The sequence below is a fragment of the Streptomyces sp. NPDC088725 genome, assembly GCF_044751305.1.
In the GTDB taxonomy this organism is placed as follows: domain Bacteria; phylum Actinomycetota; class Actinomycetes; order Streptomycetales; family Streptomycetaceae; genus Streptomyces.
In genome coordinates this window covers 1-55791 of sequence record NZ_JBIVLO010000018.1, presented here as the reverse complement: position 1 = coordinate 55791, position 55791 = coordinate 1, and the positions used below count along the sequence as shown (strand labels likewise).

Sequence of the window (55791 nt, the reverse complement as noted above, 5' to 3'; positions counted from 1 at the left end):
TCCCCCCGGCTCTGGGTTTTTTTACCCAGCCTACCCCCCCACCCGGCCCCGCCCCGGGGTTCCGGCCCCGCCGCCCCCCCCCCCCGCACCCCCCCCCCCCCGCCCCGGGCGGGGGTCGCGTCGTCCGCGGACGCGGGCCCGGGTCAGCCGTCGCGTCGTACGCCGTTCGGCCACAGCCGCGGCCGGCGCCGGGCCGCCAGATCCTCCGCCCAGCCCAGCGCCACGACCATCAGGCCGATCAGCGGCCAGACCAGGATCAGCGGCAACACCGGGTAGGCCGTGTCCAGTTGGCTGGAGAACCCCGTCAGGCCCGGCACACCGTAGAGCTGGTCGATGAGCGGGAACGTGGCCATGATCAGCACGTTGTGCCAGAGATAGATCGTCACGGCGCGGTTGTTGGCGAGTGTGACCACCGAGTCGAAGCGCGCCAGCTTCCCCGGGAGGGCCCGCCACGACGGCGCGTACTGGAGCAGGATCGCGACGAACCCCACGGACCAGGCCGCCTGGGCGAGCGGGATCTCGTCCAGGTTCCAGCCCTCGTCGCCGAGATGGCCGGACGCCCACCACAGGCCGCCCGCCATGACGAACGCGGCCAGTGACACCGTGAGATAGCGCGGGATCCGCCGGAACATCCCGTCGTGGTGCCCGAAGCCGAGCACCCAGCAGGCGCCGTATACGGCGAAGTCGCCCAGGGTCAGGCCCGCTTCGCCGGGAAAGTCCACCAATCCCGTGCCGATGACGGCCGTCAGGACGACCGGGAGCGCGAGCGTCACCCACGGCGCTCTCCGGAACGCCCACAGCAGGAACGGCGAGGCGAGGACGAACCACAGGTACGCGCGGATGTACCAGAGCGGGCCCGCGGCCTGGTCGGCCCAGGAGGCGTCCAGCAAACCGCTGATGCCGCCCGCCGGGTCGGGGTACGGCGGTGCGCCGAGCGGCAGGATCCAGTTGGCGAGCCTGATCAGCCCCCGGACCCCTTCGTCCCTGGCCGGCTGCCAGCCCATGACGAACATCAGCGGCACGACGAGCGCGCCGAAGACCCACATCGGCGGCAGCAGCCGCCGCAGCCTGCCCCGGATGACGCTCCAGGAGCCGCGCCCCGAAAGGGACTTGGCCATCAGCGAGCCCGCCAGCGCGAACATCACGCCCATGGAAGGGAAGAGGACGGTCAGCCAGGCCCAGCCGAAGATGTGGAAGACCACGACCCGGACGAGGGCGACCGCGCGCAGCAGATCCAGATACCGGTCGCGGCCCGGCCCGGACGTGACCGCTTTCGCGGGCACGGTCGCGTCCGGCTCCGGCTCCGGCGTCTGCTCCGTACAGGCGGGCCGGTGGACGCGGGAGATGTCTCCGGTCCCGACATCGCGCGTGCTCATGCCACCGGCCTCCGCGCCGCGCTGTGCTGCCGCGGGCCCGGGATCGGGAGCGGCAGCGTGGCCGTCGCGGGCGCCTGGACCGTGCCCGTACGGCGCAGCTTCTGCCAGCGCAGCCGGCCGCCGGTGACCGCGGTGACCCAGGACTGGAGCAGCACCACGTACATGAGCTGCCGGTAGAGGATCTGCTGGAGCGGCAGCGAGATCAGATGCCCCACGCGTTCCCCGTCGAGCCGGAAGGCGTAGGCGGCGCAGACGACTTGGATGAGCAGGACGCCGAGCCAGGCCACGATCGTGTGCGCCGTGGGGCCGAAGACCAGTCCGTACAGCAGGAACACGTCGATCAGCGGGGCCAGCAGCGGGAACACCACCATGAAGAGCGAGACCAGCGGCAGGCCCACGCGGCCGAAGCGGCCTGAGGGACCGCGCTCGACGGCCGCGTGGCGGTGCTTCCAGATCGCCTGCATCGTGCCGTAACTCCAGCGGTAGCGCTGGGACCACAGCTGCTGGACGGATTCCGGGGCCTCGGTCCACGCCCGCGCGCGCTCGGCGTAGACCACGCGCCAGCCGTCGCGGTGCAGGGCCATGGTGATGTCGGTGTCCTCGGCGAGGGTGTCCTCGCTCATACCGCCGACCCGCTCAAGTGCCGTACGCCGGAAGGCTCCGACCGCGCCGGGGATGGTGGGCATGCAGCCCAGTACGTCGTACATACGGCGGTCGAGGTTGAAGCCCATCACATACTCGATGTGCTGCCAGGCCCCGATCAGTGTGTCGCGGTTGCCGACCTTCGCGTTGCCCGCGACGGCACCGACCCGGGGATCGCCGAAGGGGCGTACCAGCTCGCGCACGGTGGGGGGTTCGAAGACGGTGTCGCCGTCCATCATCACGATCAGATCGTGGCCGGCCTCGGCGATACCGCGGTTGAGGGCGGCGGGCTTGCCGCTGTTCTCCTGGCGTACGACCCGCACGTTCGGCAGCCACATCGCCTCGACGATGTCCGCCGTGCCGTCGGTGGAGCCGTCGTCGATGACGATGACCTCGACGGGGTGGTCGCTCTTCATCAGTGAGCGCACCGTGTTGGCTATGCAGGCGCGTTCGTTGTACGCGGGCACCAGCACGGTCACCGGTTCGGTGACCTCGTCGCCCCAACCGAAGCCCTGGCGGCGGACCTTGCGCGCGTGGGCGAAGGACAGCAGCAGCATCAGGCCGAACCGGACGATCACCAGAACGCCGACGGCCGCGAGCCCGCCGATCATGACCGTGGTGATGTTGTCGGAGAGCGCGACCGCCCCGACGAAGGCCTTGCCCTTCCACAACTCCAGCCCGGAGACCGGGGTATGGGCGCTGGGCGCGCCAAGGGCCTCGCTGACCGTGTCGAACGTGTACCCCTTGCTCCGTTCCTTCGGCAGGAAGTGCGCGAGTGCGGCAACGGTCTGCGCGCGGTCGCCGCCGGAGTCGTGCATCAGGACGACCGCGCCCTTGCCGTGCCTCGGGGCGGCGTTCCTGCTGATCGTGGCGATGCCGGGACGCTTCCAGTCCTCGCTGTCGGTGCTGTCGAGAACGGTGATGTAGCCGAGGTTGCCGATGTACTGCGTGACCGGCCAGGACTCGTTGTCCATGGCGTTCGCGAACGAGGAGTACGGCGGCCGGAAGAGCGACGACCTGATGCCCGCCGCGCCGGCCAGGGCCAGTTGGTTCTGGGTGAGTTCCCAGTCGATGCGGGACCTGGAATGGAAGGAGAGGTCGGGGTGGCTGAAGGTGTGCACGCCGACCTCGTGGCCCTCGTCCACCATCCGCTTGACCAGGGCCGGATAGCGGGAGGTCATCGTCCCTGTGACGAAGAACGTGGCGTGCGCGCCGTACTTCTTCAGCACATCGAGGACCTTGGGCGTCCAGACCGGGTCGGGGCCGTCGTCGAAGGTGAGGGCGATCTTGTGGTCCGGGATGGCCAGCGACTTCGCTTCGGTCTTTCTCCGCGCGTCGATCACGGGGCCGCCGTCCAGGATCCGCTGGGGCACCTCGTCGGTCGCGGCCGGCGCGCGTACGCGGTGGTCGGCGAGGATTTCGCTGTGCACGTAGCCGCGCAGCATGAGCATGACGGCGAGCGCGACCAGGAGGAGAGTCGGCAGCGTGTACCGCATGGGCAGCCGTCGCCGCCCGCCGGTGCGACGGGACCGAACGGCGGGACCGGCAGGAGTGGCAGGCTCGGTGTGCTGCGCGGGCTCTGGATGCTGCGCGTGCTCGGTGTGATCAGCGTGCTCGCTGTGATCAGCCGGCAGCGTGTGATCAGCGTGCTCGGCGTGAACGGCAGGTTCCGGGCGCTCGATGCGCTCCGTGCGCTGTATGTGCCCTGTGTGTTCCGCGTGCTCGGCTCGCTCGCCGCTCCGGGATTTTCGCCGGTGCCCCGGTCTGTCGGTGGCGGTCATCTATCGGGTCCCCTCCGCCGCCAGTTGGGTGCCGCGCTGTCCCGGGGGATCCGCGACGGGTCCGTCCGGTGTCGTGGTCGGTCCGCCGGACGGAGTGGAGCCGACCGGCGTACCGCCCGTTCCGGCGCCCCCACCCGCACCGCCCGCACCGCCCGTCGTGTCCCCGGCCGGTGTGCCGGGTCCGGACGACGGACCGCCGGAGACCGGGACGGTTCCGCCCTGTCCTCCGCCTGCACCTCCCGTACCGCTTGCCCCGCCCGTACCAGCGGCCCCACCGGCGCCTCCCGAGGTACCCGATCCGCCCGCCGGGGAATGAGCCGGAGGCGTCGCGCCGCCGGATCCGGCCCCTGAGCCGTTCACCTCATGTGCGGACGTGCTGCCCGAAGGGCCGGGCAGCACACGGCCGTTGGAGCCCATGGGCGCGGGTGACGCCGCCGGATCGCCCGGCGCTGTCCCCGCCGGAGCGCCGCTCACGGGGCCCGGCCGCACGTCGACCCTGTCCGACGTGGGCTGGTCCGCGGGACCCGGCAGTTCTTTGTGGCCGGGCAGCGGCAACCAGGGAGCGCTGGAGCTGCCGCCGACCAGCGCGATCGCCAGTGTGACGGCGTAGCCGGCGCAGGCGAGCGTCACGACCCAGCCGGCCCGGCGTAACTTCTTGCTCCTGCGACCGCTCGCGTCGACGAAGACCGGCCTGTCGGTGACGTCCCGCACTGTCTCCCGCCCAGGACCTGACTCCTGCGCGGGACCGGCTCCGGCGGGCAGCTCCGAGAGCTGGCGGCCCAGACCGTCCCGTTCGACGGTGACGTTACTCGGTTCGTGCGTGCGCCCGTTCTGGGCGTCTTCCAGCCACTTGTCCATTGTTGTGCACACCCCCCACGGATGTTCTTGGGTGCGCACAGAGCCGGCCGAATATGCCGTCGGCCAGGCCCCCACCTGGCCGAGTGCTCTTTATTTCCCCGCACCCGGACCCCGAATGTAGCGCACACCACCAACAGCCGTACTTCCACTTGACTAATCGCCCTGTATCCGTGCCGTGACATCAACAGGCAGCCAACTGCCGGGAATTCCGGCAAGCCAGCTTTCGGCTTCGGCGAGTTCCCCGGCAGCGGCCCGCAATGCCTCGATTCCGGGGTGTGTACGGCCCTTGGCCCACACCAAGGACACAGGTGACAGGGGCACCGGATCGACGAGTGGGCGCCGTACCGTCTCCGGCATGATCGGAAATTCCATCACCGAAAGAACTGGCGTGCGATTCTTTGCCATGATCCGCCGGAATTCCTCTGCCCCCACCGCCATGGGGGCCGGTGGCGCGATATCGATGGAGCGGCCCGCGAAAAGCTGGCGCGCGAGATCGGTCCATTCCCGAGTGCGCGGATTTCCCGCGCCCGCGTACACCCGCTCGCCCGCGAGATCGGCGAGTGCCACCTCCGCGCGGTCGGCGAGCGGGTGGCCGTACGGCAGCAGCACGGCCATCCGCTCGTAGCGGACCAGTTGATGCGCGAGCCCGGCACGCAGCGCGGGGGCGAGACCGCAGAAGCGGCCGAAGGAGGCGTCGAGGCGACCGGCGGCGATGCCGGCCGCCGCGCCGCTGAGACCACTCTCGAAGCGGGCCATCAGCTCACGGTGCGGTGCGAGTTCCCGGGCGCGCGCCAGCACCCGCCCTGACGTCATGCCCTCGGTGTTGAGATCCACCAGCAGTGGGCGTTCCGAATCGGCCGACGCGGCGATCAGCTCGTCCTGGGCCGCCAGCAACCGGCGTGCGTACGGCAGCAGTCGCTCCCCGTCGGCCGTCAACGCGACCTGCCTGGTGCTCCGTACGAACAGCGTCACTCCCAACTCCCGCTCCAGCCTGCGGATGTCGCGGCTGAGCGCCTGCTGCGCGACGTAGAGCGCCGCAGCGGCTCGGGTGAAGTGCAACTCCTCGGCGACGGCTGTGAAAGCGCGGAGCAGCCGGGGTTCGATGTCTCTGGGCACGCCGCATTCAACAACACAGACGCGTCAATGGCCACGGAAACGGTGTTGGACCACGCCGGGTTCCCGGCCCGAGGCTGAGGTCATGCCGTACTCAGCCCCACAGGCCCGGTCGTCCGACACGCCACTGGTCACCGTCACGGGCAGCACCCTCGTGCTCGCCTCGCGCGCCACCGACACCCCGCCCACGCACCACCGGAAGCGCGGGCGCGTCCGCCCGCCCGGCCCGTACGCCCGGCTCTTCGCGGTCCCCGGCGCCCGCGCCTTCACCCTCGGCAATCTCATCGCCCGGCTGCCCATGGGCATGTTCAGCGTGAGCGCCGTGCTGATGATCGCCGGATCACGCGGCTCGTACGCGCTCGCCGGCGCCGTCACCGCCACCGGCCTCGCGGCCACCGCGCTCGCCGCGCCCTGGACCGCCCGCCTCGTCGACCGGTACGGACAGGCCCGTACCGCCGTACCCGCCACGGTGATCGCGGCGGCCGGATCACTCGCGCTGCTGCTGTGCGTACGCTACGGCGCACCCGCGTGGACGCTCTTCGCCGCCTACGCGGCAACCGCCACCACACCCAACACCGGTGGCATGTCCCGCGCCCGCTGGGCGTACCTGCACCGGGAGCCCACTCCGGCGAACGCCGCCGCGCTGCACACCGCCAACTCCTTCGAACAGGCAGCCGACGAACTCTGCTTCATGCTGGGCCCGGTCGTCGCCGCCTTCCTGTGCTCCGCGCTCTTCCCCGAGGCGGGCACGCTGACGGGCGCGGTCCTGCTGCTGTCCGGCGTCCTGATCTTCGCGGCCCAGCGCACCACGGAACCACCGGTGTCCGGGCGTACGGCACGGTCACCGGCCCCGCTCCGCGACCCCGCGACGACCGCACTGCTCGCCGTATTCCTCGCCACCGGCGCGGTCTTCGGCTCGACGGAGGTCGTCACGCTCGCCTACACGGACGCCCGCGGGCACGGCGCCTGGGGCGGCGCGGTGCTCGCGCTGCAGGCCGCGGGGTCGTGCGCGGCCGGTCTGCTGCACGGCTCCCTGATCCGCCCGGCCAGGAACGTCCACCGGCGGCTGGCGCTGTGCACCGCCGGAATGACCCTGATGCTGACACTTCCCCTGCTCGCCGCGCTGTCCGGATCGCTGCCGCTGCTCGCCTGCGGACTGCTGCTCGCAGGCACAGCGACGGCCCCGACGATGGTGACGGGCATGACGCTCATCCAGCACCTCACCCCCCAGGACCGGCTGAACGAGGGGATGACGCTCTCCGTCACCGCCCTGCTCGGCGGAACAGCGGCGGGCTCGGCGGCCGGCGGCTGGACGGTGGACCACGCGCCTCCGTCCCACGGCTACGTCCTGCCACTGTGCGCCGCGGCTCTCGCGTTACTCCTGGCGACGACGGCGACGACGACAGCGACAGCGACAGCGGCGACGACCGGAGGCCGGAGCAAGACATGAGGGCGCCGGCGCATGACAAAGGCCCCGCCGTCACCAGGACAGCGGGGCCTTCGCCTCACATGGGAATTGTGGAGATGGCGGGAATCGAACCCGCGTCCAACGGTGCAGAACCAGGGCTTCTCCGAGCGCAGTCCGCTTCGCTTTTCTCGGCCCCGGAGATCACACGGACAAGTCTCCGACGGGCTCAGTCACTGTTTGATTTCCCTCTAGATCCCGCGACCGGACCTACAGGTTTAGTCCCCTAGCTGATGCCAGGATCCGGGTCGGGAACAGCCCCGGGCTGACACTCCGCGGAGTCTTCGCTAGCTGCTAATTAGGCAGCGAGAGCGAAGGCGGAGGAATCGCGCTTAGAATTGGCGATTATAGTTTGCGACATATGGTTTACGAGATCATTGCCGCTTCCTCGGCTCGCTTCACCTGCTTCAACATCCGCTGTCGAAACCGATCATCCCCATGCTTCACACTATTCAGTTAGGTACAGACCACACACCGTCTGTGGCTGTGTGACCCATCGTACGTGATCAACCGCCGGCGGGGCCACCGTATTCCGTCGCGGTCCAGGTGTGGATCAGGCCCGCTGGCGGCGCTTGGCGGACGCGATGGCCCGGTTCGTCTCGCGCAGATCCTGCTTCTCCCGCAGGGTCTGACGCTTGTCGTACTCCTTCTTGCCCTTGGCCAGCGCGATCTCGATCTTGGCCCGGCCGTCCTTGAAGTAGAGGGCCAGCGGCACGATCGTGTGCCCGGTCTCCTGCGACTTCGCTTCCAGCTTGTCGATCTCCAGCCGGTGCATCAGCAGCTTGCGCTTGCGCCGTGCCGTGTGGTTGGTCCACGTCCCCTGGCTGTACTCCGGCACATGCACGTTGTGCAGCCACGCTTCGTGTCCGTCGATCTGCACAAAGCCGTCCACCAGCGACGCCCGGCCCTGCCGCAGCGACTTCACCTCGGTGCCGGTCAGCACAAGGCCGCACTCGTAGGTGTCGATGATGAGGTAATCGTGCCGCGCCTTCTTGTTCTGCGCGATCAGTTTGCGCCCAGTTTCCTTAGCCATAGTCCTGCCATTTTCGCACTCCGACGCAACTTCTTTACTCGGTGACGCCGAGGCCGCTCAGCACCGTCTCGGCCCGCTGCTGCGCGCGCTCGGTCACCGCGAGGTCCGGCGTGATTCCCCTGCCGTCCACCGCATGCCCCGACGGGGTCCGGTAATGGCCCACGGTCAGCTCGGCCACGGATCCGTCCGGCAGCCGGCTCGGCATCTGGACCGAACCCTTGCCGAACGTGCGCGAACCGACCGTGACCGACCGGCCACGGTCCTGCAGCGCGCCCGTCAGCAGCTCCGCCGCGCTCATCGTCCCGCCGTCGACCAGCACCACCACGGGCCGGTCGCTGTCGCCGCCCGGGTCCGCGTACAGCGCGCGCTGCTCGCCCTTTATGTCGTACGTGGCGACCAGGCCGCCGTCCAGGAAGGCGGAGGCGGCGGTGACGGCCTCGGTGACCAGCCCTCCCCCGTTGCCCCGGAGGTCCAGCAGGACACCCGCACCCTCGGGAGCTTCGAACACCGCGTCCCGCACCCGCTGCCCCGAGCCCTTCGTGAAGGCACCGACCTTGATCCGCCGGGCGCCGCCCGCGACCGTGTCGACCGTGACGGACTCCGTGGCGAGCCTGGCCCTGCGGAGGGTCTTCGTCCAGCGGTGGCCCTCCCGTTCGAGGCCGACGGCCACGGACGTGCCGACCTTGGTACGGGGATCGGCCGGCGGCGCGTCGCTCTCCGCCGGATCACTTCCGTCCGCCGGCCCACCCGTCTCCGCCGCCCTGCCGCCGTCCGCGGTGCTGCCCGCGTCCGTCGGCCGATCGGCCTTCGCCGTCCTGCCGTCACCGCGCAGCAGAGCCATGACTTCCGTGACGGGCCGCTTCCCGACATCCGCGCCGTCGATCTCCGTGACCGTGTCACCGGTCCTGACCCCGGCACGCGCCGCGGGGCCGCCCGGCAGTACGCGCGTCACCTCGACCAGGCCCTTGACCGTCCGCCTCGCCCAGAGCCCCACGCCGGTGTACGAGCCGTCGAGCGCCTGCTCGAACTCCTCGTACTCGCCCTTGTCGTAGACCGCGCCCCAGCGGTCTCCGCTGCGGCTCACGACCTCTTCCGCCGCTTCCGTACCGGACTTGCCGTCGGCGATGGCCGCCGCGGCCGCTCTGGCCACTTCCGCGCTGTCGACCGTGGAGGCCGCGGAGGCGGCGGAAGCCGCGGAACGGGTGGAGGTACGCGCGGGCCGCTGCTCCGTGCCCGGCAGGGAGTTGGCCGCCGCGGCGGCGGTCACGAGGACGCCCGCGAACACCAATGTCAGGGTTGCCCCGCGGCGAATTCCGCGGGGCCTCTCGTGCGACTCGGAGCCTGACATGGCGTCGAGTCTAGGACAACGCAGGGCAAAGGACCGGCGCTTGGCGACTCCACGCCAGGGGCGCTTGTCACACCCTGAGGTACTTGCGCAGCGCGACAAAAGCAGCAACGGCGGGCATCAGCAGACCGATCGCGAGCACCAGCGGGAGCTTCGTCAGGACCGCGTCCCAGCCGATGAACTGCACCAACTCCATCTTGCTCGACAGGTCGAGACCGCTGTCGATGAGGAAGTAGCGGCCCGACAACAGCATCACGCAGGCGACCACGCCGCCGATCAGCCCGGCGAACGCGGCCTCCATGATGAACGGCATCTGGATGTAGAAGCTGGAGGCGCCGACCAGCCGCATGATGCCGGTCTCCCTCCGGCGGCTGAACGCCGACACGCGCACGGTGTTGACGATCAGCATCAGCGCGATGACCAGCATCAGCGCCATCACCCCGAGCGCGGCGACGTTCATGCCGTTCATCAGATCAAAGAGATTCTGCAGAATGCTGCGCTGGTCCTGGACGGACTGCACACCGTCCCGCCCCGCGAAGGCGGTTGCCACCACCTGGTACTTCTCGGGGTCCTTCAGCTTGACGCGGAACGACTCCTGCATCTGGTCCGGGGTGATCGTCGCGGCGATGGGAGTGTCGCCGTACTGCTCCCGGTAGTGCTTGTACGCCTGGTCGGACGACTCCTGTATGACGGTGTCGACGACGTCCATCTTGTTCAGATCCGTCTTGATCTGATTCCGCTGCTCGCTCGTCACCGCACCCTTGGCGCACGCCGGGTCGGTCGAGGCGTCGTTCTTGTTGCAGAGGAAAATGGAGACATTGACCTTGTCGTACCAGTAGTCCTTCATCGTGCTGACCTGCTCGCGCATGAGCAGCGCACCGCCGAAGAGGGCGAGCGAAAGAGCTACGGAGACGATGACCGCGAAAGTCATCGTGAGATTACGGCGGAGGCCGACGCCGATCTCCGACAGGACGAACTGGGCGCGCATGGCGTCCTTTCAGCTTTCGGTACGTTCAGTACTTCGACGCTCTGTGCCGGTGACCGGGCGGCGCGGTGACCGCGAGCGGTGCCGGTGACCGCGCGGCGCCGGTCAACCGCTCAGTGCTGGTAGCCGTAGACGCCGCGTGCCTGGTCGCGTACCAGACGGCCCTTCTCCAGCTCGATCACGCGCTTGCGCATCTGGTCCACGATGTTCTGGTCGTGGGTCGCCATCAGCACCGTGGTGCCTGTGCGGTTGATGCGGTCCAGCAGCTTCATGATGCCCACGGAGGTCTGCGGGTCGAGGTTGCCGGTCGGTTCGTCCGCGATCAGCAGCATGGGCCGGTTGACGAAGGCCCGTGCGATCGCGACGCGTTGCTGCTCACCGCCGGACAGCTCGCCGGGCATCCGGTCTTCCTTGCCGCCGAGTCCGACGAGGTCGAGGACCTGCGGGACGGCCTTGCGGATCTCGCCCCTGGGCTTGCCGATGACCTCCTGTGCGAACGCCACGTTCTCCGCGACGGTCTTGTTCGGGAGCAGCCTGAAGTCCTGGAAGACCGTGCCGAGCTGGCGGCGCATCTGCGGCACCTTCCAGTTGGACAGGCGCGCGAGGTCTTTACCGAGGACGTGCACCATGCCATGGCTGGTGCGCTCCTCTCGGAGAACCAGCCGCAGGAAAGTCGACTTACCGGAACCGGAGGATCCGACCAGGAAGACGAACTCCCCCTTCTCGATTTCGAGGGAGACGTCGCGCAGAGCGGGACGGGTCTGTTTCGGGTAGGTCTTGGAAACATTGTCGAATCGGATCACGGGATGCACCACGGTCGGCAGGGAGTAGGTGAGCGTGACCTTACGCGAAGCGGAGAGGGCCGCGCAGTCCGCGTCCGGGGTTGGGCGATTTATCACGGATGACCGTCGATCGCCGGCCGCGACCGGCCGCCGGAATCCGGTCGCCCGCGCTGAACGGCCCGGAAACTGGCACAGTGGTAAAGGGAACGGTGGCGTATCCCCGAGCGTTGAGCGGAGAGACACTGACCGCGGCTCCGCCGCGCGGTGAGGAGGAAAGCGCATGACCTACGACCGATTGGTGTGCGCCAACTGCGCGGGACCTGTGACCGAGGGCCGCTGCCGCGTGTGCCGGGCCAACAGGGACCGTCTTCAGCAGCAGGGCCCCCTGGGCGGCTTGAGCCCGGCAGCCCTGCTGACGCTGCTGGCCCTGCTGGTGGTGGCCGCGGTGGCGCTGGTGGCCGTACAGCAGACCGCCATGAGCTGATATCCGGCGCGCACAACGTGCACGCACGAGGTACGCACAAGAGGCGCGCGCAGGACGTACGCAAGGGCCCGGACGCTGGATGAGCGTCCGGGCCCTCGTACTTCTTACGTACCGCTCATCGCGTACGTCTTATCCGCTTACCCGCCGTACGTGACGTACGTCTCGTACGGCGTGCTGCCCGAGACCGTGGTCTCAGGCGGCGGTACGGCCGCCGGCGAGGCGCGGCAGCATACGGAAGCCGATGCCGCCCGCGATCATGACCGCGGCGCCGACGAGCAGGAAGGTGGTCTCGGCGGCGCCGGTCTCCGCCAGCTCCTCCTTGGCCTCACCCTGCTGCACCGGCTGGGAGCCGGCGCTGTCGGTGTCGGTGTTGTTGTCGTCGCCGATGATGACGCCGCCACCGTGGGTGTCGTCGCCACCGCCGTTGTCACCACCGGTGCCCGGCTCACTCGGCTGAGTGGAGGGGTCGGTCGGCTGAGTCGGCTCGCCGGAGGGGTCGGTCGGCTCGTCGGACGGCTGAGTCGGCTCGTCCGTGGGCTCGGTCGGCTCGTCCGTGGGAAGGGTCGGCTCGTCCGTCGGCAGGGTCGGCTCGTCCGTGGGGAGGGTCGGCTCGTCCGTCGGCAGAGTGGGCTCGTCGGTCGGCTCGCTGGTCGGCGGGTCGGGGATCTCGGTCGGAGGGTCCGTCGGCTCGTCCGACATCCTGCCCAGCGAGAGGTCCAGGCCGATGCCGAGACCGGCGTCACTGACGCCGGCGGCCGAAGCGGCGCCGGCTGCGGTCAGCGAGGCGCCCGCGGCGATCACTACGCCGGCCGCGATACGTGCAACGCGGATCCGCGTCTTTTTGGTCATCTGGCTGCTACCCCCAGTAGCTCATTCATCAGTGGTGCAGCGCCCGGGGCAGCGGCCGTTGGGGGTTCGTGTGCGGTGCCCCCCGGCCACACGCGCCCCAGAAAAACGCATGCAGCGCTTCACCATTCCCAGTTTTCATATACGCGTCAAGCGGGTACCGCGCGCGATGACCGGAATCGCGTCAGTTGTCCGGCGTGCGGCGATGCAACTGTGACATAAAAGGGAACTGCCGCCCCGGAGGCGGCAGTTCCCTCATGTCATCTCTGCGAAGCGTGAATTCAGCTCTCCGACTGCTTGCGCCAGCGAATTCCGGCCTCCAGGAAACCGTCGATCTCGCCGTCAAGTACCCCCTGCGGGTTACCCACTTCGAAGTCGGTGCGCAGGTCCTTGACCATCTGGTAAGGATGCAGGACATACGAACGCATCTGGTTGCCCCAGGAGTTGCCGCCGTCGCCCTTGAGCGCGTCCATCTCGGCCTGCTCCTCCTGGCGGCGCCGTTCGAGCAGCTTCGCCTGGAGCACGTTCATCGCGCTCGCCTTGTTCTGGATCTGCGAGCGTTCGTTCTGGCAGGAGACCACGATGCCGGTCGGCACGTGCGTGATCCTGACCGCGGAGTCGGTGGTGTTGACGCCCTGACCGCCGGGGCCCGAGGCGCGGTACACGTCCACGCGCAGCTCGGTCTCGTCGATCTCGACATGATCGCTGGACTCGACGACCGGCAGCACCTCGACGCCCGCGAACGAGGTCTGGCGGCGGCCCTGGTTGTCGAAGGGCGAGATACGGACCAGGCGGTGCGTGCCCTGCTCCACGGAGAGCGTGCCGTAGGCGTACGGCACGTTCACCACGAAGGTGGTCGACTTGATGCCGGCCTCTTCCGCGTACGACGTCTCGTACACCTCGGTGGAGTAGTTGTGCCGCTCGGCCCAGCGCAGATACATGCGCTGCAGCTGCTCGGCGAAGTCGGCGGCGTCGACGCCACCCGCCTCCGCGCGGATGTTGACCAGGGCAGCGCGCTCGTCGTAGTGGCCGGAAAGGAGGGTGCGGACCTCCATCTCGTCCAGCGCCTTGCGTACGGATTCCAGCTCCGCCTCGGCCTCGGCGCGCGCGTCGGCGTCGCCCTCCGAGTCGGCCAGCTCGAAAAGGATCTCCAGGTCGTCAATGCGTCCGCGCAGGGTCTCGGTCTTGCGGACCTCGGCCTGCAGATGCGAAAGCTTGCTGGTGATCTTCTGCGCCGCCTCCGGGTCGTCCCACAGGGAAGGGGCCGCGGCCTGATCCTCGAGGACGACGATGTCTGCCCTCAGCTTGTCGAGGTTCAGGACGGCCTCGATCGACCCCATGGTCGAGGAGAGGGACTTCAGCTCTTCGGATACATCGACGACTGCCACGGGACCAGCGTAACGGTTGAGCGGGAAAACCCGTCCCCCCGCTGCCCAGGCCCCCTCGGCCCCGGCAGGACACGGCCTCCTGCCGGGGCCTTCCGCCGGGGCCGGCTGCCTGGGGTTTCCGCCGGGGCCCGCGGCTGGGCCCTACGGCTGGGAAATCGGCGACGCCGTGTGCTTCGCGTCCCGCGGGGACGTGGCCGCGCCGTCACTGCTCGTCGCCAGCCAGCCGCCGACGCCGAGCACCGCGACCACCAGGACGGCGACCGCTCCGAGGACGATCCGGCGCTTGCGCACGGCCCCCGCCTTGTGGCGCGCGGAGCCGGGCCTGCGCCCGCCGGCGGACTTCGGCGCGCGGGCCGTGCCGCGCGCGCCCCCCGCCAGCTCGTCGGGTCCCGGCACGCGCATGCTCGTGTGGGTGTCGCGGTTGGAGTCGGGCACGGCGCCCGGCACGAGCGGTACGGCTCCGCGCCTGCGCGGCTCCTCCGGGGTGTCGCGGCGCGGTTCCTCGTACGGCTGCTCGGTCGGCTCCGCCTCCGGCTCGTCCACGTCCAGCGGCGGGATCCCACCGAGCTGCGGCAACTGCTCGCGCAGCCGGGCCGCCAGCTCCGAGGCGCGCAGCCGGGAGGCCGGGGCCTTGGCCAGGCACTGGAGGAGCAGGCGCCACAGCTCCTCGGGGATGCCGGGCAGCGGGACGACGGTCTCCGTCACATGGCGGCGCAGTACGGCGCCGGGGTGGCCACCGCCGAAGGGCGTGAAGCCGGCGAGCAGCTCGTACAGGACGGTGGCCAGCGCGTAGATGTCGACGGCCGCGCGGGGCGGCAGGCCCTCGACGATCTCGGGCGCGAGGTAGTCGGGGGTGCCGATGATCCGGTTCGCCTTGGTGCGGCGGGGGGTGTCGATCAGCTTGGCGACGCCGAAGTCCGTGATGAGGGCCGGGTGCGAGCCGCCGGGACCGAGCGGGCCCTCCATGTCGAGCAGGATGTTCTCCGGCTTGACGTCGCGGTGGACGACCCCGGCGGCGTGCGCGGCCGCGAGCCCGTCCGCCACGTCGGCGGCGATCGCCACCGCGGCCTCGGGTGGGAGCCTGCGCTCGCGGTCGAGACGGGTACGCAGGTCCGTGCCGCGCACCAGCTCCATCACGAGCGCCAGGTCATTGCCGTCCACGACGAGATCGCGGACGGCGACCACCCGGGGGTGGTCGAGACCGAGCAGCGCGGTGCGTTCCTGGACGAAGCGCCCGACCAACTCCTGGTCGGACGCCAGGTCTTCGCGCAACAGCTTGATGGCGACCGGGCCTTCCGGCCCCTCGCCGAGCCACACCGTGCCGGCGCTGCCCCGTCCCAGAATCTGGTGGGCGGTGTACCGGCTGCCGATATTCCGTGCCAAGACTGCTCCCTCAGCGGCTGGCGAATGCCCATCAAAGTACGCGGGTGTCCGGGTGTTCAGTGCCCCGGTCGGCGACGGTCTTCACCTCTGCGGAGGAATTCGTTCCGCGGAGGTCGACAAAGCGACCGACCCTGCGGAGCCGTCGCCGCACCCGGTGGTGATTGTGCCTGGTTCAGGGACGTGCCGGAGCACCGGAGCCCTTCAGGGAAGCAGGAATTGGCCTGATTCCGGGAGCCGTCCCGGCTCCGGGAAGCGCGCCGATCTCAGTTCCCGGGCTCGGCGGTCTCAGGAACCGAGCAGGCTGTTCCCGGAACTGAGCAGGCTGTTCCCGGAACTGAGCAGGCGGTTCCGGGAACGGGGCAGGCAGTTCCCCGGAACGGGGCAAGCAGGTCTGAGGAACCGAGCCAGGCTGCCCGCCGGAACCGAGCCGGCTGCTTTCAGGAACTGAACTTCGAAATCCAGCCGGAGACCTTGTCGTAGCCGTCACTGATCTCGGTCCAGTAGCTCTTGCCCTCGCCGATCCAGTCCTGAAGCGGCGTCAACTCCCAGACGAGCCAGCCCGCGACGAACAGCAGCACGAGCGTGAACAGGCAGCCCTTGAGGCAGCCGAGACCCGGGATCCGCATCGGGTTCGCGCCGCGCTGCCTCGGCGGGCGCGGCTCGCGGTGGGACGGCTGCTGCGGCGGTGCCTGCTGGGGCGGTGTCTGCGGCGGCGTGTACCGCTGCTGCTGTTGCGGGGGCGGCGGGGCGTAGCGCTGCTGCTGGGGCTGCTGTTGCTGCCTGGGCGGCTGCTGTCGCCGGGGCGCCTCCTGCTGGGGCGGCGGGTACGCCTGCTGCTGGTGGGACGGCTGCTGATGCTGCTGCCCGGGCTGCCGCTGCGGGGCTCCCGGCCGGTGCGGGCGGCGGCGCAGCGGGTCCTGGCTCGGGTCGAGGTACTGGACCTGCGTCTGCTCGTTGCGGTCGCGGGCCGCCTGCAACTGGCTCTGCCAGGGGTGCGGGCCGTCGGGCTCCTGGAGGCCGTCCTGACCGTGGCCGCTCTGCGGTACGGGCGGCATGACGGCGGTCGGGTCCGGGGCGCCCGCTCCCGGCGCACCCGCTCCCGCGGTCGGCAGGAAGCTGGTCGCCGCGTTCGGGTCGTAGGAGCCCGCGCTGCCCGGCAGGACCTGCGTCGGGTCACTGGCTCCGGGCGTCTCGGGCACGGCCGCGGGCGACGGATCGGGCGCGAGCAGCGCGCCGACGCCCATCGCGGCGTCGATCTGGGCGGGCGTGGAGTGCACGCCCACACCGGAGGCGACGGTCCGCAGCGCCCTGGCCAGGCTCACGGCGCTCGGCCGCTGGTCCGGGTCCTTGCGCAGGCAGCGCTCTATCACCGTCCACAGCGGTTCCGGCACGGTGCCGGGGCGGCGCGGCTCCTCGCTGAGATGCCGCTGCAGCACCTCGAGGGCGGTCGCGCCGGCGAACGGCGGGCGTCCTGTGACCAGTTCGTACAGCAGGATGCCCGCGCCGTAGATGTCGACGGCGGAGGTCTGCGGGCGGCCCTCGGCGGACTCCGGCGCCACGTAGGCGGGCGTCCCGACGAATTCGTGCGTACGGGTCAGGCCCGGGGAGTCCGCGAGGCGTGCGATGCCGAAGTCGGTGAGCATCGGGTGCAGCTGCTCGCCGTCGTCCTTGAGCAGGACGTTGGCCGGCTTCAGGTCGCGGTGCACGACGCCGTCGGCGTGGCTGGCGGCGAGCGCGTCCGCGATCTGCGCGGTGAGCAGAGAGGCCGCGACGGGACCGAAGGGACCGTTCTCCCGGAGGTAACGGTGCAGGTCGGGACCCTCGACCAGGTCCATGACGAGGGCGAGCAGGTCACCCTCCACGACCAGGTCGCGGGTGCGCACGATGTTCGGGTGGGTGAGGCGCAGCAGGACGGAGCGCTCACGCAGGAACCGCATCACGATGTCCGCGTCGTTCGCCAGCTCCTCCTTGAGGACCTTGATGGCGACGGTCTCACCGGGCTGGCCCGGCACGGCCGCTTCCGCGCCCGCGGTCTCCCGCTGGCGGGCTCGCCAGACCGTGCCCGTGGCGCCGCGTCCGATGGGCTCTTCGAGCAGGTATTTGCTGCCTACCGGCCGCACGTCATGCGCTCCCTGCTGGTCGTCGTCTCTTGCCCGGCCCCCGGCTCTCCGAGGTGTTCCGGGTCCGGGTTTCCGGTCCACTTTAGGGGGTGAGCAGCCCGGCCGAACGGCTCACCGGCCGGTGATCTCCCCGGCCGCGGTCCCGTCCCGGTCCGCTGCCGGTCCCGCGCGTCCGGGCGTACGTCCCTCTCCTGCTCGTGTTCGAAAGAAAGACGCACGGATCGCACGGATGGTTTCCGAGCAGGGGGGTTACCGCACGTCACAGTGGTCTCCGGCCGCGTCTGAGCAGGACCCAAGCAGGCATTTTTACCCCCACAGCCGACCAATCAAGATCGCTTGAGGCTGACCCCCGGGCGTGTTGTCAGAGGCAGGTGCGAAGATGCCCCCAGCACGCGGGGTGTGGAGTCGGGGGTCGCACCAACCGTGCCGACCTGTACCGGACGACGTGTCCGGTGTGGTGGGGGGAATGTCACAGGGCGGTTCCCCTGCCGCGTACCCCGCGCAGAAGGGACCGCTGACGGCGATGCAGATCCGGCTGACCGTCCTCGCGCCGCGCAGCGGCCATGCCTCGGGGCGCGCGTGCGACGTGCTCGTCACCGCTCCCGCGGGGACGGCTCTCGCGGCCGTCGCCTCCGGCCTCGCCACCGCCGCATCCGGGCCCGACGCCGCCGGCACGGTCGTGCTGTACGCGGGGCGCGAGCGGCTGGACGCCCAGCGCTGCGCGCTCGGCGAGCCGCCGCTGATCGACGGCGCGGTGCTCTCCCTGCACGGTCCGGGCCCGGACGAAGTGCCGGCGGAGGACGCCCCCGCCCAGCTGCGTGTGGTCGCCGGTCCGGACGCGGGCGGTGTCCATCTGCTGCACGGCGGCCAGATCAGGATCGGCCGCTCCGCCGCCGCGGACGTCCCGCTGGACGACCCGGACGTGTCACGTCTGCACTGCGCGGTGACGGTTTCCGAGAATGGCCGGATTTCGGTGGCGGATCTCGGCTCGACCAACGGCACGACACTGGAAGGCGTCGAAGTCGGCACGCTGCCCGTCGCCGTCGCGCCCGGCGCGCTGCTGCGGCTCGGCGAGTCCGCCCTGCGGCTCACCGCGGGCGAGCTGCCGGCCACGCTGCCGACCGCCCCGGACGGTGAGGGGCATCTGCGGATCGTCCGCCCCGGCACGGAGGACGCCGCGCCGCTCGCGTACGCCCCGGGTGCGGACGCCCCGGCGGGCACCGGCCGGACGACCGGCGCGTACGGGACGGGCGGATACCGCACGGACGGCTCCGGGTACGGCTCCGCGGGCACCTCATCGGGGCCGCAGTACGGCGGTGACCCGCGCGAGGCCGCCCCCACGCACGGCGGTTCCGCCGCCACGCGCGGCCTGGGCCCGGGCGGGCCCGAGGTGATCCGTGACCCGCGGGACTCCGGGGAGGGCCGCGTGATCTCGTCGTACGGCCCCCGGCCCGGTTCGGCGCCCGGCTTCGCGCCCGGCTCGGCGCCGGAGACCCATGGCCGCTCCACGCCGTCCGGCGCGTACGGCAGGGACGCGCGGTCCGGGTCCGCGACGTCGCGCGTGCCGGACCCGCGCGCGGCGGCGGACGACGGATACGGCGCCGGTTACGGCGCGCCAGCGTCCGGGAACGGTCCGGCCACCGGCTCCGTGAACAGCCCGGCACACAGCAGAGCGGCCGCACAGGACCCGTCGGACGGCGTACGGGATCCGTCCGACGGCGCCCGGACCCACGACGGCGCGGACGCCGGAGACATCCCCCAGCCGCGCGGTTCGCGCCGGCAGGGGACGCCGATGCGCGGGATGCAGCGCCCCGACACCTCCGCCGCGCGGCGCGGCGGCATAGGAGCCTGGGCCAGGCGCCTCGCCGGAGGACGTGAGGACGACCTCCCGGAGTCCGGCGACGGTGCCGCGCCGTTCGCGGGTGCGGCGGCGCGCGCGGCGGCCGACGAGATCTGGCCGGACCCGGCCGAGGTGCTGCTGACCGCGCTCGGCCCGGGACCCCGGCTGTGGGAGCGCGACAGCGCGCACCCGGAGGCTCTGGTCGTCCGGCTCGGTACGACCGACCAGCAGGACGCCGGCACGGGAGCGGCGCCGCCGGAGCCCGCGACCGTATCGCTGCGCGAGGCCGGTTCCCTGGGGCTCGCGGGCCCCCGCGAGCGGCTGACGGGCCTGGCCAGGGCCGTCGTCGCGCAGCTCGCCGCGCTGCACGCGCCCGCCGATCTGGAGATCGTGCTGATCAGCACGGACCGGACGATCAGCCCCGAGCAGCGCAGACAGGAGTGGCAGTGGCTCGGCTGGCTGCCTCATGTGCGCCCGGCCCACGGCCAGGACTGCCGGCTGCTGCTCGCCTTCGACCGTGAGCAGGCCACCGCGAGGACCGCGGAGCTGAGCCGCCGCCTCGACGACGGACCGCTCGGCCTCGGCTGGGCGTCGGCCGCCGCGGGAACGGTCTCGGAGGCGGCGGCCCGCCATACGGGCCCGCACACGATCGTGATCGTCGACGGTGATCCCGGCAGCGCCGCGCTGCGCGAGATCACGGCGCGGCTGGCCGGCGCGGGGGCCTCGTCGGGCATCCATGTCATCTGTCTCGCGGAGACGCCCGCGGCCTCGCCGCTCTCCCCGGTCGCCGCGACCTACGAGACGGCGTGCGCGGCCTCGCTGCCCTTCCGCGAGTGCGGGGCCGTCGCCCTGCTGAGCGGCGATGTGGCCACCGCCCTGCGGGTGCTGCGTACGCCGGTGGGGCAGCCCGCGGGACACGGCACGGTCGCCGGGGTCGACGCGGTCTCCCTCGCCTGGGCCGAGCGGTTCGCGCGGGCGCTCGCGCCGCTGCGCACCACCGCCGGCGGCGACCGGCGCAGCGCCGCCGTACCGCTGCCCCGAACGGCCAGGCTGCTCGACGAGTTGGGCCTCGCCCGCGCCACCCCCGCTTCCCTGATGGCCCGTTGGGCGTCGGCCGCCGACGTCACCGGCGACTGCACGGCGGTCCTCGGGGCCGGACCGCACGGCCCGGTGAGCGTCGATCTCGTCGAAGAAGGACCGCATTTGCTGATCGAGGGCCCGGCGGGCAGCGGCCGTACGGAGCTGCTCCGTTCGGTGGCGGCCTCGCTGGCCGCGGCGGCCCGTCCCGACCGGCTCGGGCTGCTGCTGGTCGACGGCGCGGGCGGCGAGCGCGGCGAGGGCCTGGCGGCCTGTACCGAACTGCCGCATGTCGCAGAGCACTTGATCGCGTCGGACCCGGTGAGGATGCGGGAGTTCGCGCAGGCGCTCGGCGCCGAGCTGAAGCGGCGCGCCGAACTCCTCGGCCGCCTCGACTTCACGGAGTGGCACAGCCGGCAAGAGGCGGCCGCCCGGATCATCGCCCAGCGCGCCGCCGGCGCCGCCCAGCAGCGGGCGGCCCGCCGGGCCGAGCAGCGCGAGGCCGCTCAGCCGGGCGGCGCGCTCCGCGTCGACGCCTCCGTCCCAGGTTCGGGCGAGCCCGCCCCGCTGCCCCGGCTCGTCGTGCTGGTGGACGACTTCGACGCGCTGGTCGCTCCCGCGCTGGGCAGTCCTGGCCGGCCCGCGGCCGGTTCTGTCGTACGCGCTCTGGAGGCGATCGCCCGGGACGGCGAGCGTCTGGGCGTGCACCTCGTGGCGTCGTCCGCCTGTCCCCACCGTACGAGCGACACCGATCTCGCCCACAGCGCGCGGCTGCGCGTCGTCCTGGACGTGCCGCCCACCGCGCCGTCGCCGCAGGACCCGGCGCCGGGCCGTGGCCGGCTGGGGCATCCGGACGGCGGAGTCACCCCGTTCCAGGGCGGCCGGGTCACCGGCCGTATCCCCCGTACGGCGACCTCGCGGCCGACCGTACTGCCCCTGGAATGGGAGCGGATGGGCGACCCTCCCACCCGTCGTCCGGTCCGCGAGCTGGGCAATGGGCCGACCGATCTGGCCCTGCTCGCCAGCGCTTTGGAGCGGGCCGCCCGGTCCGTCGACGCCGCCCCTGTGGCACCGCTGGCTCCGGCCCACCCTTGAAGATCAACGCGCAGTTCCGTACAAAGGTCCGCACGTCCGTCTCCGCACGTCACGAGCCCATTACGATCATCTCATTGACCCGCAATGGGCTATTGCAGGGCCCGAGTTGCCAGCGTAGGACTGGGGCGCACAGACGAGAGCGGCGCCGCCACGTCAGGGCGGCGACGCCGATCCGTTATGCGTAACTCAGTACGCGCACGGGAGAGACGGGGCACCAGCGATGCGCACAATTCGCAGAACACACAAGGCTTTTGGGTCACGCAAAGCCGCCGTGGCCCTCGCTGCCGTCGGAGCCGTCGCTCTGGCCGGCTGCGGCAGCGGTGATTCCGGCACCGACAAGAAGGCGGACGACGGGGCCACCACGTCCGCCGCCCCGACCGTTCAACTCCCCAAGCTGAACGGGGAGAAGATCGAGGTCGCGGCCGTGTGGACCGGGCCTGAGCAGGAGAACTTCACCAAGGTCCTGACCGAGTTCGAGAAGCGCACCGGCGCGAAGGTCACGTTCGTTCCCGCGCAGGACCCGATCGTCAACTTCCTCGGTTCGAAGATCGCGGGCGGCAGTCCGCCCGATGTGGCGATGCTCCCGCAGGTCGGCGCGATCCAGCAGGCCGTGGCCAAGAAGTGGGCCAAGCCGCTCGGCGCGGAGGCCAAGGCCCAGCTGGCGAAGAACTACAGCAAGGGCTGGCAGGACCTCGGCGCGGTCGACGGCACGCAGTACGGCGTGTACTTCAAGGCCGCCAACAAGTCCCTGGTCTGGTACAACAACGCCGCGTTCGAGAACGCGGGCGTGACGGTGCCCAAGACCTGGAAGGACTTCCTGTCGGCGGCCGACACCATCTCGGCCTCCGGCGTCACTCCGGTCTCGGTCGGCGGCGCTGACGGCTGGACGCTCACCGACTGGTTCGAGAACGTCTACCTCTCCCAGGCCGGTCCCGAGAAGTACGACCAGCTCTCCCAGCACAAGATCAAGTGGACCGACCCGTCCGTGAAGGACGCGCTGACCACGCTGGCCCAGCTGTTCGGCAAGCCGAGCCTGATCGCGGGCGGCGCGGACGGCGCGCTCCAGACCGAGTTCCCCGCCTCCGTCACGCAGACGTTCACCGGCGGCGACGCCCCGAAGGCCGCGATGGTCTTCGAGGGTGACTTCGTCGGCGTCAACATCGCGGAGACCGAGGCGAAGATCGGTACCGACGCCAAGGTCTTCCCGTTCCCGGCCGTCGGCAGCGACTCCCCGGTGGTCACCGGCGGCGACGCGGCCGTGGCGCTGAAGGACTCCAAGGGCGCGCAGGCCCTGCTGACCTTCCTGGCCTCCACCGACGCCGCGAAGATCTGGGCCGAGGAGGGCGGCTTCGTCTCGCCGAACAAGTCCCTGGACGGCGCCGCGTACCCGAACGACGTACAGCGCGGTATCGCGAAGGCGCTGATATCCGCGGGCGACGACTTCCGGTTCGACATGTCGGACCAGATGCCGCAGTCGTTCGGCGGTACGCCCGGCAAGGGCGAATGGAAGGGGCTCCAGGACTTCCTGAAGAACCCGAAGGACATCGCGGGCGCCCAGCGGAAGCTGGAGTCGGACGCGGCCAAGGCGTTCGAGAGCTGACGGGATGACGACTACGGTCACGGAGGGCACCCCGCAGGCGCCCCCCGGCAATGACACGAACAAGAGCGTGACCGGCACACGCAAATGGGTCGCGGTCGGCTTCCTGCTGCCCGCGCTCGTGCTGCTCGGCGCGCTCGTGGTCTACCCGATCGGGTTCTCCGTCTACCGGTCCTTCTTCGACAAGTCCGGTGACTCGTTCGCGGGTCTCGACAACTACATCGAGATCTTCACCGACGACACCATCCTGACCGCGGTCAAGAACAACGTGATCTGGGTGATCGTGGCGCCCGTGGTCGCCACGGCCCTCGGTCTGATCTTCGCCGTACTCACCGAACGGGTGCGCTGGGGAACGGCGTTCAAGCTGGTCGTCTTCATGCCGATGGCGATATCCATGCTCGCCTCCGGCATCATCTTCCGGCTCGTGTACGAGCAGGACCCCGAGCGCGGCATAGCCAACGCCGTCTGGGTCGGAGTGCACGACACCTTCGCGGAGTCGTCGGGCTTCCCCCAGGCGCACCCCCTGCCGGTGCATCCGCTCAAGCCGGGCGGCGGCGGCTCGTTCGTCACCAAGCAGCCGGCCCGGGCGGACACCCCGGTCAGCATTCCGCTGGTGGGCGTCCCGCCGGCGAAGATGCCGTCCGGCGCCGCGCCGGCCAAGGCCGCGCGGCCCGAGGCCGGCAAGGTCACCGGCACGGCCTGGCTGGACTTCACCAAGGGCGGCGGTGGCAAGCCCAACGTCATCGACGCCAAGGAACTGGGCCTCAAGGGCATCAAGGTGGAGGCCGTCAAGAACGGCAAGGTCGTCGCCTCCGCCAAGGCCGCCGCCGACGGTACGTTCAGTCTCCCCGCGTCGGCGGAGGGCGCCGAACTCCGGCTCCCCGCGGACAACTTCAGGGAGCCGTACAACGGCGTCAACTGGCTGGGCCCCTCGCTCGTCACCCCGTCCATCATCGGCAGCTATCTGTGGATGTGGGCCGGCTTCGCGATGGTCCTCATCGCGGCCGGACTGGCGAGCGTGCCCCGTGAACTCCTCGAGGCCGCACGGGTCGACGGCGCCACCGAGTGGCAGGTCTTCCGCAAGGTCACGGTGCCGCTCCTGGCGCCGGTGCTCGGCGTCGTCATGGTCACACTCATGATCAATGTGCTGAAGATCTTCGACCTGGTCTTCATCATCGCGCCGGGCTCCTCCCAGGACGACGCGAACGTGCTGGCGCTCCAGCTCTACCGCTCGTCGTTCGGCACGGACGCGGATCTCGGTGTCGGCAGCGCCATCGCCGTGGTGCTGCTCCTGCTGGTGATCCCGGTCATGCTCGTCAACGTCCGCAGGATGCGAAAGGAGACGCGCCGATGACCATGAACGACGGTGTGGTCAAGGCGAAGCAGTCACTCGGCACCCGGATCGCCGCCCGCACGGGCGGCACGCTCGTACGGGTCGTCCTGATCCTGGTCGGCCTCTTCTGGCTGATGCCGACGCTCGGGCTGCTGGTCTCCTCGCTGCGCGACTCGACGGACATCAACGCGAGCGGCTGGTGGAAGGTCTTCACGGCCCCCAGCCAGCTGACCGTGGAGAACTACTCACGGCTGCTCGACAACGACATCATCACCAACTCCCTGCTCTCCACGATCGCGATCACCGTCCCCGCGACGCTGTTCGTCGTGGTGATCGGCTCGCTGGCCGGATACGCCTTCGCGTGGATGGAATTCCCGGGCCGTGACTGGTGGTTCCTGGTGGTCGTCGGGCTCCTGGTGGTTCCGGTGCAGGTCGCGCTGGTGCCGGTCTCGAAGCTGTTCGGCCAGATCGGCATCTTCGAGACGACCTTCGGTGTGGTGGTCTTCCACGTCGCCTTCGGGCTTCCCTTCGCGATCTTCCTGTTGCGCAACTTCTTCGCGGAGATCCCGAGGGAACTGCTGGAGGCGGCCCGCCTGGACGGAGCGGGCGAGATCAGGCTGTTCACCCGGGTCGTCATGCCGCTCGGCGGTCCCGCGATCGCCTCCCTGGGCATCTTCCAGTTCCTCTGGGTCTGGAACGACATGCTGGTCGCGCTGGTCTTCGCGGACTCCAAGAATCCGCCGATCACCGTGGCGCTCCAGCAGCAGGTACGGCAGTTCGGCAACAACGTCGATGTGCTGGCGCCCGGCGCCTTCGTCTCGATGATCATCCCGCTGGCCGTGTTCTTCGCGTTCCAGCGGCAGTTCGTCTCCGGTGTGATGGCGGGAGCCGTGAAGTAGCTCCCCCGCTCCGACCCATTCCGTGAGGACCGGCCGGCCAGGCCGGTCCTCACGGAGCGCCGGAAGGCCGCCGGCAGGCGCTCGAAGACCTCCGGAAGGACGCCGGAGGGCCGCGACAACGCGGGCGTTCGCTCCCGCCGCGGACCGCGGAAGTCCGCGCGAAAGCCGACGCGCTCCCGCTGTGCGGACCGCGTCCCGCCGTCTCAGCGGCTGAGCGCCGCCACCGCCGACGCGGCCAGGTCGTCCAGGTACCCGGCAGGCAGGTCGTTGCGTACGACCACGAGCCGCCAGTACAGCGGACCCACCGTCAGGTCCAGCGCCCGGTCCGGATCCGTTCCCTCCGGAAGCTCCCCGCGCGCCACCGCCTCCCTTACGATCACCGCCGCGATCCCCTGCTGGCCGTCCAGCAGCGCCGACTTGATCGCGTCCGAGATCTCGGGATTGCGCGCCGCCTCCACCAGCAGATCCGGGATCACCTGCGAGGCGACCGGGTGGCGCAGCGCGTGCGAGGCCACTTCGAGCAGCGCCCGCACATCCCCGTACAGCGACCCGGTCGCGGGCGCGGGCAGCCCCTGCGCCGCGAACACCGAGACCAGGTCGAGCACCAGCGCGAGCTTGGACTTCCAGCGCCGGTAGACGGCCGTCTTGCCGACGCCGGCCCGCCGCGCGATCCCTTCGATGGACATCCGGGCGAAGCCCACCGCGGCCAGTTCCTCGAAGACGGCCGCCCGGATGGCATCGGTCACGTCCTCCCGGAGCACGGCGGCTCCTGCGGGAACGCGGCGTGAGGGGCGGGGGTCCGTGGTCATGGGCACCGAGCATAGCGCCACCGCGCAGGCCAGAGGCCCTGCGCACGTCACGACGATACGGTTGCGTTGCGACGCTTACCGTTCTACTCTCGACGTAGCGACGATACGGGCGCGTCCCATCGCCCGCGCTCCGCCCCCGCTTTTCGTTCCAGCCCTCCGTACCAGCCCTCCGTCGGAAGCGGACTCCTGTGAGCCAGAGCATCGCGACGACCCCGTCCACCCACTCCGCGGCCGCATCCCGGGCCGCGTCCGCGCCCCACGCCGAGACCGACCTGGCCGCGCTCGCCGCCCGCCACGGCCTCACCGTCAGCGGCGCCCGTCCCACACTCCCCGCGTACATACGGCAGCTCTGGTCGCGCAGACACTTCATCACGACCTTCGCGACCGCCCGGCTGACCGCCCAGTACCACCAGGCCAAGCTGGGGCAGATCTGGCAGATCATGACCCCGCTGCTCAATGCGACGGTCTACTACTTCATCTTCGGCCTACTGCTCCGCACCAGTCACGGCGTCCCGGACTTCATCCCGTTCCTGGTGACCGGCGTCTTCATCTGGACGTTCACCTCCGCCTCCGTGACGGCGGGCACCCGGGCGATCTCGGGCAACCTCGGCCTCGTACGGGCCCTGCACTTCCCGCGCGCCGCCCTGCCCGTCTCCCTCGCCCTCCAGCAGCTTCAGCAACTGCTGTTCTCCCTGGGCGCGCTGACGGTGATCCTCGTCTGCTTCGGCCAGTACCCCTCGCTCAGCTGGCTGCTGGCCGTACCGGCCCTGCTCCTCCAGGCGGTCTTCAACACCGGGCTCGCGATGATCGTGGCGCGGCTCGGCGCCAAGACCCCGGACATCGCCCAGCTGACCCCGTTCATCCTGCGCACCTGGATGTACATGTCGGGCGTGATGTGGAGCGTCAGCAAGCTGTCGGCGGGCGCCGGTCTGCCGCGTCCTGTCACCCTGGCCCTGGAGTACAACCCGGCCGCCGTCTTCATCGACCTGATGCGTTTCGCGCTCATCCACAGCTTCAAGGCGACCCAGCTGCCCGCGCACGTCTGGGCCGTGGCCCTCTGCTGGGCGGCACTGACCGGAATCGGCGGCTTCCTCTACTTCTGGAAGGCCGAGGAGGAGTACGGACGTGGCTGACACCGGACAGCACACCCCCGCGGCAACCGTCGTGGCCGACGACGTCCACCTCACCTATCGGGTGCACGGCACCCAAGGTGCCAAGGGCAGCGCGACGTCCGCCCTCAGCCGCATCGTCTCGCGCCGCGCCACTCCCGGTGTACGCGAGGTCCACGCGGTGAAGGGCGTGAGTTTCGCCGCGTACAAGGGCGAGGCGATCGGCCTCATCGGATCGAACGGCTCCGGCAAGTCGACGCTCCTCAAAGCCGTCGCGGGGCTCCTGCGGCCCACGAAGGGCACGGTCTACACCCGGGGCCAGCCCTCCCTGCTCGGCGTCAACGCGGCGCTGATGAGCGAGCTGACCGGCGAGCGCAACGTCGTCCTCGGCGGCCTCGCGATGGGCATGTCGCGCGAGCAGATCCGCGCCCGCTACGCCGGGATCGTGGACTTCTCCGGGATCAACGAGAAGGGCGACTTCATCTCGCTGCCGATGCGGACGTACTCCTCCGGCATGGGCGCCAGGCTCCGCTTCTCGATCGCCGCCGCCAAGAGCCACGAGGTACTGCTGATCGACGAGGCGCTGTCCACCGGCGACGCCGCGTTCCAGCGGCGCAGCAAGGAACGCATCGCCGAGCTGCGCGAGGAGGCCGGCACGGTCTTCCTGGTCAGCCACAGCAACAGGACGATCACCGAAACCTGCGACAGGGCACTGTGGCTGGAGGCCGGGACCCTGCGGATGGACGGCCCCGCGGCGGAAGTAGTCGCGGCGTACGAGGAGTTCACGGCCGCACCGGGCCGTAGCGAGTAATAGTCCCAAACCGGTCCAGGTCACGTCCGGCGGATCTTCGTGGAGCAGCCCGGGGCGTCCGGTGCGGCGCCCCCGCAAGGCGGACGGTCAGCATCGTGGATGGCCCGGGCGTATTCGGACGGCTCCGGCAACGCGCCGAGGTGCCGTGCCGGGCGGACGCCACTTTGAGGACGTGACCCGGCCGCGAAGGATTCCGTACGTGTACGAGGAAGGGGGGCCGTCCGGCGAGATGCGCCGGGCGGCCCCCCTTCCTCTCACTCAGCGGTCAGCTGCGGGTACGCAGCAACGTCCGCATCGTCCGCATCGCGACCGACAGATTCGCCAGGTCGAAGGAGTCCGAACCCTGGATCTCCTCCAGCGTCGACCGCGAACGGCCCAGGATCGCCGCGTTCTTCTGCTCCCACGCCTTGAAGCGCTCCTCGGGCGTCGAGCCGTCGCCGCCGACCGCGAGGACGTCCGCCGTCAGCGCCGCGTGCGCGGAGTACAGATCCTCGCGGATGGACGCGCGGGCCATGGACTGCCAGCGGTCGGCGCGCGGCAGCTCGATGATCCGGTCCATCAGCTGTGTGATCCGCAGCCGCTCGCCGAGGTCGTAGTAGACCTCGGCGACGGACAGCGCGTCCTGGTCCGTGCGTTCCGCGATCGCCACGATGTCGAGCGTCGGGAAGGCGGAGGTGAAACCGGCCACCCGTACGGCCAGTTCCTCGGGAACACCCGCTTCCGTCAGCTGCTTCAGGTTGCTCTGGTACCACTCCAGCTCCGCGCCGAGCAGCATCGTGGGCAGCTGCGCCCAGACCTGCTCCACGCCGGCGCCGAAGAACTCGATGGTGTCCGCGATCTCCAGCGGCTGCGGCCGGTTGCCGAGCAGCCAGCGCGTGCCGCGCTCGACGAGCCTGCGGGAGTGCAGCCTGATCCGGGTCTGGACGTCGGCGGGGACCTCGTTGTCGAGTGCTTCGACGGCGTCCCACACCTCGCTCAGACCGAAGATCGCGCGGGCCGCGGTCTGCGCCCGTACGATCTCCTCGATCGACGCGCCGGTCTCCTCCCGCAGCCGGTGCAGGAAGGTCGAACCGCCCGCGTTCACCGTGTCGTTGACCAGCACCGTCGTGATGATCTCGCGGCGCAGGGCGTGCCCGTCGATCTGCTCGGCGTACTTCTCCCGCAGCGCCGCGGGGAAGTAGGCGTGCAGCAGCCCGCGCAGGTACGGGTCGTCCGGCAGACCCGTCTGGATCAGCTCGTCCGCCACCGTGATCTTGGTGTACGCGAGGAGCACCGCCAGCTCGGGCTGGGACAAACCCTTGCCCGCGCTGAGCAGTTCACGGACCTGGCGGTCGGTGGGCAGGAACTCCAGCGCGCGGTCGAGGTGTCCGTCCCGCACGAGGCGGCGCATGAACCGCTGGTGGGCGTGGAGCAGGGACGGGGCCTGGACGACGGCGGTGGAAAGGGCGGTGTTCTGCGCGTAGTTGTTGCGCAGCACCAGCGTGCCGACTTCGTCGGTCATGGCGGCGAGCAGCTTGTTGCGCTGCTTGACGGTCATGTCGCCTTCGGTGACCAGGCCGTTGAGCAGGATCTTGATGTTCACCTCGTGGTCGGAGGTGTCCACGCCCGCGCTGTTGTCGATGGCGTCGGTGTTGACCCGGCCGCCACCGCCGCCCGCGCCGCGCCTGGCGAACTCGATCCGGCCGAGCTGGGTCAGTCCCAGGTTGCCGCCCTCGCCGACGACCTTGGCGCGTACGTCCTCGCCGTTGACGCGGATCGCGTCGTTGGCCTTGTCGCCGACGTCGGCGTTCGACTCGGTGGACGCCTTGACGTACGTACCGATGCCGCCGTTCCAGAGCAGGTCGACCGGGGCCGCGAGGATCGCCTTCATCAGGTCGGCCGGGGTGAGCTTGCTGACGCCGGGCTCGATGCCGAGGGCTTCCCTGACATGCGCGTTGACCGGGATGGACTTGGCCGTACGGGGGTGGATGCCACCGCCCTGCGACAGCAGCTTCTTGTTGTAGTCGGCCCAGGAGGAGCGCGGCAGGTCGAACAGCCGGCGGCGCTCCGCGAAGGAGGCGGCCGCGTCCGGGTGCGGGTCGATGAAGATGTGGCGGTGGTCGAAGGCGGCGACCAGCCGGATGTGCTCGGAGAGCAGCATCCCGTTGCCGAACACGTCACCGGACATGTCCCCGACGCCGACGACCGTGAAGTCCTCGGTCTGGGTGTCGTGGCCCAGCTCCCGGAAGTGCCGCTTGACGGACTCCCAGGCGCCGCGCGCCGTGATACCCATGCCCTTGTGGTCGTAACCGGCGCTGCCGCCCGAGGCGAAGGCGTCGCCCAGCCAGAAGTTGTACGCGACCGCGACCTCGTTGGCGATGTCGGAGAAGCTCGCGGTGCCCTTGTCGGCGGCGACGACCAGATACGTGTCGTCCTCGTCGTGCCGGACCACGTCCTTGGGCGGTACGACCTCGCCGGCCACCAGGTTGTCCGTGATGTCGAGCAGCGCCGAGATGAAGATCTTGTACGAGGCGATGCCCTCGGCGAGCCAGGCGTCACGGTCCACGGCCGGGTCGGGCAGCTGCTTGGCGACGAAGCCGCCCTTGGCGCCGACCGGCACGATCACGGTGTTCTTGACCATCTGTGCCTTGACCAGACCCAGGATCTCCGTACGGAAGTCCTCACGCCGGTCGGACCAGCGCAGACCACCGCGGGCGACCTTGCCGAAGCGCAGGTGCACGCCTTCGAGGCGCGGGGAGTAGACCCAGATCTCGTACGCCGGACGGGGCGCGGGCAGGTCGGGGATGGCCTGCGGGTCGAACTTCATCGACACGTAGGCGTGGTGCTCGCCGCTGTCGTTCTTCTGGAAGAAGTTCGTCCGCAGCGTGGCCTTGATGAGGGTGAGGAAGGACCTGAGGATGCGGTCCTCGTCCAGGCTCGCGACCTGGTCGAGGGCGCCGTCCAGCTCCTCCAGCAGCCCGTCGATCAGCTCCGTGCCGGCCCGCTGGCGGCCCGGCGACATCCTGGCCTCGAAGAGCGAGACGAGCAGCCGGGTGGTGTGGACGTTGTTGCGGAGGGTGTCCTCCATGTAGTCCTGGCTGAACGTCGAGCCCGACTGGCGCAGGTACTTGGCGTAGGCGCGCAGCACCATCGCCTGGCCCCAGGTCAGGTTGGCGCCCAGGACCAGGGAGTTGAAGCCGTCGTTCTCGGCCGCACCGGTCCAGACGGCGGCGAAGGCGTCCTGGAAGCGGTCCCTGGCGTCGTCGGCGAGGCCGTCGTTCTTGCCCAGGCCCGCCTGCGGCATCCGCAGGCCGAAGTCGTAGATCCAGGCCTGCGAGCGGTCGTCGCAGCGCAGCTCGTACGGGCGCTCGTCGACGACCTCGCAGCCGAGGCGCTGGAGCACCGGGAGCACGGCGGAGAGCGAGACCTGCTCGCCCGCGCGGTAGATCTTGAAGCGGCGCTCGCCGGGACCGGCTCCGACCGGCTCGTACAGGGAGAGGGAGAAGTCCTTGCCCATGGTGTTGAGCGCTTCGAGGTGGGCCAGGTCGGCGACGGCCGAGCGGGCCGTGTGGTCGGCCTTGTAGCCCTCGGGGAAGGCGTTGCCGTAACGGCGCAGCAGTTCGGCCGCGCGCTCCTCGCCGCATTCCGCGTTCAGCGCCTCGCCGAAGCCGTCGGCCCAGGAGCGGGCGGCGGCCACGAGACGGCCCTCGATCCGCTCGGTGTCGGCGTCGGTCAGCTCGGTCAGCTCGGTCCCGGTGGGGACACGGACCACGAAGTGCAGCCTGGAGAGGATCGATTCTGTATTCCAGGCCGTGAAGTCGACGCTGGTGCCACCCAGCTCCTCCTTGAGGATGTCGACAAGACGCAGCCTGACACCGGTGGTGTAGCGGTCACGCGGCAGGTAGACGAGGGCGGAGTAGTAGCGCCCGTACTCGTCCTGGCGCAGGTACAGCCGCAGCCGCCTGCGCTCCTGGAGGTAGAGCACGCTGGTGGCGATCGTACGGAGCTGGTCGGGCGGCGTCTGGAACAGCTCGTCGCGCGGGTACGTCTCCAGGATCTGCATCAGGTCGCGGCCGTCGTGGCTGTTGGGCGTGAAGCCCGCGCCTTCGAGGACTTCGGCGACCTTGCGGCGGACCACGGGCACCCGGCGTACGGACTCGGTGTACGCGGCGGACGAGAAGAGCCCCAGGAAGCGGCGCTCCCCGACGACATTGCCCTTCTTGTCGAACTTCTTCACGCCGATGTAGTCGAGGTAGCCGGGCCTGTGCACGGTGGCGCGGCTGTTGGCCTTGGTGAGGATGAGCAGGTTGTGCTCACGGGCCTTGGCGCGGGCGTCGGCGGGCAGCCGGCTGAAGGACTCACTCGCCGGGTGGTCGTTGTCACCGCTCTGGTCCGGGTCGGAGCGGAGGATGCCGAGGCCGGTGCCGGGCACGGCGGCCAGGGCGTCCGCCTCCGTCAGCTCGTACTCGCGGTAGCCGAGGAACGTGAAGTGGTCGGCCGCGAGCCAGCGCAGCAGCTCACGGGCCTCTTCCAGCTCGTGCTCGCGCAGGTCGTGAGCGGTCGGCTCGGTGGGCAGCTCGTCCGCGATCCGCAGGGCCGAGCCGCGCATCTTCTCCCAGTCCTCGACCGTCTCGCGGACGTCGGACAGGATCCGCAGCAGGTCGGAGGTGATCTGCTTGAGGTCGGCGCGGTCGGACTCACGGTCCATCTCCACGTGGATCCAGGACTCGGTGAGCGTGTCGTGCGGGCGTTCCTCGCCTTCGGCCGCGCCGGCCGGAAGGACCTCGATCAGCTTGCCGGAGACGTCACGGCGCACGAAGACCTGCGGGTGGATCACCGCGTGGATGCCACGGCCCTGGCGCGAAAGCTCATTGGTGACGGAGTCCACCAAAAACGGCATGTCGTCCGTCACCACCTCGACGACGGAGTGGCTGCAGGTCCAGCCGTTCTCCTCCACCGTCGGCGTGTGGACACGTACGTTGGCCGTGCCCTGCGGGCGGTTCTCGGCCAGCCGGTAGTGGGAGAGCGCGGCGCCGAAGACATCGACCGGGTCACGGTCGGCCAGATCCTCCAGCGCCGTGTGCCGGTAATAACGCTGGAGGTAGGCGATGAGCGTGTCTCTGTCGGGGCGCCCTTCGCTCTCCGACCTCTCAGCGGCCCGGGCCGCCTCGGTGAGCAACTCGGCCTTTGCGTCGTCCAGCTTGGTCTGCATGTCCTCTGGCTCCTGTCGCGCGCCGTTGCGTGACGTAGATGAAGGAAGCGCCACAACGCCACGACACGGGTGTTCCGGTCGATGCTGACGTTATGCCGCGATGAGCGGTGTCCGGGACGTTATTGGCTAATTTTGGCAGCCGGTCCGGATCCAGGGAATCGGCGATCGCCCGGGCGCTGTCGCACTCCGGGCTCTGGCCAGGGGCTTCGCTGCCCTCACGGCATATCGCGCTGATCACGGACCCCAGGCTATCCCCCCTCACGGCGGATCCGTCATGAGCCGCCTGTGTACAAAAAAGGGGAGAAAATTTTGACGCCGTGGACGCGGACAACCGACCCCTTGGCATGTATACGTCAGCCTGCCAGGCCCTGCGCGAGATCGACGGCGTCCGCGAGACTGTCCACCACCGGCACGCCCGCCGCTTCCAGACTGGCCCTGCTGTGCGACCCGCCGGTGTACAGCACCGCCCGCGCGCCCACGTGCTTCGCCGCCACCGCGTCGTCCACCGCGTCACCGATGACCACCGTGTGCGCCGGGGATATGGCGCCCGCCCCCGCCAGCGCGGCCAGATGACGCTCCATGTGGAGCGCCTTGCTGCCGCCCGAAGGGCCCGTACGCCCGTCGACCCGGACGAAATGGCTCTCGATCCCGTAGCCGCGGACCACCGGCACCAGCTCTTCGTGACCGAACATGCTCAGCAGCGACTGGCTGCGGCCGGCCAGCTTCCACTGGGAGAGCAGCTGCTCGACGCCTTCGGTCAGCCCGCAGGCGACGCGGCGCTCGGCGTAGTGCCGGTGGAAGGTCTCGTCCATGACGAGCCACTCGGCGGCGGTCGGCTTCCGGCCGATCAGCCGCTCGTAGAACAGCGGGACCGGTACGCAGTACAGCTCGCGGTAGCGGTCCAGGGTGATGGGCTCGACGCCGATCTCCTCAAAGGCCACGTTGGTCGCCTCGACGACCGCCAGGATGTCGTCGAGCAGTGTGCCGTTCCAGTCCCAGACCAGATGTGTCGTGTGCTTCCCCATGCCGAAAACGGTACCGGCAGAGTGTGACAACGAGGCGGCCGGGCCGATTCCCGGCCGTCGACTCCCGTCCGTTTCCGGACATGACCGCCGCTGCCGGACGTCAATCGAGGGCCCGTCGGACACGGAACGCGGAACGCGGGACAACGGGCGCGGGACGCTGGACGCCGGACAACCGGCGCGGTTTGCCGGGCTGTCGGACGCGCCGCCTCAGCCGATGAGGTGCGGGATCTCCTGGATGCCGTACCAGAGCAGTTCGTGGTCCTCCGCGCCGTCCACCGTGAACTGCGCGTCGTCGTCACCGTGATCCGCCGCTCCCAGCGCGGCGGCCGCCGCGGTCACGTCGGCCTCCGCGTCATCGGCGTCGACATGCACGGCCGCCGCCTTCGACAGCGGCACGGCGGAGGCGAGCCGCACCTCGCCGAGCCCCGCGGAGTCGAGCCCGCGGTCCGGGTCCGAGACCGCTTCCCGGTCCGGTACGTCGGCGGCGACGACCACCCGGCGGCGCGCGGCGCCCGGCACGGCGGCGAGCAGTCGCAGCGAGGCGGCGGCGGCCCGGTTGAGCGCGGCGTACTCCAGCTCCTCGATGTCGTCGGAGACGTACCACTCACGCAGTCCCGGAGTCACCGCGTAGCCGGTCACCGGCCCTGGCCCCAGCTCGCCCGTCTTGTACGCCTCTGCGAGACCGGGAAGAGTCAGGGGGACGTAGACGCGCATGAGTGGCCGCTTTCGTAGTCGTGAGCACCCAAGGATACGGGTGACGGTCCCTCTTGGGGATGACGCCTCCTACGCCTCCCGACGTCCACCGCGAACCGCCGTCGCCCCGGCGCTCCCGCTCCTCCCGGGCGGATCACCACCCGGATAGGTGATCCGTACGGACGTTTCCGGCACCGCGCGCGGACCTTGCGGGGGCGCCCTCACTCCCCGTAGAAGATGCTCACCAAAAGTTACCGCCCGGTATCCGAGCCGGGCGGCAGAACGGGGGCGAGCGGCGTGCGCACGACAAGAACCACCACCTCCACCTCCCCTTCGGGGACCCGGCCGACCGGCCGCCGCGACCAGAGCGGTCCTGGCACCGTCCGGCCCCCGCGGCTGCCCCGCGTCCCGCCGCACGTCCCTCCGCACATCCCGCCGCACGAACTCTTCGCGGAGCGCCTGCTCGCCGTCCTGAGCGGCCGCAGGCCCGTGCACTGGATGCTCGGCCAGACCATCGGTGACGCGTACGAACAGCTCGTCAGGCTCGCGCCCAGGACACCGCTCAGGGCACGCGGCACCAACCCCGTCGTCCGTGGCTGCCGCGGCTTCCATCCGCGGCCCGGCGTGGTCGAGGCGTCGGCCAGCATCGCCGCGGGCGAGCAGGTCCGCGCCATGGCCTTCCGCCTGGAGCAGGGCGCCGATCTGCGCTGGCGGTGCGCGGCCGTGGAGATCGGCGGCGAACGGGCCGGGGCAGGCGCCCGCAGGACCTGAGGCGGCAGGACAGGCGGCAGGGTCACAGGAACGCAGACCGCAGGGCGCCCGCGAGGTCCGGGACACGGCGACGTCATGGCGCCTCCGGGGCCCGGACACGACGGGCCGGGTCGCACGCCCATGAGCGCGCGACCCGGCCCGTAAACCCGATTCCGCCGCAGATCCCCCGGCCCGTGACCGGAGGATCCGCGGCTGATCGCTACTTCTTGCGGCGGCGGCCGCCGCTGCCGCCCTTCTGTGACTTGCGGCGCTCGGCGCGCGTCAGACCGTCCGAGGTGGAGCGGGTCGGTCCGTCGCTCTGGTAGTCGCCCTCGAACTCACCCTCGACGACACCGCCCTCGCCGTCCACCGTGGGAGCGGAGAAGTGCAGCCGGTCGGGGCGCTGCGGGGCGTCGAGGCCCTTGGCGTGGATCTCGGGGCGGGACCCGCCGGCGGGCGCGCCCGCGGTCACGTCCTGCTTGGCGAGCGAGGGACGCTCGGCCGCGTCCTCCACCGGGACCTCCTCGACCTGCTGCTCGACCTGGACCTCCAGGTTGAACAGGTAGCCGACGGACTCCTCCTTGATGCCGTCCATCATCGCGTTGAACATGTCGAAGCCCTCGCGCTGGTACTCGACCAGCGGGTCCTTCTGGGCCATCGCGCGCAGGCCGATGCCCTCCTGGAGATAGTCCATCTCGTAGAGGTGCTCGCGCCACTTGCGGTCCAGGACGGACAGCACCACGCGCCGCTCCAGCTCACGCATGATGTCCGAGCCGAGCGATTCCTCGCGGTCCGCGTACTGCGCGTAGATGTCGTCCTTGATGGACTCACCGATGAACTCCGCGGTGATCCCCGCGCGGTCGCCCGCCGCGTCCTCCAGCTCCTCGACGGTGACCTTCACCGGGTAGAGCTGCTTGAAGGCGCCCCACAGCCGGTCGAGGTCCCACTCCTCCGCGAAGCCCTCGACGGTCTCCGCCTGGATGTAGGCGTCGATCGTGTCGTCCATGAAGTGACGCACCTGCTCCTGGAGGTCCTCGCCCTCCAGGACGCGGCGGCGCTCGCCGTAGATGACCTCACGCTGGCGGTTCAGGACCTCGTCGTACTTGAGGACGTTCTTACGCGTCTCGAAGTTCTGCTGCTCCACCTGCGACTGCGCAGAGGCGATGGCGCGCGTCACCATCTTGTTCTCGATCGGCACCTCGTCGGGGACGTTGGCCATCGACATGACGCGCTCGACCATCTGTGCCTTGAACAGCCGCATCAGGTCGTCACCGAGCGACAGGTAGAAGCGGGACTCGCCCGGGTCGCCCTGACGTCCGGAACGGCCGCGCAGCTGGTTGTCGATACGGCGCGACTCGTGGCGCTCCGTACCCAGGACGTAGAGCCCGCCGAGGTCCTTGACCTCCTCGAACTCCGCCTTCACCGCCTGCTCGGCCTTCTCCAGGGCCGCGGGCAGTGCCGCCGCCCACTCCTCGACGTGGTCCACGGGGTCCAGGCCGCGCTGCCGCAGCTCCGCCTCCGCGAGGTCGTCGGGGTTGCCGCCGAGCTTGATGTCCGTACCGCGTCCTGCCATGTTCGTGGCGACGGTGACGGCGCCCTTGCGGCCGGCCTGCGCGATGATCGGCGCCTCACGGTCGTGCTGCTTGGCGTTGAGCACCTCGTGCTGGACGCCGCGCTTGCTGAGCTGCTGCGAGAGGTACTCGGACTTCTCGACCGAGGTGGTGCCGACCAGGATCGGCTGCCCCTTCTCGTGCTTCTCCGCGATGTCGTCCACGACCGCCGCGAACTTCGCGACCTCGGTGCGGTAGATCAGGTCGGACTGGTCCACGCGGACCATCGCCCGGTTCGTCGGGATCGGCACGACTCCCAGCTTGTAGATCTGGTGGAACTCGGCGGCCTCGGTCATGGCCGTACCGGTCATGCCGGAGAGCTTGCCGTAGAGGCGGAAGAAGTTCTGGAGGGTGATCGTGGCAAGGGTCTGGTTCTCGTCCTTGATGTCCACCCCTTCCTTCGCCTCGATCGCCTGGTGCATGCCCTCGTTGTAGCGGCGGCCGGCGAGGATTCGGCCGGTGTGCTCGTCGACGATCATGACTTCGCCGTCGATGACGACGTAGTCCTTGTCGTTCTTGAAGAGTTCCTTGGCCTTGATGGCGTTGTTCAGATAACCGACGAGCGGGGTGTTCACCGACTCGTACAGGTTGTCGATACCGAGCCAGTCCTCGACCTTCGCGACACCGGGCTCATGGATGGCGACCGTGCGCTTCTTCTCGTCGACCTCGTAGTCGCCGGTCTCCTCGATGCCCTTGAGCTGATTGCCCGCCTCACCCTTGGTGAGCCGGGTGACCAGCTTGGCGAAGTCGCCGTACCACTTCGTGGCCTGGTCGGCCGGGCCGGAGATGATCAGCGGCGTACGGGCCTCGTCCACGAGGATCGAGTCGACCTCGTCCACCACGGCGTAGTTGTGGCCGCGCTGGACAAGCTCGTCCCGGGACCACGCCATGTTGTCGCGGAGGTAGTCGAACCCGAACTCGTTGTTCGTGCCGTACGTGATGTCGCAGTTGTACTGCTCGCGGCGCTGCGCGGGCGACATGTTCGCCAGGATGCAGCCCACCGAGAGGCCCAGGAACTTGTGGACGCGCCCCATCAGCTCCGAGTCACGCTCGGCCAGGTAGTCGTTCACCGTGATCAGGTGAACGCCCTTGCCGGACAGCGCGTTCAGGTAGGCCGGGAGCGTGCCGACGAGAGTCTTGCCCTCACCGGTCTTCATCTCGGCGACATAGCCCAGGTGAAGCGCGGCGCCGCCCATCAGCTGGACATCGTAGGGACGCTGGCCGAGGACGCGCTTGGCCGCTTCGCGGACGGTGGCGAAGGCCTCGGGAAGCAGGTCGTCCAGGCTCTCGCCCTCGGCGTACCGCTCCTTGTACTCGGCGGTAAGCGCCTTCAACTCGGCGTCGGAGAGGCTGACGAAGTCCTCTTCGATGGAGTTGACCTGGTCCGCGATGCGGTGCAGTTTGCGCAGGATCTTGCCTTCGCCTGCACGCATGAGCTTGTTGAAGACGGACACTGAGGGTGGTCTCCTTGCCGGTCGGGCCGGGCACTGGGTCGTATTACGGACACGGGCGCGGGCACGGCAGGCGGGCCCCACCGCAACGGCCATCGTAAGCGAGGACGCGCCCGCGCCGGGAGGGCCGCTGTCACGCGGACCCGCTGTCACCCACAAGGAGAACGCTCGGAACGCACGGAAGGTGCCGGTGAGGAAAGAAGCGGGGGGCGAAAAATGCTCGCGCTCCACACCGGCGCGAATCAGAATCCGGTCATGGAACCCGTCACCCTGACCACAGAACGCCTGCTGCTGCGCCCTTTCACCGCGGCGGACACGGCCGCGGTACACCAGGCGTGCCAGGACCCGGACATCCAGCGCTGGACGACGGTCCCCTCGCCGTACACACGACAGCATGCCGAACAGTTCATCGGACGGCTGGCCCCGGACGGCTGGCGGGACGACACGGAATACACCTTCGCCGTCGAACCGCGCGACGGCCCGGGCCGGCCGGTCGCCGCGATCAGCCTGCATCACCCCCGCTCCGGCACGTGGGAGGCCGGCTACTGGACCGCGAAGGAGCACCGGGGCCTCGGCTACATGACGGAGGCCGTGAGGACACTGGCCCGGTGGGCCTTCACGGACCTGGCCGCGATACGGGTCGAGTGGCGTGCCGAGGTCGGCAACGAGGGCTCGCGTGCCGTCGCGGAGAAGGCGGGCGCGGTGGTCGAGGGCGTACTGCGCGCGGGTCTGCTCAACAAAGGCGTGCTGCGCGACTGCTGGATAGGAGCCCTGCTCCCCACCGATCTGGGCCTGCCGGGCACCCACCCGTATCTGCCGGGCCGGACGCGGGAGCGTCCGACCCGATGAACCCCTTGTCGCCCTCGGGCGTGAGCCTGCACGAGCAGGAGCAGAGCCCGTCGATCCGGCTCGGATCCGGCTCGGGTCCCGGCCCCGGCCGCGGCCCGGGACGGGCTGTCAGTGCCGGCGTCTATCGTGCCGAACATGACGACTGCGCCGCCTCCAGCCATCGAGCTGTCCGCCGACGAAGCGCGCCGAATCGCGCTGCGCGCCCAGGGATTCATCGGCGCCCCCGACCGTCGCGCTGGGGTCCGGGGTGTCCTGCGTCATCTCGGCGCCGTTCAGCTGGACACGATCTCGGTGCTGGCGCGTTCACATGAGCTGGTCCCGTACGCCAGGCTCGGGGCGGTCGGCCGCAAGGCCGTCGAGGACGCGTACTGGACACACGCGCCCACGGACCCCACGCCGGCTCCGGCGGCCGGGGCGGCGGCGCACCGGCCGCATGCCTTCGAGTACTGGTCCCACGCGGCGTGTGTCCTGCCCGTCGAGGAATGGCCGCACTTCGCCTTCAGGCGCCGCTCCTACCGCGCGAGCCCGCACTGGTACCACGACCTGCCGGACGGCGTGTACGAGACAGTGATCAAGCAGTTGCGGACGGAGGGGCCTCTCACGGCGACGGAGCTGGGCGGCGCCAAGAACGGCGGTCCGTGGTGGGACTGGTCGGCGGCGAAGGTCGCCGTGGAGCGCGCGCTGATGTTCGGCGAGGTCGTCTGCACGGGACGGCGGAGCTGGAAGCGGGTCTATGACCTGGCGGAGCGCGCCATCCCCGGCGATCTCCTGCACGACTCCCTCGATGACGCGGAGTGCCAACGCCGGCTGGTGCGGCTCGCGGGCCGGTCGCTCGGGGTCGGCACCCGCGCGGACCTCGCGGACTACCACCGCCTCAAGGGCGAGCACTTCGACGCCGTGGTCGCGGACTCGGGGCTGGTGCCCGTGAAGGTCGAGGGATGGGCCAAGCCCGCCTGGGCCGATCCGCAGGCGCTGGAGAGCGTTCCGCGCGGACATCACCGTACGACGCTGCTCTCGCCGTTCGACTCCCTGATCTGGGAGCGGGCGAGGACGGAGCGGATCTTCGGCTTCACCCACCGCCTTGAGGCGTACGTGCCCAAGCCCAAGCGGGTGTACGGCTACTTCGCGATGCCGCTGCTCTCCGGCGGCAGGCTGCTGGGCCGGGTTGATCCGGCGCGGGAGGGGAAGACGCTGGTGGCCAAACAGGTGTCGCTGGAGGGGCCCAAGGCGGTCGGTCCCATGGCCCAGGCGCTGCTTGAGGCCGCCGAGTGGGTCGGCTGCACGGACGTACGGGTGGAGAGGGTGGACGCACCGGAGCTGCGCGACGCTTTGGCGGCGGCCGTCGCGACCGGCTGAGATCTGGCGCGCCCGGCCGGATCCCGCCGTGTTCCGGGGAGTTCGGAGAGTCCGGCGCGTCCGCGTTCGGGGATCGCGGGAGAGTTGCGGTTCGGGGAGTTCCGATCGGGAAGCTCGTGAGTCCGAGGAGTTCGGGAAGTTCAGCGGATCTCGAGGATCTTCTCCCGCATCGCGTAGACCACGGCCTCCATCCTGGAGTGCAGCTGAAGCTTCTCCAGGATGTTGCGGACGTGATTCTTCACGGTGTTCTCGGAAATGAACAACTCCTTGGCGATATCACGGTTGTTCATTCCGGTGGCGACCAGCTTGAGCACTTCGAGTTCACGCTCGGTCAGGCGCGGCACCGGCACGAGTCTGCGCTCATCGGTGCGCTGGATCATCGATTTGAACTCGGTCAGCAGCTTGGACGCCATGGACGGGCTGATCTGTGACTGGCCGTCGGCGACCGCGCGAATCGCGGTGGCCACCTCGTCCGTGGAAATCTCCTTGAGGAGATAGCCGGTGGCGCCGGCCTTGATCGCGTCGTAGAGGTCGGCCTCTTCGTCGCTGATCGTCAGCATGATGATTTTCGCGCTCGGCGACACCTCCTTGATGGCGGTGCAGGCTTCGATACCGCCCCGTTTGGGCATCCGCACATCCATCAGCACGATGTCGGGCAGCAGATCGGCGGCCTTGTCCACGGCCTCCGCGCCGTCACCCGCCTCGCCGACGACCTGGATGTCCTCCTCCTGCGCGAGAACGATCTCCAGGCCACGGCGGAAGAGCGCGTGATCGTCCACGACAAGCACCCGGATGGGCTCCTTGCCCGGCCCGTCCGCCGCGGCGGAGCCGTATCCGGCACCGTCGGGCATCCCGCCGGCGCCGCTCGCGTGATGCACCGGTCCGAAGCTGTCCGCCATCGTTCCTCCCCCTGAAGGCCATGGCCCCGAGTTCAACCGAGCCGGCCAACCGCACTTCGCAGACCAGCTGTTGGCTTGCGAGGCCATGATTTCATGCCTGGGCGTCAGAACGGTGATCCTCTGGACACACGGTGGTGCCCCTGAGCGCGTAAGGGGCACTCAGGGGCACCACCCGAGGGGCGGATCTCAGCCGAAATCCCGGTCGTACTCAGCCGGACGAGGGCTGGAGCAGGCAGTCTCCCGGCCTCGGGCGGTCTCTCAGCCTCCGAGGGCGCCACCCGCGCCACCCAATTCCGAGTCCGCCAGCGGATCCGTCCTGAGCCGGATCACTCCGTAGTCGTACGCGTGGCGCCGGTAGACAACACTCGGCTCCTTCGATTCGGAGTCGACGAACAGGTAGAAGTCGTGCCCGACCAACTCCATTTCCTCCAGAGCCTGGTCGAGCCCCATCGGCGCGGCGACGTGGTTCTTCTCCCTGACCACCAGCGGTCCGTCGCCCTGGACTTCCAGAGGACCGGCCTTGGCCTGGGACGCGGCCTGCGCGGCCTCTTCCGCGGCTGTCTCGCCGTTCGCGTTCAACTCAGCCGCGTCGGGGACGACTTCGACGACCTCGGCGGCCGAGAGCCGGCCGTTTCCACGCCGGTTGTAGCGCTTCTCGTGCTGCTTGCGCAGCCGCGCCTCCAACTTGCCGGTGGCCAGGTCGAGCGCCGCGTACGGGTCTGCGGCCGCCGCCTCCGCCCGGATCACCGGGCCGCGCGAACGCAGGGTGATCTCCACCCGGTCGCACCGATCGGCCTGACGCGGATTATGTTCCTTGGACACCTCGACGTCCAGGCTGATGACCTTGCCGTCGAGCTTCTGGATCTTCTCCAGCTTCAGCTTCTCGGCCACGTGCTTCCGAAACCGCTCCGGTACCTCTGTTTTGCGGCCCTTGACGACGATGTCCACGCAGAACTCCGTTCCCGGATCACTCCGCCTCGTTGCGGAGATACTCCCTGTTGCACCAGGCTCCAGTAGTCACCGGAGCCTCGGACTTGGCGACTTTCACCTCCTCCTCCCCCGTGGACGCGATGCCCACTCCCCACGAACTACGAGGTTCTGAAAAACGCCGAACACAGCGGGTGCATTCAGTGAGCCGCGGCTTTCGCCATTCCTCACAACCGAACATAGCTCTCTCGGACGGGTGTCGGCACCCGCTACCCGCAGGTACCTCCGTTCAGGTGTTTCCCTTCCCCCTTTACCAGCAAGGATGCAAATCAACGCTCAGTTCCGGTTTATCTCGAAAGACTGCGGAAGCGCGGAGACGACCGCGGCGCTCACCTGTGCGAATCCGGCACTGCCGGGGCGGCCCGCGGCACGCAGCGCCCGCGCCGCCTCGACCAGCGAGGTACCGGTCGTCATGAGGTCGTCCACCAGCACCACCCGGCCGCCCTCCAGCAGCCGCCCGCCCCCGCTCGCGACCTCCAGGGCCCCCGACAGGTTCGCCGCCCTCTGACGGGCACCGAGCGCCGCCTGATCGGCCACCGCCCGCCGCTGCCGCAGCACGGGAAGCACCCGCGCCGGTCTGCCGGAACGCCGGAGATCCGCCGCGGCGGCCAGCGCGATCCTGCGCGCGGCATCGTGCCCGCGCGCTCCCACGGCGCGCCGCGTCGACGGCACAGGAACGAGCAGCAGCAGTCCCACGCCCGTGCCCGGCGGCACCGCGGCCCGCACGGCGGCGGCCAGCGCCTCACCGAGCGGCCCGGCGAGACCGAGCGCGCCGCGTTCCTTGTGCGCGAGCAGCACCGCGCGCACCGCGTCCTCGTACGGCGCCGCGGCATGCACCACCGGCAGCCCCGCGGGCTCGGGCACCGGCCGCACCCGGCACGGCCACATCCCGTACAGCGCCCGGCCGCAGTCCTCGCACAGCGGCGTCCTGGGGCTGCCGCAGCCGCCACAGGCGACAGGGAGCACCAGGCCGGTGATCTCTCGCCACCACCCCCGCATGACATCCACTGTGCCAACCGCGAAGCTGCCCGGCCACCCCTGTGGACAACCCGTTCCGCGGGATTCAGTCATCGGCTGCGGCCTTTTCGGGACAGGGCCTCAACAAGATCTTCATGAGTCTCTAGCCCGGGTAGACGGGCGATGAGCCCGCCTCAACCATCGTCTGCCAATTCGCGCCGGACGGCAGCCGGACGATCCCTGCGTCCTCGGAGTCGGCGACCAGCGGCTGCCGGTCGTCGTCGGCCGCCGCGATGGCCGTCACCTGATTCAGCCCGGGCAGCACACTCGCCGCCGACGTGGATCCGTCGGTCTGTATGTAGCGCACCTGCTGCACCCCGCCCTGCTCCTTGCCCACGACCACCAGTCTGCTGGGCCCCGCCCACGACACGGCGGTCACCGCCTCCAGCTGAGGGGCCGCCGACTTCAGAGCCACCACGGACACCTCGGATCCGCCGCCGGCGTGCCGCTCCACCCGGCCTATCTGAAGAGTCGTCCGTCCGTTGTCGGTCAGCAGCAGCGCCACCCTGACGCCGTCGGCCGACACCCGCACCGCCTGAATGCGCGCATTGCCGATACCGTCCACCGCGACCTCCCGCGGCGCGCCCTTCCCGCCGGGGAGGCGCAGCAGCCGCGGCTTCGCGGGATTACGGTCGGCGATCCACAGATCGCCGTGGCCGTCCCAGCTGGGCGCCGACAGCCGGTCCTCGGCCCTCGTTCCGGTACTGGTCACCACCGGATCGCCCGGATCGCCGTCCGCGACGATCGACGACACGAACAACGACCTGGCGTTCTGGTCGACGCCCGCGGCACGCTTCTCGTCACGCGAGACCGCGACCGAACCGAGTTTGGCCGTACCGTCCCCGAAGGGGCCGATGACCGGTGTCCTGGCGACGCTCTCGCCGCCGGTCTCCAGCCGGGTCAGCTTGCCGGCCTCGTCGACGAAGTACGGGTTGTCGGGAGAACCGGTGGCGCGGTCCGGGGCGAACTCCTGCGCCTGGTCCCCGTTGAGCAGGCAGAGCGAAGAGCCGTCCGCCATCAGCTCGACCCGCTCGACCCGGGTGGATGTGAGGTCCCGCAGGGTGAAGAGAAGCTGCGCCGCCATCTTCCTGCACTGCGTACGCCCCGCCTTGGCCGCCTTGTCGTTGAGCGGCACCTTCAGCGCGTTACGGTCGTCGAACTCCAGCGATCTAACGCCCTTCTCCAGCTGCGTACCGGCGGGGAAGACCGAGTCGACGACCGGATCCAGCCAGCCGGTCGGGCCGTCGAGCAGCACCTTGATCGCCTGAGTGACCGAATCCATCCGCGTGGTCGGGTCTATTCGCTTGCGGATGTAGACGGGGTCGGCGACCAGCCAGTCCTGCCCGGAGGCGAAGTAGTACTTGTTCACGGAGCGGTAGCTGCGCTGGAAGTCGGAGTCACCGAGCACGAGACCCTGCGGCAGGCTGTCGATGCGCCACTCGGCCCCGTCCGCGTCCTTCTGCTGCACGAGATGGATCGAACCGTCGTACGCGACGGGCGTGACCGGCTGGTACGCGTGCGCGGCGTCGACGTAGGCGATCCGCTCGCCGGACAGCGGGTAGCGGAGGCCGGGCTCGGACGCGGCGGGCCCCTGGGGAGCCGTGGGGTCGGGGGCGGAGCGCAGCACCGTCGTGCTGTCCTCGGGCCGCCAGGTCTTGGAGGCCTGCTTCGTCAGGTACTTCCTGGCCATGGCGAAGTCCGGGTCCTCACTGGTCATCGCCTCGAGGAAGCCGTCGACTATCTCGTCGGGCTCGGCCTTCGCGCGCGGCGGCACGGCGTAGACCCGCACCTGGGACTCCCCTCGCGGGGACGCCTTGACCAGTTCCACATCACCGCTGTCAGGGATGGACGCGCAGCCGGCCAGCAGCAGCGCGACGATCCCCAGCAGGACGGGCATCCGTACCGCACGCCCGGGTATACGTCCTCGACCGAACCGACGGCGGTCAGCGCCCACGAGTCGTGTCCTCCCGCTCCGAAGCCGTCCGTGCAGAGTTCATGGGGCCATCGGCGCCCTTGTGGTCCATGGGGTGGTCGGGGCCCTCGCCGTCCGTGGGGGCCCCGCCGTCCGCGAGGACCTCGCCGTCCGTGGGCCCGGTGTCGCCGTCGCTGCCGCCGTCCCCGGCGCGCTCGCCCACCGGGCAGGCCACCACACGGGCCCCGCTGCCGGGCAGCGCGGCCGGATCCACCACGGCCGACGCGGGCGGCGTACGGGGCGGCAGGGGCGCGGACGGCAGGGGAAGCGGTGAGCGGTCCGTCCCGGGCGGCTGAGAGGGCACGCTCGTCAGCCGGTGCCCGCTCTCCTTGGGCTCTCCGGAAACCGCGCGCTCGCGGCCGCGCCTCGAATCCTCGGGCTCCAGCGGTATCGGCGAACCACGCAGCGACTCGTCCGCGGTGCGCGGCAGCGTCAGCCGGAACTGCGAGCCGCCCCCGGGCTCACCCCATGCCTGGAGCCAGCCGCCGTGCAGCCGCGCGTCCTCGACCGCGATCGACAGACCGAGCCCGGTACCGCCGGTGGTACGGGCCCGGGCCGGATCGGCCCGCCAGAAACGGTTGAAGACCCGCGTGGCCTCGCCCGGCTTGAGCCCGACGCCGTAGTCGCGCACCGCGACCGCGACCGCACCGCCGGCCACCGCCATCCGTACGACGACGTCCCGGCCCTCGCCGTGCTCCACGGCGTTGACGACCAGATTGCGCAGCACCCGCTCCACCCGCCGGGCGTCCGCCTCCGCGACGACGGGCTGTTCGTCCCCGACGACCCGGATCCGGCTGCCCTTGCGCTCGGCCAGCGGCTCGGCGCCGCCGATCACCCGGCGCACCACCTGACGCAGGTCTATCGGCTCGGCCTCCAGGGCCGCCGCACCCGCGTCGAAACGACTGATCTCCAGCAGGTCCGACAGCAGCGACTCGAAGCGGTCGAGCTGGTCCCCCAGCAGCTCCGCCGAGCGCGCCGTCACGGGGTCGAAGTCCATCCGCGCCTCATGGATGACGTCGGCGGCCATCCGGACGGTCGTCAGCGGTGTCCGCAGCTCGTGCGAGACGTCGGAGACGAAGCGCCGCTGCATCCGGGAAAGCTCTTCCAGCTGCTGGATCTTGAGCTGCAGATTCTGCGCCATCTTGTTGAAGGCCTCACCGAGACGCGCGATGTCGTCCTCACCGGTGACCTTCATGCGTTCCTGGAGCCGTCCCGTGGACAGCCGCTCCGCGATCCCCGCAGCCATCCGCACGGGCGTGACGACCTGCCGCACCACCAGCCAGGCGATGGCCCCGAGCAGCACGACCACGAAGAGCCCGGCCGTGGCGAGCGTGCCCTTGACCAGGTTGAGGGACTGCTCCTCCTGTGTCAGAGGGAACAGGTAGTACAGCTCGTACGCGTTGCCGTCGACATCGTTCAGCCGCTTGCCGATGACCAGACCCGGCTCCGGCTCCCTGGCCTCGGTCGCGTCGGTGTAACGGATCTGGGCGTACGCCTCGAACTGTCCTGTGCCCCCCGCCACCGCGGACCGCAGATCCACCGGAATGCTGGTGAAATCGACTCCGCCGGAGGCGCGCGGTGCCCGCTTGGTGGAGATCGCGTCCTGCGAGTCGGCGCTCAGCGCCACCACGTTGAACGCACCGGGTCCTCCGCTGGCGAGCTGTTCGACCAGCTCGGTCCGCCAGGAGTTACGGCCCGGCCTGCCGCCCGCGGTGTTGCCGTCCTGCCCACCGGGCGCGGCGGCCGCGTCCGCCTTCTCCTTGGCCACGGTGAAGCCGCCCGCCGCCTGGCTCTGGGCCGCCTTCTCCTTGGCTTCGATCAGACCGTTGCGCACCTGCCCGATGACGACGAACCCCAGGAGCAGCACCACCCCGAGCGACATCAGCAGCGTGGCCGCGACGACCCGCAGCTGGATGTTCCGCCGCCACAGCCGTACGGCAGGCAGCAGAGGACGCCTCACCCAGCGCACCAGAAGCCGCAGCACAGGACCGCCGGGCGTGCCGTCCTGGAGCAGCCGGCCGCCCTGAAACAGCCGGCCGGCCCACAGGGACGCACGCACGGATCCGGCCGGCAGCCCCGCACGGACTCCCGGCTCCCCGGGCTTCGGAGCAGCACTGCCGCCGGACATGTCAGCTCGGTCCTGCCTTGTAACCGACACCTCGGACGGTCACCACGATCTCCGGACGCTCCGGGTCCTTCTCGACCTTGGAGCGCAGTCGCTGGACATGCACATTGACCAGCCGGGTGTCCGCCGCGTGCCGGTAACCCCAGACCTGCTCCAGGAGCACTTCACGGGTGAACACCTGCCACGGCTTGCGGGCAAGCGCGACCAGCAGGTCGAACTCGAGCGGCGTCAGGGCTATCGACTGCCCGTCACGCTTCACGGAGTGACCCGCCACATCGATGACCAGGTCCCCGATGGCCAGCTGCTCCGGCGCCGGCTCCTCCGACCTCCGCAGCCTGGCCCGGATCCGGGCCACCAGCTCCTTGGGCTTGAACGGCTTGACGATGTAGTCGTCGGCCCCCGATTCAAGACCCACCACCACGTCGACCGTGTCGCTCTTGGCCGTGAGCATGACGATGGGCACGCCGGACTCGGCCCTGATGAGCCGGCACACCTCGATGCCGTCCCGGCCGGGCAGCATGAGATCCAGCAGCACCAGATCCGGCTTGGCCTCACGGAAAGCGGCGAGTGCCTTGTCACCGTCTGCTACGAACGACGGCTCGAACCCTTCACCACGCAGCACAATGCCGAGCATCTCGGCCAGTGCGGTGTCGTCGTCGACGACAAGGACGCGTCCCTTCATATCGACATCATCCCATTACCTCATCGTTACTTGGCGTGACCTGGCACACAGCTCCGCGATCCCGTCCCCGGTGACCGGGGACAGAGCGCCGTACTCGGTGACGATCGCCGTCACCAATTCTGCGGGCGTGATGTCGAAAGCCGGGTTGTACGCCTGCGTTCCCAGCGGCGCCACCGGCATCCCACTCCCACTGCCCGTCTCCACTCCCGCCACCGCCATCTGCGGTGCCGTGAGCTCCGTCACCTCCTGCCCCGGTCGTTGCTCCACCTCGATCGACGCTCCGTCCGGGGTGTCCGGGTCGATCGTCGTGGTCGGAGCGACCACGACGAACGGCACCCGGTGATACTTGGCCAGCACGGCCAGCGGGTAGCTCCCCACTTTGTTCGCCACCGATCCGTCGGCCGCGATCCGGTCCGCCCCCACGAGGACGGCGTCCACCTCACCCGCGGCGAAGAGCGAGCCGGCGGCGTTGTCTGTCAGCAATGTGTAAGCCATCCCGTTGCGAGCCGCTTCGTACGCCGTCAGCCTGGCGCCCTGGAGCAGCGGACGCGTCTCGTCCACCCACAGACGTCGCAGCCGGCCGGCCCGGTGTGCCGACAGAGCCACGGCGAACGCGGTGCCCTCCCCGCCCGAGACGAGCGCCCCGGTGTTGCAATGGGTCAGGATCCGGTGGTTGCCACCAGGCAGCAGTTCATCGAGGAGCGTAAGCCCAAACGCGGCCATCCGCGCGCTGGCCTCGGCATCTTCCCTGTGCAGCCGCCTCGCCTCGGCGAGCGCGGCGGCCGCCGCCTGGTCCAGATCCGCCCCCTTCTCGGCCGCCGCCCGGTACGCGTCACGCGCCCGCCGGACCCCGTAACCGAGGTTCACCGCGGTGGGCCGTGCCTGTGCCAGGATCTCCGCCGCGTCCTCGACGTCGTACCCGCGCACGGCGGCGAGCGCGACCCCGTAGGCGCCCGCGATCCCCAGCAGCGGCGCCCCGCGAACGGCGAGCATCCGGATCGCCCGCACCAGAGCCGGTACGTCAGTGCAGACGTATTCCTCCTCCTCGACGGGCAGCCTCGTCTGGTCGAGGAGGACCAGTACGGGCCCTTCCGGCGGCTCGTCCCACCGAAGCGAGGGGAGCATGGACGGCTCTGTGCCCACAGAGGTTGGTGTGTACGGATCAGCCATCCGCCCAGTCTGCCCGCTGCGGCAGCGACAATGAAGGGACGAAGGAAGCGGATACGGAGATACCGCCGCCCGACCACCGGAACCCGCCGCGTGGCACGATGGCTGCCGGCCCGCCTCTCGGCTCCACGGACAGGCGCCGCCGAAGCGCCGGCTCGCCGAGCAGGCCCCGCAACCAATCCACGAGGTGGACGACCGTGAATGACACTCCGGGCTGGGCTTCGCCCGGATCTGCCCCTTCCGACGGCCAGGAGTCCGGTGTGCCCCAGCCCGCCGGGCCGGCCGACGAGACCGGCTCCTCCTCGAAGTGGTCCAAGGCCCAGCCCCCTGCCGGACAGTGGTCCCCGCCGAGCGGCCCCGCCGCGGGTCCGCCCGTGCCGCGGCCCCCGCGCGCCCGGACCGGCGGCCCCGGTCCTTCTGACGGCGGGGCACCCGGCTGGGGAGGCCCGGGTCCCGGGTGGGGAAACGGGGCGCCCGGCTGGGGCCGGCCGCCCGCCGCCAAGCCCGGTGTGATCCCGCTCCGGCCGCTCGGTGTCGGCGAGATCCTCGACGGTGCGGTCTCGACCCTGCGCGCCCACTGGCGCACCGTCCTGGGCGTGACCGTCACCATTGCCGTGATCACTCAGCTGGGCAATCTGCTCGCCCAGCGCTTCCTGATGACCGGGCCGTCCGACCTCGGTCCGAACCCAACTGCGGAACAGGCGATGGATGAGGCGGTCCGCTCCGTCCGGTCGAGCCTCCTCGTCACCCTGCCCAACCTGGCGCTCACACTGATCGGCACCCTGCTCACCACGGCGATCCTCACCGTGGTCATCAGCCGCTCCGTCCTGGGACGTCCCGTCACGTTCAAGGAAGCCTGGGCCGAAGCCACGCCCCGGATCCCCCGGCTGCTGGGACTGACGCTCATCCTGCCGCTGATGGGCGGCGTCATCCTGGCCATCGGCATCCTGCCGGGCGTGCTGATCGGTTTCCTCGCGGAGGCCAAGGCCGCCGGGGCCGGGGTCATCGTGCTCGGCGCACTGGCCGGCTTCGCCGTCGTCCTCTGGCTGATGATCCGCTTCGCTCTCGCCTCCCCCGCCCTGATGCTGGAGAGGCAAGGCGTGGTGGCATCCCTGCGCCGCTCCGCCAAGCTGGTCCGGGGCGCCTGGTGGAGGACTTTCGGCATCCTCGCACTCACGGTCCTGATGACCTTCGTATTCTCGTTGATCATCGGGATTCCGTTCAGTGCCATCGCCATCGCGGTGGACGGTGGCGGCTTCGGCGGCCTGCTCTCCGGCACCGTCCCCGACTACGGCTGGGCCTTCCTGATCATCACCGGCATCGGTGGAGTCGTCTCCGCCTCGATCACCTTGCCGGTCTCCGCCGGCGTGACGGTCCTCCTCTACGTCGACCAGCGCATCCGCCGCGAAGCCCTCGACATCGAACTCGCGCGAGCCGCGGGCATTCCCGGCTACGGCCGGCCCGGCGACGACATTCCCGGGAGCTGATGCGGTGATCATCGCGGGGGGCGCGACAACGACGCGGCTGATGATCCGTACAAGCGACGACCTACCGGTGGACACTCCCCGTTCCCCCGCCCGTGAGGCGGCGGAACGGGAACTGTCCAGACCGATGTACCACGAGAACGACCCCAACCTCCTGCAGCGGGCGATCAACCGCTTCCTGCAGTGGGTCGGCGACCTCTTCGGTTCCGCCGCCGGAGCCACACCCGGCGGCACCCTGGGGCTCGTTGTCATTCTTCTGTTCGTCGTGGCCCTCTTCGCCGCACTCTGGTGGCGCCTCGGCACACCCCGCCGCCTTCCTGGCGGCGGGACCGGCTCGCTCTTCACAGAGGGTCCGCGAAGCGCCGCCGGCCACCGGGCCGACGCGGAAACACACGCCGCCGCCGGGCGCTGGAACCAAGCCGTCCAGGAGCGCATGCGCGCCGTCGTCCGCGCCCTGGAGGAACGGGCCCTGCTCGACCCGCGTCCCGGCCGTACCGCCGTCGAGGCCGCCACCAAGGCCGGGCGGTCCCTTCCCGGACAGGCCGGCCGACTGCGCACAGCAGCCCACGAGTTCGACGACATCACATATGGCGGCCGCACCGCGGACCACAGCACGTACCTGCGTCTGCGCGAACTGGATCTGGACCTGGAACGCACCCGGCCGCAGTTGAGCGCGACGGCTGGGGGACCGGCCGGATGACGACCACGATCGGCTCCACCTCGGTCTCCCCCACCGCCCGCCACATATGGACCCGGGGCCGGGGACCGCTCCTCGTTCTCGTCATCCTCCTGGCCGCCGGGATCACCATCGCCGCCATACGCTCCGGGGACCACCACGGCAGTCTCGATCCGCGCTCCGCCGACCCGTACGGCAGCCGGGCCGTGGCCGAACTGCTCAGGGACCGCGGCGTTTCCGTCGACACGGTCACCACACTCGACCGGGCCACAACCGCCGCCGGGCCCGACACCACACTTCTGGTCGCCGTCCCCGATCTGCTGACACCGCGTCAACAGCGTTCCCTGCGCGCCGCCATGACGTCCTCGGAAGGCCGCACCGTCCTCCTCGGCGCGGGCCCCGCCTCGCTCGACACCCTTGCCCCCGGAGTCCGTGCGAAATCCATGGCCCCCGTCTCCCCGGCCGCACCGCGGTGTTCTCTGCCCGCCGCCCGCAGCGCGGGCACGGTCGACATCGGCGGCGTTCAATACACCACCGACTCGCGCGACACCGAAGCCTGTTACCCGGTCGACAGCACGCCGACTCTCCTCCGGATCGGATCCACCAACGCCGGCGACACCGTACTGCTCGGCTCCCCCGACCTCCTCTACAACAACCGTCTCGCCAAGCAGGGCAACGCCTCGCTCGCCCTGCAACTCCTCGGTTCCCGGCCTCATCTCGTCTGGTACCTCCCCTCTCTCGGCGATGCCTCCGCCGCCCAGGACAGCGGCAGCAGCGGTTTTCTCGATCTGATCCCTTCCGGCTGGCTCTGGGGCACCCTTCAGCTCCTCCTCGCCGCAGTACTCGCCGCCGCCTGGCGCGCCCGCAGACTCGGCCCTCTCGTCACCGAACGGCTCCCCGTCGCCATCCGCGCCTCGGAATCCACCGAGGGCCGCGCCCGGCTCTACCGCAAGGCCGACGCCCGCGACCGCGCCGCCACCGTCCTGCGCGCGGCGGCCCGCGACCGCCTCGCGCCTCTTCTCGGCCTCCCGCCCACGCGGGCGCACGCCCCCGAGCACCTGATCGCCGCCGTGTCCGCACGGCTTCCGGACACCGGCGCGGACCTGCCCACCCTGCTCTTCGGCCCGGCTCCGGCCGACGACGCCGCTCTCATCCGCCTCGCGGACCAACTCGACGCCCTCGAAAGAGAGGTACGCACCTCATGAGTGCCACGACCCCGGAGACCGCTGAGAACCCGGACGGCGCCCGCGCTTCCCTGGAGGCCCTGCGCACCGAGATCGGAAAGGCGGTGGTCGGCCAGGACGCCGCTGTCACCGGTCTCGTCGTCGCCCTCCTCTGCCGGGGCCACGTCCTGCTCGAGGGGGTCCCCGGCGTCGCCAAGACCCTCCTGGTGCGAGCACTTGCCGCATCTCTCGAACTCGACACGAAGCGCGTCCAGTTCACCCCCGACCTGATGCCGAGCGACATCACCGGTTCTCTCGTCTACGACGCGAGAACCGCGGAGTTCTCCTTCCAGGCCGGTCCCGTCTTCACCAATCTGCTGTTGGCCGACGAGATCAACCGCACTCCTCCCAAGACGCAGTCATCGCTTCTGGAGGCCATGGAGGAGCGTCAGGTCACTGTTGACGGCACGCCGCGTCCGCTCCCGGACCCGTTCCTGGTCGCAGCCACGCAGAACCCAGTCGAGTACGAGGGCACTTACCCCCTTCCTGAAGCCCAGCTCGACCGTTTTCTCCTCAAACTGACCGTGCCGCTGCCCTCCCGCGACGACGAGATCAACGTCCTCACCCGCCATGCGGAAGGCTTCAACCCGCGCGATCTCCAGGCCGCAGGGGTACGCCCCGTCGCGGGGCCGGCCGATCTGGAGGCAGCGCGCGCCGCCGTTGCCAAGACTGTTGTCTCACCCGAGATCGCGGGCTATGTCGTCGATATCTGCCGTGCCACTCGAGATTCCCCCTCACTCGCACTCGGCGTCTCCCCGCGAGGCGCCACTGCCCTGCTCTCGACCGCCCGGGCCTGGGCCTGGCTCACCGGTCGCGACTACGTCACCCCGGACGACGTGAAGGCACTGGCCCTGCCCACACTCCGCCATCGCGTCCAGCTGCGGCCCGAGGCGGAGATGGAAGGAGTCACCGCGGACTCCGTCCTCACCGCCGTCCTGGCCCATGTGCCCGTCCCCCGATGAGGAGCTGAACCCACCCCGTGGCCCTCACCGGACGAACAGCGCTCGTCGCTGCTCTTTGCTCATTCCTCGTAGGTATCGCCGCCCCCAGCTGGGCGGGGATCTTCTCCGTCAATGGGCTGCTCTCGGTAGCAATTCTGTGCGACTACTTCCTGGCCGCGCCAGTGAAAAAGCTCCAGTTCACCCGAAGTGGTGAAACGTCCGTTCGACTCGGTGAGAGCGCCGAGGTCATCCTGACCGTTACCAACCCGTCGAACCGCCGCCTCCGCGCCCACCTCCGGGACGCCTGGCCGCCCAGCAGTTGGCCGACAGGCACTGAACAGGCCGCTTCGCGCCACCAGTTGACCGTCGCGCCGGGCGAACGCCGCAGCCTCACCACTCTCCTGCGTCCGACCCGCCGCGGTGACCGGCACGCGGAACGCGTCACCGTTCGCTCGTTCGGACCACTGGGTCTCGCCGCCCGGCAGGGCGACCATCACATCCCGTGGAGCGTCCGCGTACTGCCGCCCTTCACCAGTCGTAAGCATCTGCCGTCCAGGCTCGCTCGCCTCCGTGAACTCGACGGACGCACCAGCGTGTTGATCCGCGGCGAGGGCACCGAGTTCGACAGCCTCCGCGCCTACGTGCCCGGCGACGACACCCGCTCCATCGACTGGCGCGCCACCGCACGCCAATCCACCGTCGCCGTACGCACCTGGCGCCCGGAACGGGACCGGCACATCCTCATTGTGCTCGACACCGGGCGGACCTCGGCCGGCCGCGTGGGCGACGTTCCGCGCCTCGACGCGGCCATGGACGCCACGCTGCTGCTCACCGCGCTCGCCTCACGTGCGGGCGACCGAGTGGACCTGCTCGCCTACGACCGTCTCAGGCGCGCCCAGGTCCAGCGCCGTTCGGCGAACGACATCCTTCCCGCCGTGGTGAGCGCGCTGGCACCGCTGGAACCGGAACTCGTGGAAACCGACACACGCGGCCTGGCCTCAGCCATGCTGAAGGGCGCCCCACGTCGTTCCCTCATCGTGTTGTTCACCAGCCTCGACGCGGCTGCCGTCCAAGAGGGCCTGCTCCCCGTGCTCCCGCAGCTCACCCAGCGCCACACGGTGCTCGTGGCCTCGGTGGCGGATCCCCACATCGAGACGATGGGGGCCGCACGCGGCACAGTGGACGCGGTTTACGAGGCCGCTGCCGCCGCCCGGACCCAGGCGGAACGACGCCGTACGGCAGAGCGGCTCCAGCGTCACGGCGTCACCGTCGTGGACGAGACTCCGGAGAAACTGGCCCCCGCGCTCGCGGACGCATACCTCGCCCTGAAAGCCGCCGGCCGCCTCTGAGATCCGCTCTCACGGGCGGTCGATGTGCACAGGTGGCCGGCAGTGGTGGCTCTATGCATAAACGTGGAGAAATTGATGGTGAACGCAGAGAAGCCCCGTACCATAAAGGTACGGGGCTTCCCCATAAAAATTGTTCGGCGGCGACCTACTCTCCCACAGGGTCCCCCCTGCAG

The 55791-nt window shown here is 70.2% G+C and carries 40 protein-coding genes and 1 other RNA gene; 16 read left to right on the top strand and 25 right to left on the bottom strand.

What is annotated here, in order from left to right:
- Positions 1-143: 143 nt before the first annotated feature.
- From ACIP6N_RS29510 to ACIP6N_RS29495, 4 genes are all read right to left on the bottom strand, one after another.
- Positions 144-1376 (bottom strand): acyltransferase, encoded by a 1233-nt coding sequence (locus tag ACIP6N_RS29510; protein ID WP_401820724.1) that lies wholly within the window; start codon positions 1374-1376, stop codon positions 144-146.
- Complete coding sequence (locus ACIP6N_RS29505) at positions 1373-3514, bottom strand: bifunctional polysaccharide deacetylase/glycosyltransferase family 2 protein (protein WP_401820722.1); 2142 nt, start codon at positions 3512-3514, stop codon at positions 1373-1375. The genes ACIP6N_RS29510 and ACIP6N_RS29505 overlap by 4 nt, the downstream gene beginning before the upstream one ends.
- 285 nt (positions 3515-3799) lie before the next feature.
- On the bottom strand, positions 3800-4657 hold the full coding sequence (locus tag ACIP6N_RS29500) for a hypothetical protein (protein WP_401820720.1): 858 nt from the start codon (positions 4655-4657) through the stop codon (positions 3800-3802).
- Between the two features lie 153 nt (positions 4658-4810).
- Entirely contained in the window at positions 4811-5773 is a 963-nt protein-coding gene (locus ACIP6N_RS29495) for a LysR family transcriptional regulator (RefSeq protein WP_401820717.1), read from the bottom strand.
- Positions 5774-5855: 82 nt separating this feature from the next.
- Here ACIP6N_RS29495 and ACIP6N_RS29490 point away from each other — a divergent pair, with 82 nt between their 5' ends.
- Positions 5856-7220, top strand: a complete 1365-nt coding sequence (locus ACIP6N_RS29490) for an MFS transporter (RefSeq protein WP_401820714.1) — start codon at positions 5856-5858, stop codon at positions 7218-7220.
- Positions 7221-7286: 66 nt separating this feature from the next.
- Here the strand turns inward: ACIP6N_RS29490 and ssrA are convergent.
- The 5 genes from ssrA to ftsE all read right to left on the bottom strand — a co-directional run bounded on the left by ssrA (position 7287) and on the right by ftsE (position 11401).
- Positions 7287-7673: a transfer-messenger RNA gene (ssrA, locus tag ACIP6N_RS29485) on the bottom strand.
- Positions 7674-7788: 115 nt separating this feature from the next.
- On the bottom strand, positions 7789-8268 hold the full coding sequence (gene smpB, locus ACIP6N_RS29480) for an SsrA-binding protein SmpB (RefSeq protein WP_401820713.1): 480 nt from the start codon (positions 8266-8268) through the stop codon (positions 7789-7791).
- A gap of 34 nt (positions 8269-8302) precedes the next feature.
- A complete protein-coding gene (locus ACIP6N_RS29475) occupies positions 8303-9616 on the bottom strand; it encodes a S41 family peptidase (protein ID WP_401820712.1) in 1314 nt (437 codons plus the stop codon).
- Between the two features lie 67 nt (positions 9617-9683).
- Positions 9684-10601 (bottom strand): permease-like cell division protein FtsX, encoded by a 918-nt coding sequence (gene ftsX, locus ACIP6N_RS29470; RefSeq protein ID WP_401820710.1) that lies wholly within the window; start codon positions 10599-10601, stop codon positions 9684-9686.
- A 110-nt stretch (positions 10602-10711) separates the two neighbouring features.
- Positions 10712-11401, bottom strand: coding sequence for a cell division ATP-binding protein FtsE (ftsE, locus tag ACIP6N_RS29465; RefSeq protein WP_401820731.1), 690 nt, complete (start codon positions 11399-11401; stop codon positions 10712-10714).
- 259 nt (positions 11402-11660) lie between these two features.
- Between ftsE and ACIP6N_RS29460 the strand changes: the two genes are divergently transcribed.
- A complete protein-coding gene (locus ACIP6N_RS29460) occupies positions 11661-11864 on the top strand; it encodes a hypothetical protein (RefSeq protein WP_401820708.1) in 204 nt (67 codons plus the stop codon).
- 192 nt (positions 11865-12056) lie between these two features.
- Here the strand turns inward: ACIP6N_RS29460 and ACIP6N_RS29455 are convergent, their stop codons facing one another.
- From ACIP6N_RS29455 to ACIP6N_RS29440, 4 genes are all read right to left on the bottom strand, one after another.
- The gene (locus ACIP6N_RS29455; protein ID WP_401820706.1) at positions 12057-12713 is read right to left on the bottom strand and encodes a hypothetical protein; all 657 of its coding nucleotides are present in this window, start codon (positions 12711-12713) and stop codon (positions 12057-12059) included.
- A 278-nt stretch (positions 12714-12991) separates the two neighbouring features.
- The gene (prfB, locus tag ACIP6N_RS29450; protein ID WP_401820704.1) at positions 12992-14098 is read right to left on the bottom strand and encodes a peptide chain release factor 2; all 1107 of its coding nucleotides are present in this window, start codon (positions 14096-14098) and stop codon (positions 12992-12994) included.
- Positions 14099-14239: 141 nt separating this feature from the next.
- Positions 14240-15481: a serine/threonine-protein kinase gene (locus ACIP6N_RS29445; RefSeq protein ID WP_401820703.1), complete on the bottom strand. Its 1242-nt coding sequence runs from the start codon at positions 15479-15481 to the stop codon at positions 14240-14242.
- Positions 15482-15918: 437 nt separating this feature from the next.
- A complete protein-coding gene (locus tag ACIP6N_RS29440; protein WP_401820701.1) occupies positions 15919-17601 on the bottom strand; it encodes a serine/threonine-protein kinase in 1683 nt (560 codons plus the stop codon).
- A 523-nt stretch (positions 17602-18124) separates the two neighbouring features.
- Between ACIP6N_RS29440 and ACIP6N_RS29435 the strand changes: the two genes are divergently transcribed.
- The 4 genes from ACIP6N_RS29435 to ACIP6N_RS29420 all read left to right on the top strand — a co-directional run bounded on the left by ACIP6N_RS29435 (position 18125) and on the right by ACIP6N_RS29420 (position 25442).
- The gene (locus ACIP6N_RS29435; protein WP_401820729.1) at positions 18125-21613 is read left to right on the top strand and encodes an FtsK/SpoIIIE domain-containing protein; all 3489 of its coding nucleotides are present in this window, start codon (positions 18125-18127) and stop codon (positions 21611-21613) included.
- 220 nt (positions 21614-21833) lie between these two features.
- Positions 21834-23213: an ABC transporter substrate-binding protein gene (locus ACIP6N_RS29430; RefSeq protein WP_401820699.1), complete on the top strand. Its 1380-nt coding sequence runs from the start codon at positions 21834-21836 to the stop codon at positions 23211-23213.
- A 4-nt stretch (positions 23214-23217) separates the two neighbouring features.
- Positions 23218-24564, top strand: a complete 1347-nt coding sequence (locus tag ACIP6N_RS29425) for a carbohydrate ABC transporter permease (RefSeq protein ID WP_401820697.1) — start codon at positions 23218-23220, stop codon at positions 24562-24564.
- Positions 24561-25442: a carbohydrate ABC transporter permease gene (locus tag ACIP6N_RS29420; protein ID WP_401820696.1), complete on the top strand. Its 882-nt coding sequence runs from the start codon at positions 24561-24563 to the stop codon at positions 25440-25442. Before ACIP6N_RS29425 ends, ACIP6N_RS29420 begins: the two co-directional genes overlap by 4 nt.
- Before the next feature lie 203 nt (positions 25443-25645).
- On the opposite strand, the gene ACIP6N_RS29415 is transcribed toward ACIP6N_RS29420, so the two are convergent.
- The gene (locus ACIP6N_RS29415) at positions 25646-26251 is read right to left on the bottom strand and encodes a TetR/AcrR family transcriptional regulator (RefSeq protein WP_401820693.1); all 606 of its coding nucleotides are present in this window, start codon (positions 26249-26251) and stop codon (positions 25646-25648) included.
- A 200-nt stretch (positions 26252-26451) separates the two neighbouring features.
- Here ACIP6N_RS29415 and ACIP6N_RS29410 point away from each other — a divergent pair, with 200 nt between their 5' ends.
- Both ACIP6N_RS29410 and ACIP6N_RS29405 read left to right on the top strand, forming a co-directional pair.
- Complete coding sequence (locus tag ACIP6N_RS29410) at positions 26452-27384, top strand: ABC transporter permease (RefSeq protein ID WP_401820726.1); 933 nt, start codon at positions 26452-26454, stop codon at positions 27382-27384.
- Positions 27377-28171, top strand: a complete 795-nt coding sequence (locus tag ACIP6N_RS29405; RefSeq protein ID WP_401820691.1) for an ABC transporter ATP-binding protein — start codon at positions 27377-27379, stop codon at positions 28169-28171. The genes ACIP6N_RS29410 and ACIP6N_RS29405 overlap by 8 nt, the downstream gene beginning before the upstream one ends.
- A 265-nt stretch (positions 28172-28436) precedes the next feature.
- Here the strand turns inward: ACIP6N_RS29405 and ACIP6N_RS29400 are convergent, their stop codons facing one another.
- The 3 genes from ACIP6N_RS29400 to ACIP6N_RS29390 all read right to left on the bottom strand — a co-directional run bounded on the left by ACIP6N_RS29400 (position 28437) and on the right by ACIP6N_RS29390 (position 35101).
- Positions 28437-33362, bottom strand: coding sequence for an NAD-glutamate dehydrogenase (locus tag ACIP6N_RS29400; RefSeq protein WP_401820689.1), 4926 nt, complete (start codon positions 33360-33362; stop codon positions 28437-28439).
- Positions 33363-33715: 353 nt separating this feature from the next.
- Complete coding sequence (locus ACIP6N_RS29395) at positions 33716-34387, bottom strand: HAD family hydrolase (RefSeq protein WP_401820687.1); 672 nt, start codon at positions 34385-34387, stop codon at positions 33716-33718.
- Between the two features lie 207 nt (positions 34388-34594).
- Positions 34595-35101, bottom strand: coding sequence for a DUF6912 family protein (locus ACIP6N_RS29390; RefSeq protein ID WP_401820685.1), 507 nt, complete (start codon positions 35099-35101; stop codon positions 34595-34597).
- Between the two features lie 216 nt (positions 35102-35317).
- Between ACIP6N_RS29390 and ACIP6N_RS29385 the strand changes: the two genes are divergently transcribed.
- Entirely contained in the window at positions 35318-35851 is a 534-nt protein-coding gene (locus ACIP6N_RS29385) for an Rv3235 family protein (RefSeq protein WP_401820683.1), read from the top strand.
- Positions 35852-36050: 199 nt separating this feature from the next.
- Here ACIP6N_RS29385 and secA read toward each other — a convergent pair whose 3' ends face one another.
- Positions 36051-38894, bottom strand: a complete 2844-nt coding sequence (secA, locus tag ACIP6N_RS29380) for a preprotein translocase subunit SecA (RefSeq protein WP_401820681.1) — start codon at positions 38892-38894, stop codon at positions 36051-36053.
- A 252-nt stretch (positions 38895-39146) separates the two neighbouring features.
- Here secA and ACIP6N_RS29375 point away from each other — a divergent pair, with 252 nt between their 5' ends.
- A complete protein-coding gene (locus ACIP6N_RS29375) occupies positions 39147-39740 on the top strand; it encodes a GNAT family N-acetyltransferase (protein WP_401820678.1) in 594 nt (197 codons plus the stop codon).
- 135 nt (positions 39741-39875) lie between these two features.
- Positions 39876-41096 (top strand): winged helix-turn-helix domain-containing protein, encoded by a 1221-nt coding sequence (locus ACIP6N_RS29370; protein ID WP_401820676.1) that lies wholly within the window; start codon positions 39876-39878, stop codon positions 41094-41096.
- Between the two features lie 140 nt (positions 41097-41236).
- Here ACIP6N_RS29370 and ACIP6N_RS29365 read toward each other — a convergent pair whose 3' ends face one another.
- The 7 genes from ACIP6N_RS29365 to mtnA form a co-directional block, all read right to left on the bottom strand.
- The gene (locus tag ACIP6N_RS29365) at positions 41237-41995 is read right to left on the bottom strand and encodes a response regulator (RefSeq protein WP_401820674.1); all 759 of its coding nucleotides are present in this window, start codon (positions 41993-41995) and stop codon (positions 41237-41239) included.
- Positions 41996-42253: 258 nt separating this feature from the next.
- Positions 42254-42943, bottom strand: coding sequence for a ribosome hibernation-promoting factor, HPF/YfiA family (hpf, locus tag ACIP6N_RS29360; RefSeq protein ID WP_401820673.1), 690 nt, complete (start codon positions 42941-42943; stop codon positions 42254-42256).
- 315 nt (positions 42944-43258) lie between these two features.
- On the bottom strand, positions 43259-43981 hold the full coding sequence (locus tag ACIP6N_RS29355; RefSeq protein WP_401820671.1) for a ComF family protein: 723 nt from the start codon (positions 43979-43981) through the stop codon (positions 43259-43261).
- A 121-nt stretch (positions 43982-44102) separates the two neighbouring features.
- The gene (locus ACIP6N_RS29350) at positions 44103-45896 is read right to left on the bottom strand and encodes an LpqB family beta-propeller domain-containing protein (protein ID WP_401820669.1); all 1794 of its coding nucleotides are present in this window, start codon (positions 45894-45896) and stop codon (positions 44103-44105) included.
- 46 nt (positions 45897-45942) lie between these two features.
- Positions 45943-48099 carry an MtrAB system histidine kinase MtrB gene (mtrB, locus tag ACIP6N_RS29345; protein WP_401820668.1) on the bottom strand — a complete coding sequence of 719 codons (2157 nt, stop codon included), beginning with the start codon at positions 48097-48099 and terminating at the stop codon, positions 45943-45945.
- A 1-nt stretch (position 48100) separates the two neighbouring features.
- On the bottom strand, positions 48101-48778 hold the full coding sequence (mtrA, locus tag ACIP6N_RS29340) for a two-component system response regulator MtrA (RefSeq protein ID WP_009333493.1): 678 nt from the start codon (positions 48776-48778) through the stop codon (positions 48101-48103).
- Positions 48779-48793: 15 nt separating this feature from the next.
- A complete protein-coding gene (gene mtnA / locus ACIP6N_RS29335) occupies positions 48794-49948 on the bottom strand; it encodes an S-methyl-5-thioribose-1-phosphate isomerase (protein WP_401820665.1) in 1155 nt (384 codons plus the stop codon).
- 194 nt (positions 49949-50142) lie between these two features.
- On the opposite strand from mtnA, the gene ACIP6N_RS29330 reads away from it, so the two are divergent.
- The 5 genes from ACIP6N_RS29330 to ACIP6N_RS29310 are packed head-to-tail and all read left to right on the top strand — an operon-like array spanning position 50143 to position 55618.
- The gene (locus tag ACIP6N_RS29330; RefSeq protein WP_401820664.1) at positions 50143-51432 is read left to right on the top strand and encodes a glycerophosphoryl diester phosphodiesterase membrane domain-containing protein; all 1290 of its coding nucleotides are present in this window, start codon (positions 50143-50145) and stop codon (positions 51430-51432) included.
- Positions 51433-51472: 40 nt separating this feature from the next.
- Entirely contained in the window at positions 51473-52129 is a 657-nt protein-coding gene (locus ACIP6N_RS29325) for a DUF4129 domain-containing protein (RefSeq protein ID WP_401820662.1), read from the top strand.
- Positions 52126-53310 carry a DUF4350 domain-containing protein gene (locus ACIP6N_RS29320; RefSeq protein WP_401820661.1) on the top strand — a complete coding sequence of 395 codons (1185 nt, stop codon included), beginning with the start codon at positions 52126-52128 and terminating at the stop codon, positions 53308-53310. Before ACIP6N_RS29325 ends, ACIP6N_RS29320 begins: the two co-directional genes overlap by 4 nt.
- Positions 53307-54290 (top strand): AAA family ATPase, encoded by a 984-nt coding sequence (locus ACIP6N_RS29315; protein WP_401820660.1) that lies wholly within the window; start codon positions 53307-53309, stop codon positions 54288-54290. Before ACIP6N_RS29320 ends, ACIP6N_RS29315 begins: the two co-directional genes overlap by 4 nt.
- Positions 54291-54307: 17 nt before the next feature.
- Positions 54308-55618 (top strand): DUF58 domain-containing protein, encoded by a 1311-nt coding sequence (locus tag ACIP6N_RS29310; RefSeq protein ID WP_401820658.1) that lies wholly within the window; start codon positions 54308-54310, stop codon positions 55616-55618.
- Positions 55619-55791: the final 173 nt, after the last annotated feature.

Bases quoted from the DNA above. Each gene is read 5' to 3' on its own strand.
- ACIP6N_RS29510 (WP_401820724.1), bottom strand. From the start codon at position 1,376: ATGAGCACGCGCGATGTCGGGACCGGAGACATCTCCCGCGTCCACCGG.
- ACIP6N_RS29505 (WP_401820722.1), bottom strand. From the start codon at position 3,514: ATGCGGTACACGCTGCCGACTCTCCTCCTGGTCGCGCTCGCCGTCATG.
- ACIP6N_RS29500 (WP_401820720.1), bottom strand. From the start codon at position 4,657: ATGGACAAGTGGCTGGAAGACGCCCAGAACGGGCGCACGCACGAACCG.
- ACIP6N_RS29490 (WP_401820714.1), top strand. From the start codon at position 5,856: ATGCCGTACTCAGCCCCACAGGCCCGGTCGTCCGACACGCCACTGGTC.
- smpB (WP_401820713.1), bottom strand. From the start codon at position 8,268: ATGGCTAAGGAAACTGGGCGCAAACTGATCGCGCAGAACAAGAAGGCG.
- ACIP6N_RS29475 (WP_401820712.1), bottom strand. From the start codon at position 9,616: ATGTCAGGCTCCGAGTCGCACGAGAGGCCCCGCGGAATTCGCCGCGGG.
- ftsX (WP_401820710.1), bottom strand. From the start codon at position 10,601: ATGCGCGCCCAGTTCGTCCTGTCGGAGATCGGCGTCGGCCTCCGCCGT.
- ACIP6N_RS29460 (WP_401820708.1), top strand. From the start codon at position 11,661: ATGACCTACGACCGATTGGTGTGCGCCAACTGCGCGGGACCTGTGACC.
- ACIP6N_RS29455 (WP_401820706.1), bottom strand. From the start codon at position 12,713: ATGACCAAAAAGACGCGGATCCGCGTTGCACGTATCGCGGCCGGCGTA.
- ACIP6N_RS29435 (WP_401820729.1), top strand. From the start codon at position 18,125: ATGCAGATCCGGCTGACCGTCCTCGCGCCGCGCAGCGGCCATGCCTCG.
- ACIP6N_RS29430 (WP_401820699.1), top strand. From the start codon at position 21,834: ATGCGCACAATTCGCAGAACACACAAGGCTTTTGGGTCACGCAAAGCC.
- ACIP6N_RS29425 (WP_401820697.1), top strand. From the start codon at position 23,218: ATGACGACTACGGTCACGGAGGGCACCCCGCAGGCGCCCCCCGGCAAT.
- ACIP6N_RS29420 (WP_401820696.1), top strand. From the start codon at position 24,561: ATGACCATGAACGACGGTGTGGTCAAGGCGAAGCAGTCACTCGGCACC.
- ACIP6N_RS29415 (WP_401820693.1), bottom strand. From the start codon at position 26,251: ATGACCACGGACCCCCGCCCCTCACGCCGCGTTCCCGCAGGAGCCGCC.
- ACIP6N_RS29400 (WP_401820689.1), bottom strand. From the start codon at position 33,362: ATGCAGACCAAGCTGGACGACGCAAAGGCCGAGTTGCTCACCGAGGCG.
- ACIP6N_RS29395 (WP_401820687.1), bottom strand. From the start codon at position 34,387: ATGGGGAAGCACACGACACATCTGGTCTGGGACTGGAACGGCACACTG.
- ACIP6N_RS29390 (WP_401820685.1), bottom strand. From the start codon at position 35,101: ATGCGCGTCTACGTCCCCCTGACTCTTCCCGGTCTCGCAGAGGCGTAC.
- ACIP6N_RS29385 (WP_401820683.1), top strand. From the start codon at position 35,318: ATGCTCACCAAAAGTTACCGCCCGGTATCCGAGCCGGGCGGCAGAACG.
- ACIP6N_RS29375 (WP_401820678.1), top strand. From the start codon at position 39,147: ATGGAACCCGTCACCCTGACCACAGAACGCCTGCTGCTGCGCCCTTTC.
- ACIP6N_RS29370 (WP_401820676.1), top strand. From the start codon at position 39,876: ATGACGACTGCGCCGCCTCCAGCCATCGAGCTGTCCGCCGACGAAGCG.
- ACIP6N_RS29365 (WP_401820674.1), bottom strand. From the start codon at position 41,995: ATGGCGGACAGCTTCGGACCGGTGCATCACGCGAGCGGCGCCGGCGGG.
- ACIP6N_RS29355 (WP_401820671.1), bottom strand. From the start codon at position 43,981: ATGCGGGGGTGGTGGCGAGAGATCACCGGCCTGGTGCTCCCTGTCGCC.
- ACIP6N_RS29350 (WP_401820669.1), bottom strand. From the start codon at position 45,896: ATGCCCGTCCTGCTGGGGATCGTCGCGCTGCTGCTGGCCGGCTGCGCG.
- mtrB (WP_401820668.1), bottom strand. From the start codon at position 48,099: ATGTCCGGCGGCAGTGCTGCTCCGAAGCCCGGGGAGCCGGGAGTCCGT.
- mtrA (WP_009333493.1), bottom strand. From the start codon at position 48,778: ATGAAGGGACGCGTCCTTGTCGTCGACGACGACACCGCACTGGCCGAG.
- mtnA (WP_401820665.1), bottom strand. From the start codon at position 49,948: ATGGCTGATCCGTACACACCAACCTCTGTGGGCACAGAGCCGTCCATG.
- ACIP6N_RS29325 (WP_401820662.1), top strand. From the start codon at position 51,473: ATGATCCGTACAAGCGACGACCTACCGGTGGACACTCCCCGTTCCCCC.
- ACIP6N_RS29320 (WP_401820661.1), top strand. From the start codon at position 52,126: ATGACGACCACGATCGGCTCCACCTCGGTCTCCCCCACCGCCCGCCAC.
- ACIP6N_RS29315 (WP_401820660.1), top strand. From the start codon at position 53,307: ATGAGTGCCACGACCCCGGAGACCGCTGAGAACCCGGACGGCGCCCGC.